The organism is Pseudomonas sp. GW704-F2 (assembly GCF_059423025.1).
In genome coordinates, this window is sequence record NZ_JBWKXO010000039.1 from 1 (window position 1) to 53,166 (window position 53,166).

Genomic DNA, 53,166 nt, shown 5'->3' on the forward strand with positions numbered 1-53,166 from the left:
AGGTGCCGAGTGGTGGGGCAAGAGCCCTTTGGTTACTTTGGGGCTTTTCCAAAGTGACCCGCTGTAAGAGCGGAACCCTAAGCCGCCGTTACCAAAAAAACGGATATGTCCCCCATCAAAACCCCAAGCCGCCATTACCGAAAAAACGGATATGCACTCAGCCGCCACCATTACCGAAAAAACGAATATGCCCCCATCACCCAACCCTACCAAAGCGGCCCCACCACCTGCCGATACCGCTCCACCCCCTGCGCCGTCTGCCGCACCAGGCTCACCTCCAGCCCCAGCGGATCTTCCCGCCGATTCCCGCTCAACTGCCGCCAGCCCTTGTCCGCTTCCCACACCCGCACCTGCAGATCACTGACCCCGGTCAACACCACCACCCCATCCTTAGCCGCCGGCAACGGAAAGCGATCCCGCGCCGGTGCGGCTGCGCGGTACAGGCTGTCGCCCTTGAGCCACCACCGCACCCGTTGCAGCCCATCCGCCGCGACCGGCGCGCTGCGGATCACGTCCAGGCGAAAGCCCTTGCTGTCGGAACTGCGCACCGTCACCGCCGCCAACCCGCTGGGCTTGGTTTTATCGGCTTGCAGAGAAGCCGGCACGCTCAGCTCCACGCTGGCGCGCATGTTGAGATCGCGCTGCAACTGGTTCAGCGCCCGCAACAACGCCTCGGTCTGTTCCGTGCTGGCCTGCAAGTGCTGATCCGCACGGGTCACGCTGTCGAGGCCGCGCCAGGCGATGAGGCTGACCAGCGCCATCAGCATGATCGCCACCATCACCTCAATCAGCGTGAAGCCTTTCTGCGAGGCACTCATGGCTGGCTCACCACGCGCATCAAACCGGCGGCATCACGTTGCAGGCTGAGGCGGTGTTGCCCGTCGGACAGTTCGACCCGCACCGGCGGGTTGATCCATTCGGCGTCGAGCACCAAGGTTTGCCGGGGCTCGATCGTGACCTGCATCGGCGTGCTCTCCCATAGGCGCGGGCGCAGTTGGGCGTCGCCCTGGAATGACTCCACGCCGAGGCCGTCATCGCTGCGACGGTTGAAGCGGAAACCCTTGGCGTCCGCGCGCCAGGTGATCGGCCGCCCATCGGCGCGGGCTTCGGCCTGGGCCACTTGCAGCAATTGACTCAAACGCTCGGCATCTTTGCGCAGCAGGTGCAGCGGGTCGGGCTTGATGGTCAGGCTGATGGCGGCGCTGGCAATGCCGATGATCACCAGCACCACCATCAGTTCGATCAGGGTGAAACCTTGCTGTTTCATGGGGCGGCACCTGGAAAGCTGGCGAGGTTATGAAATAAAAACGTGCGAATTGGCCTGTAGGCTGATGCCACGGACAAACAGGAGGTCCACCCATGGCACTTGCCCTTCGTTTTTCTCCCGCCCTCGGCGTGCAGGCACTGGCCGTGGTTGCCGCGTTGGCCGGCGTGGCGGTCTGGACGCCGTTGCTGCTCACTTCCGCCGAATCCCACACGCCGCCGGCGGCCGCCGAGGCGTTGGCGGCGCGCAGCGATAACCCGGCGTTGCAGTGGTTTTCCACGGCGCCGACGGCATTGCAGGTCAAGGTCTCGGGGGTCTTGGCCGGAGCGCGGGGCGCGGTGGCGATCCTCAGCCTCAACGATGGCCCGCCGCGCAGTTTTCTGCTCGGCGAGCGCCTCAGCCCCGGCGTGCGCTTGACGGCCATCGCGGGCGACGGTGTCGAGATCGAGCGCGGCGGCGAGAAGGTGCGCGTGCAGCTCGACACGTTGCCGCAGGCGCCCGCATTGCCACGCCTCACTCGGCCTTGACCTGCGGCCTGGCCAGGGTCGTCGCCAGGCGCGCCAACGGCGGCGCCTCGCGGCTGGCGTCCCGCACCTGCACATCGACCTGCACCAACTGACTGTCGGGGCTGCTGCTGAGGGTCTGCTCGCAACGCAGTTTCAAGCGGCCCTGATCGCACGCGAAGGTCTTCTTACCGCTGCTCAACCGCCCCTCCAACTGCAACTCCGCCAGCCGGCTTTGCGCCGCCAGCATCGCCATCGACTTGTCGCGCAACAGGCCGTTGCTCTGGGTCATCAGCCCGGCCACGCGCACGGCCGCGGCCATGGCCACCGCGATGATCGCCAGCGCCACCAGCACTTCAATCAGGGTAAAACCTCGCTCGTTGCGGTGCCTGCGCATGGCGTTCTCAAAGCCTGGAAACAGGTGCGCAGCCTAGCGCTGGCAGTTGACCGATTGGCGACCGAAACTCCCGAGGATTTTCAATACGACTGACATGTGTTCTTGCAACACTGCGCCCCGAAATGCACTCAAGCCAAGGAATGTCGAGATGGATATCGCACGCCTAACATCCCCACTGCCAGGCCCTCGCGGCCAGCGTGGCTTCACCCTGATCGAGATCATGGTGGTGGTGGTCATTCTCGGGATTCTGGCGGCGATGGTGGTGCCCAAGGTACTCGACCGTCCGGACCAGGCGCGGGCCACCGCGGCGAAACAGGACATCGGCGGGTTGATGCAGGCGCTGAAACTCTATCGCCTCGACCACGGCACTTACCCGACGATGAACCAGGGCCTCAAAGTGCTGGTGGAACGCCCGGCGGATGCGAAAAACAGCAACTGGCGCGCCTACCTCGACCGTCTGCCCAATGACCCGTGGGGCCATCCTTATCACTATCTCAACCCAGGCGCCAACGGCGAGGTCGATGTGTTCTCCCTGGGTGCCGACGGCCAGCCGGATGGCGACGGCGTGAATGCCGATATCGGCTCCTGGCAGCTGTAAAGCGCGCGATGAAACGGGATTCGCCCGCAGCGGCGAAGCAGCGCGGCATGGCGATTATCAGCGCGTTACTGATCGCGGCGGTGGTGGCGGTGATCGCCGGCGCCATGCTCACGCGCCAGAGCGTATTCACCCGCAGCGTGGAGGCCGAGCAATTGCGCATTCAGGGTCAGTGGCTGTTGCAAGGCCGCCTGGAACACAGCCGCCTGTTGCTGTGGGAGGCGCGCCAGAAGGACGTGCTGACGCGCCTCGATCAGCCGTGGGCGCGGCCCCAGGGCGGGGTGTTTGAAGGGCGCCTGGAGGACGAGCAGGGCAAGTTCAACCTGCGCAATCTGGTCAATCACCAGCGGCTCGACGCCGAACAACTGCAAGCTTTCGAGCGCCTGTGCCGCCTGATTGACATCGACCCGGCCGTGAGCCGACGTATCAGCCGGCGAGTGATCGCCTCCTATGATCAACGTACCGACAAGACGCTGCTGCCGGCGCGCTACCCGATGCTGCGCAGCCTGGATGACCTGAGCGGTATCGAAGGGCTCGACCCGCTGCTGCTGCGACGCCTGCAGACCTTCGTCGGCGTGCTGCCCGGCAATACCTGGGTCAACGGCAACACCGCCAGCGCCGAAGTGCTCAGCGCGGTGGTGCCGGAACTCAGCCTGGCCCAGGCCCAGGCATTGGTGGCCGAGCGCGACAGCGGGCGCTGGTTTATCAACCGTGGCGATTTCGTCAACCGCCTGCACCTGCCCCAAGTGGCGGTGGACAGCGTGCAAGTGGGCATCACCAGCGAGTGGTTTCGCCTGCAGGGCCAGGTACGCCGTGAACAGCGCCGGGTAACGATCGACGCGTTGTTGCATCGCCCCGAAGACCGCCGGCCCCAGGTGATCTGGTCGCGGGTGGGCGCATGAAACGCCTGCGGATCGGCTTGCCGTCACTCGATCAACTGACGGTCGACAGCCAGGTGCAATTTGCCTGGCTGGAGCGTGGCGCCGTGGTGAGCGAGGGTTGCGAAAGCCTGCTGCAGTTGGGCCGGTCCAAGCCGTCGGTGGAGTGCTTTCTGCACCCCGCCGACAGCCTGTCGACCAGCCTCGAGCTGCCGCCGCTGGCCGCCGCCAAAACCGCCGCCGCCGTGGCCTGTGCCGCACAGGCGTTGATCCTCGGGCCGGTGGAGCAGATGCAGGTGGCCCACGGCCCGCGCGACAGCGATGGGCGCGTGCAGGTGGCCTGGGTGTCCACGGCCGGGTTGGAGCGCCTGGGCCAGGTGTTGGCGCAGGGCCAGTTCAGGTTGCGCGGCCTGTACCCGGCGCCGTATGCCTTGCCGCTCGGCGCCGCGGCCATGCACGACGGTTATTTGCTGACACGCCATAGCCTGCACCAAGCGGCGGTGCATCCGCTCGGGCAACAGGTGTTGGATCAAGGGCTGGAGGTGCCGCTGGCGCCGGAGGCGCAACGCTGGAGTGGCGCCGTGCCTGGCTGGGGCTTGCACGGCCGCCTCAACCCACCGGCGAGCGGTGGCTGGGGCAGGGCGCTGGCCGCTGTCGCCCTGGCCACTGCCGTCTGGACCCTGGGCCTGAACCTGTACGCCGCGCGCCAGGCGGGCGAAGGCCAGCAGCTCAAGGCGCTGCTGAGTCAGCAGGTGCGCCAGGCCTTCCCCGAATTACCGGTGATCCTCAACCCCTTGCAGCAGGCCCGCCAACAGTTGGCCGCCCGCCAAACCGGCGCCGCCGCCGACCCCGCCCAGCGCTTTGGCAGCCTGCTGCAAGTGGCCGGCAGCAGCCTGCCGTTCATGGTCGGCAACGTCGACAACCTGAGCTTCGAACAGGGCCGCTTGCACGTGGGCTTGCTGGCCGACAGCCGTAGCCCGACGGCGCCGGGCGATGGGCAAGCGGCGCTGGCCCAGGCCGGGTTTAGCGCGACCCGCGATGAGCATGGCTGGACGTTGGGCCCGGTGGAAAGCGCCGAAAAACCGGGAGCCGCTGATGAATAAGTGGCGCCGTCTACGCAGCCAGGCCCAGGCGTTCTGGAGCGGCCTGGCCCTGCGCGAACAACGCATGCTCAGCGGCGCCGGCCTGGTGCTGGCAGGTCTGTTGACCTGGCTGGTGCTGATTCAGCCGCCCTTGAAGACGATCGCGTATTGGCAGGCCGAAACCCCCAAGTTGCGCACCCAGGCGGCCACCTTGCACGCGCTGTTGCAGGGCGTCGCGGCGCCGCGGCCCGCCGATGCCGCCACGCTGCAACAGGCCCTGGACAGCGCCGGCCTGCAAGGTCGTTACCAGTTGCAGGCGCTGGATGCCGGCGCCTGGCGCCTGAGCTTCGACAACGCGCCGGCCGATGCGGTGATGGACTGGTTACTGGGCAATCCCCGTTCGTTTTCCCTGGAGGTGTCCGAGGCGCGCTTGCAGCGTAGCGCGGACGCTATCGACAACTCGGCCGGCACTGTGTCCGGGACCGTTCGCATGGATCAGGCGCTTGGCGCTAAGGAAGCTTCATGAAGTGGTCAGTCCCCAACCCTGCGCCTTTTCGCAAGATCGCGCCGCTGCTGTTACTGGCCTTGAGCGCGTGCAGCAACACCCCGTCGCCGACCAAGCCGTTGCAGGTGGACAGCGAACTCGGCCAGCCCCTGGCCGACACCCGGCGCAGCAGCGAGAGCGTGCTGGAGCGCCAGCGCGAGCCGGCGCCCAAGCCCCGCGTCCAGCACCCGCTGACCAACAGCGCCCGTGGCCACGCGCCGGCTGCGGTCAAGACGCGCAACCCACTGGGCGATCAGCCGGTGCAGTTGAATTTTGTCGATGCCGATATCCAGGCGGTGGTGCGCGCGCTGTCCCGTGCCACCGGCCAGCAGTTTCTGGTCGACCCTCGAGTCAAAGGCAACCTGACCCTGGTCAGCGAAGGCCAGGTGCCGGCGCATCAAGCCTACGACATGCTGCTGGCGGCGCTGCGCATGCAGGGCTTCAGCGTGGTCGACGTCGGCGGCGTGGCCCAGGTGGTGCCGGAGGCCGATGCGAAGTTGCTCGGCGGGCCGATCTACAGCGCCGGCAGCAGCGGCATGCAGACCCGCACCTTTCGCCTGCAATATGAAAACGCGGTGAACCTGATCCCGGTGCTGCGCCCGATTGTGTCGCCGAACAACCCGATCAACGCCTACCCGGGCAACAACAGCATCGTCATCACCGACTACGCGGAAAACCTTGCGCGGGTGGCGCAGATCATCGACGGCATCGACACCCCCAGCGCCATCGACACCGACGTGGTGATGGTGCAGAACGGTATCGCCGTGGACATCGCCGCCATGGTCAGCGAACTCCTGGAAACCCAGGGCGCCGACCAGACCCAGAAGATCAACGTGATCGGTGACCCGCGCTCCAACTCGATCATCATCCGTTCCGGCAGCCCCGAGCGCACCGAGTTGGCGCGCAACCTGATCTACAAACTCGACAATGCCCAGAGCAACCCGAGCAACATGCACGTGGTCTACCTGCGCAACGCCCAGGCCGGCAAGCTGGCGCAGTCGCTGCGCGGCTTGCTCACCGGCGAGAGCGAGTCCGGCGTCAGCGACGAGGCGCGGGGCAAGCTCAGTGCCATGGGTGGCAATGCCCAGAGCACCCGGGGCAACAGCACCGCGCAGAACAGCAGCGGCACGCCCACCGGCAGCGGCGTGCAGGCCGGGTATAGCCAGGACAAACCGGCGACCGGCAGCAGCCCCAGCGATCAGAACACCGCGTTCAGCGCCGGCGGCGTGACGATCCAGGCCGACGCCACCACCAACACCTTGCTGATCTCCGCGCCGGACCCGCTGTACCGCAACCTGCGCGAAGTGATCGACATGCTTGACCAGCGCCGCGCCCAGGTGGTGATTGAAAGCCTGATCGTCGAAGTCAACGAAGACGACGCCAGCGAGTTCGGCGTGCAGTGGCAGGCTGGCAACCTCGGCGGCAAGGGCGGTTTTGGCGGGGTGAACCTGGGGGGCAGCGGGGTGAATGGCACGTCGACCAGCAAGACCAGCATCGATGTGCTGCCCAAGGGCCTGAATATCGGCCTGGTCGATGGCAGCGTCGACATCCCCGGGATCGGCAAGGTGCTCGACCTCAAAGTGCTGGCCCGCGCCTTGAAAAGCAAGGGCGGCACCAACGTGCTGTCGACACCGAACCTGTTGACCCTGGACAACGAAGCCGCGAGCATTTTTGTCGGGCAGACCATTCCGTTCGTCACCGGCAGCTATGTGACGGGCGGCGGCGGCACCAGCAACAACCCGTTCCAGACCGTGCAGCGCGAAGAAGTGGGGCTCAAGCTCAACGTGCGCCCGCAGATTTCCGAAGGCGGCACGGTGAAGCTGGATATCTACCAGGAAGTCAGCAGCGTGGACGCGCGGGCGTCGGTGGACGCGGGCACGGTGACCAACAAGCGGGCGATCGATACCAGCATCCTGTTGGACGACGGGCAGATCATGGTGCTCGGCGGGTTGTTGCAGGACGGCTACAGCCAGAGCAATGACGCGGTGCCGTGGCTGTCGGATATCCCGGGGTTGGGCGCGTTGTTTCGCAATGAAAAGCGCAGTGTGAACAAGACCAACCTGATGGTGTTTTTGCGCCCCTACATCATTCGCGACAGTGGCGCGGGGCGCAGTATCACGCTGAACCGCTATGAGTTCATGCGCCGCGCCCAGGGAGGCTTGCAGCCGGAGCGCAGTTGGGCAATGCCGGATGTGCAGGCACCGCAGTTGCCGTCGGTGGAGAAGGCGATTCCGGGGGCTGGGCCGAGGGCGGTGATCAGGGCGGTGCCGGCTCGTGATTGATGTTGAGCGAGTGCATATCCGGGGCTTCGGTAACGGCGGCTTATGGTTCCGCACTTACGGCGGGTCACTTTGGAAAAGCCCCAAAGTAACCAAAGGGCTCTTGCCCCACCACTCGGCACCTCGCTTGGGCTCGGTGTGCCCGAACGCAGGCTTGCGTGGTTTAAGATCAAAAGCGGCTCGCTTCGCATCGTGTTTACGCGGGGGGGCGGTGTTTTTTCATGGCCTGGATTTGTGCCACAACCCCGCTGCAATCAATGCAGTGCCCAGACGGGTGCAGTCGGATTTGACTGAGAATCCCCAGGCACTCACCGCTTCAAAATGTGGGAGGGGGCTTGCCCCCGATAGCGGTGGTTCAGTTACAGATGAATTGACTGACACACCGCTATCGGGGGCAAGCCCCCTCCCACATTTACACTGCGCGGCGGCCCGCCGTAAGGGCGGAACCATAAGCCGCCGTTACCGCAGCAACGGATATGTACTCAATCCAAAAGGGTCAACCCCATGAGCCTGCTGCCCTACGCCTGGGCCAAATCCCAACGCATCCTCCTGCGCCCCGGCGAGGCCGGCCTGCTGCTGACGGTCTGCCCGTCGACCCCCGGCTGGTCGATCAGCGAAGTCCAGCGTCAGTTCGGCCAGAGCCGCCTTGAGCAGGTGCGCGACGACGAACTCGACGGCCTGCTCGCCAGCGCCTATGCCGACACCGGCAGCGCCGCTGCGGTGGTCGGTGCCGCCGAAAACGAAGTCGACCTCGACCGCCTGATGCAGGACATGCCCGAGATCACCGACCTGCTCGACACCCAGGACGGCGCGCCGGTGATCCGCATGATCAACGCCTTGCTGACCCAGGCCGCCCGCGATGAGGCCAGTGATATCCATATCGAACCCTACGAAACCCACTCCGTGGTGCGCTACCGCGTCGACGGCACCCTGCGCGACGTGGTCTCGCCGCGCAAGGCGCTGCATGGCGCGCTGGTGTCGCGGATCAAGATCATGGCCCAGCTCGACATCGCCGAAAAACGCCTGCCTCAGGACGGCCGCATCGCCCTGCGCGTGGCCGGGCGGCCGATTGATATCCGCGTGTCGACAGTGCCCACCGGGCATGGCGAGCGCGTAGTGATGCGCTTGCTGGACAAGCAGGCCGGGCGCCTGCAACTGGAGACCCTGGGCATGGAGCCGCAACTGCTGGCGCGCCTTGACACGCTGATCCGCCAGCCCCACGGCATCGTGTTGGTCACCGGGCCCACCGGCAGCGGCAAGACCACCAGCCTCTACGCCGCGCTGGCGCGGCTGGATGCGAGCACCAGCAATATCCTCACCGTCGAAGACCCGGTGGAGTATGACCTGCCGGGCATCAGCCAGATCCAGGTCAACGCCAAGATCGACATGACCTTCGGCCTGGCTTTGCGTGCGATCCTGCGCCAGGACCCGGACATCATCATGATCGGCGAAATCCGCGACCTGGAGACCGCCCAGATCGCCGTGCAAGCCTCGCTCACCGGCCACCTGGTGCTCGCCACCCTGCACACCAACGACGCGGTGTCGGCGGTCAACCGCCTGATCGATATGGGCGTCGAACCGTTCCTGCTGGCGTCTTCATTGCTGGGCGTATTGGCCCAGCGCCTGGTGCGGCGCCTGTGCCCGCACTGCAAGCAGGCAGACCCGGCCATGCCGGGCACCTGGCGCCCGGTGGGCTGCGCGCAGTGCAACCAGATCGGCTACAGCGGGCGTACCGGTATCCATGAGTTGTTCTGCGTCGACGACGAGGTGCGCAGCCTGATCCACCAGGGCGCCGGCGAGCAGGAGCTGCGTCTGGCGGCACGCCGCGCCGGCATGTTCAGCATGCGTGAAGACGGCGAGCGCTGGGTGCGCAGCGGCACCACCGCGGCCGAAGAAATCCTGCGCGTAACACGGGACGCCTGATGAATCGCTATCGCTATGAAGCCGCCGACGCCAGCGGCAAGGTCGAGGCCGGGCACCTGGAGGCGGACAGCCAGAGCGCGGCGTTTGCCGCGTTGCGCAGCCGTGGCCTGACCGCGCTTCTGGTGCAGGTCGAAGGCAATCAACAGGCCGCGGGCGGCAGCAGCCTATTCAGCGCCAAGCTGTCGGACAACGACCTGGCCTGGGCCACGCGGCAACTGGCGAGCCTGCTCGGCGCCAGCCTGCCGTTGGAAGCGGCGCTGAGCGCGACGGTGGAGCAGGCCGAGAAAAAACACATCGCCCAGACCCTGGCCGCCGTGCGCGCCGATGTGCGCGGCGGCATGCGCCTGGCCGATGCCCTGGCGGCACGGCCACGGGACTTTCCGTCGATCTACCGTGCGCTGATCGCGGCGGGGGAGGAGTCCGGCGACCTGGCCCAGGTGATGGAGCGCCTGGCCGACTACATCGAGGAGCGCAACAACCTGCGCGGCAAGATCCTCACCGCTTTTATCTACCCCGGCGTGGTGGGGCTGGTGTCCATCGGCATTGTGATTTTCCTGCTCAGCTACGTGGTGCCCCAGGTGGTCAGCGCGTTCTCCCAGGCGCGCCAGGACCTGCCGGGGCTGACCCTGGCGATGCTCAACGCCAGCGACTTTATCCGCGCCTGGGGGTGGCTGTGTTTTGCCGGGATCGTCGGCAGCTTCTGGGGCTGGCGCCTGTACCTGCGCGACCCGGTGGCGCGCTTGAACTGGCACAGCCGCGTGCTGCGCTTGCCGCTGATCGGGCGCTTTGTGCTGGGCCTGAACACCGCCCGATTTGCCTCGACCCTGGCGATCCTCGGCGGTGCTGGCGTGCCGCTGTTGCGCGCCCTCGAAGCGGCGCGCCAGACCTTGTCCAACGAGCGTCTGAGCCAGTGCGTCAACGACGCCACCGCCAAAGTGCGCGAGGGCGTCAACCTCGCTCCGGCGCTGGCGGTGGAGAAGGTGTTCCCACCGGTGCTGATCCACCTGATCGCCAGCGGTGAAAAAACCGGCTCACTGCCGCCCATGCTCGAACGCGCGGCACAGACCCTGTCGCGGGACATCGAACGCCGTGCCATGGGCATGACCGCGCTGCTCGAGCCACTGATGATCGTAGTGATGGGCGCCGTGGTGCTGGTGATCGTGATGGCGGTGCTGTTGCCGATCATCGAGATCAACCAGCTGGTGACCTGAATGTGGGAGGGGGCTTGCCCCCGATTGCGATGCGTCAGTCTATGCATCTTTGGCTGACACTCCCTCATCGGGGGCAAGCCCCCTCCCACATTGGACCCTACCTGTTCAGTTGATTTTGGGGTGGGCCGATACCGCCAGCCCGCAACCTCGGGTTCATCGTTTCGTCACAGCCAAGCCCCTCGCCGCAGCCTACGCCGCCTTGACGAAACCCCCACTGAAACCGCGCTGTCACCTGCCTCCAAACCGCTCAAAACCATGACCAAAACACCCGAGAATCTTTTTAAAAATCAAGCTCTTCCTCCCGAGGTTTTTTCCCATTGCTGTCATCGGAAGCTGCGAAATTCTCTAGCCATGGCCTCACCCCCAGCCACCCCCGAGACACGGCTTGGGACCGGAGCCATGGCGTCATGCAAGAGCCATCTACCTCAAACGTACAAACACGACGAAAGGAGATTCTTCATGTTTAAGCGCACTATGATCGCGGCCTCTTTGGCAGTTGCAGCACTGGCTTCGGCCCAATCCATGGCCGCAGTGGTCGGTGGCGGGGCCACCTTGCCGGAAAAACTCTACGGCAGCACTGCCACATCGACGACGGCTACCGGCATCCTCTCTGCCAGCATTCCAGGTTTTAGCCCCTACATCGGTGTGGGCAGCGGCGACGGCAAGAAGGCGTTCTTCGGTAACGATTCGACCAAGCTGAAATTGGCCGCGGGTATTACCATTGATTATGCCGGTAGCGACTCGGTGGTGAGCGCCGCGGAACTGGCTGCTTACAACGCTGACACCGTTAAAGGCCGCGCCGCCTATGGCCCGCTGGTTCAAGTCCCGGCTGAAGCCACTTCGGTGACCGTGCCTTACCACATCGACGGTAAAACCTCGCTGCAGCTCACCAGTGCTCAGTTGGCCGATATCTTCGCCGGCAAGATCACTAACTGGAAAGACGTGCAATTCAACGGGGCTGCCGGTCCAGACCTGCAGATCAAAGTGGTCTACCGTCAGGAAACCAGCGGGACCACCGAGATTTTTACCAACCACCTCAAAGCGGTAAAACCCGCATCGGTACCGAATGTCAGCAACAGCTTCGTCACCGCCATCGGCTTTGACCCAGCCACCAGCGCTCCGGTCGGTTCAAGCTACCTCGCTGTAACCGGCAGTCAAGGTGTCGCCACTGCTATCACCAATAACAATGGTGCCATCGGTTACGTCAGCCCTGACTACGCAGCGTTCAACAGCGCCGCCGCCGTTGCCTCGGTCAATGGCTTCCTGCCGACTGAAGTGAACGTTCAAGCTTCTCTCGATACTATTGCGCCACCGGCCGTCGGTTCCGCCGCCGCCGCCGACCCGTTGAACTGGGTCCCTACGTTTGCCAACCCGACTGCGGGCTACCCCATCGTCGGCTACACCAACCTGGTCTTCAGCCAGTGCTACAAAGACTCCACTGACAACATCCGCATCCAGACTTTCCTGAAACGTCACTACACCGGCGTGAATAACGCGGCTATCAGCAGCCACTCGTTCATTCCGTTGTCCACCACCTGGCAGAAAGCGGTCTACGACAACTTCGTTGCCACCACCAGCTCGCTGCGCATCGGCGACACCAACACCTGCAACGGTATCGGTCGTCCGCTGTAACACCCCGTCTCGACAGGGTTGGCCCCACAACCGGCAATGACTTCGCGTCATTGCCGGTTTTGTCGTTGTGCATCGCGACCCGCCAGTTGAACCGCGTTGTATGAACATTGTGTGACATCAGTTCGGTCGCACCCCTCGGCAACCGCCTTAAGCAATAACCACAACACGTGCCCGCGCAGTGTTCGCGCGCCCGTCGTTCGCCTGCCCCGTCAAAAGGACCTGTAAGTGATGCGTTCCCGTCTGAAGCTGCCTGCCAACCGCGCTGCCAACGTGCCTGCCACTGCCGGTCAACCGGTGTTGCGCCTTAAACCCCTGGCCCATGTGATCGCACTGCTGGTGTTTACCGGCGGTGCCCACGCGGCGCAGCCCCATGCGTTCAGTTCGGGTTGGTTTGCCGCCAAGGGCGTGACGCAGGTCGATGGCGGCGCACGCCCTGGCGCGACGTCGCCGGGAACGCCGCCGCCGTTGGCCCAGCAACAGGCGCTTGGTCAGCAGTTGCAACGCTCCTTTCAGACCCTCAACACCAGCGTCGCCGCAATTGCCGCGCAACAGGCGGCGCAGGCCGCTGCCCGCAATAACGCCAGCGCGGGGCCGGAGACGATCCATAACGGTCTGGGCGGCAACGGCTTGAATGTGGTGATCGGCGCGGATGGCAAGCCGCTGTTCGTCAACGCCGAGGGGCCGGTGCAAACCGATGCCAACGGCAAGACGCTGGTCTCGATCAAGCAAACGGCCGATAAGGCGATCCTCAATTGGGACACCTTCAACATCGGTCGCAACACCACCGTGCAGTTCCAACAGAACAGCGATTGGGCCGCGCTCAACAAGGTCAACAACAGCACGGCGCCGAGCCAGATCCAAGGGGCTCTCAAAGCTGACGGCACGGTGCTGATCCTCAACAGCAACGGCGTCGTGTTCAGCGGCAGCAGCCAGGTCAACGTGCGCAACCTGGTGGCTGCCGCCACGGGCTTCAGCGATGAGCAATTCACCGCCAAGGGGCTGTACAGTTCAAGCAACAGCGCGCCCGGATTCACCCAGGCCGCCGGCAAGGTGACGGTCGAGCGTGGCGCGCAGATCCAGACCCAGGTGCCCGCCACCTCCACTGCGGGCGGCGGTTATGTGCTGTTGCTCGGCAAAGAGGTGGAGAACGCCGGGACCATTTCCACCGCGCGAGGCCAGACCACCCTGGCGGCGGGCGACAGCTTTGTGATCAAGAAGGGCTACAGCACCGATGGCAATGTCGCGTCCACCACGCGGGGCAATGAAGTCAGCGTCACCGGCAACGGCAAGGTCAGCAACAGCGGGCTGATTCAGGCCTCTACCGGTGACATCACCCTGGCCGGCCAGCAGGTGTTGCAAAACGGCGTGTTACTTGCCAGTTCGTCGGTGGAAGCCCGGGGTACCCTGCATGTAAAGGGCACGGGCAACAACGCTAGCGTGACCCTGGGCGAGGGCAGCCTCAGCGCGATTTTGCTCGACAGCAGCAGCGCCCTCGACAGCCAGCGCGCTGGGCTGATGACGCCGTCGCTTGATCAGAACGGCAACATTGTGCCGGCCGATACCTACCGCCGTGACCAGTCCCTGGTGGAAATCACCAGCGACGGCACGGTGGATTTTCGCAGCGGTTCCGTGACCCTGGCCACTGGCGGCCAAGTCGGTATCAAGGCTGCGCAGCGCACCCTGGTGCGCGACGGCGCGGTGATCGACGTGTCCGGCGCCACCGGGGTCAAGGTGTCGATGGCGTCCAATAGCGTCAAGGTCAATATCCAAGGCAACGAGCAGCGCGATGCGGCGGTCAATCGCGACGACAAGTCCCTGAATAACAACGATGTGTGGGTGGATGTCCGCGACTTGATTTTTGTCGCGGCTGGCACCAATGGCTATGCCACCGACCGCTGGTACACCGCAGGCGGCCTGCTGGAAGTGGGCGGTTATTTGGGCACCCGTAACCACGGCATTGGCGAGTGGATGGCCCAGGGCGGTACGGTGACCTTCAGCGGTAAGGACGTAGTGACCCAACAGGGTTCGCAGATCAACTTGTCCGGCGGCACCCTCGATGTGCAAGCGGGCAAGGTCCAGCAAACCTGGCTCAAAGGGCCGGACGGGCGTTTGTATGAACTGTCCACCGCGCCGGGGGACTTGCTCTACAGCGGGATTTACAAAGGCTATGAGGACCACAGCCAGCGCTGGGGCGTGACCGAGTATTACTACAACCCGTTGATCGCCCCGCGTGAGCGTTCAGAAGGTGCCTACACCGTAGGGCGGGATGCCGGACGCCTGGTCGTCAGTACCGCCAGTGCGGTTCTGGAGGGCCAGGTTGTGGGTGACACCTATCAGGGCGAACGCCAGACCCAGGCCGCGCAAAAAGGCCTGGACGGTTATTTGCAGTCGCAAAAAGCCGTGGCTCGCGGTGCCCAATTCGTGGTCGGTAGTTACGTGCCGTATTACGTCAAGGACAGCGCCACGTTGCAGTACGCCCTGGGGGCGGATGCCAGCACCGTGAAAAACGTCGTGCTCGGGCAGCGGGCGGCGGCTATCGCCGCAGGTCTGGACTTGACCACCGCACTGCCGGCTGATCGGGTGTCCACGCTCTATCTGGACACCGATGCCTTGAACGCGACGGAGCTGGGCACGATCAAAATCGCCAGCACTGGTTCGATTCTGGTCAACGGTGCGCTGGAGGTGGCCGCAGCCGGCGACATCACCCTGTTTGCTCCGAAAATCGAGGTCAATGCCAACCTGACCGCGCATTCCGGCAGCCTGCAACTGGGTAACGTACAAACGCAGATCACCCCCGCCGGCAAAGTCGATGTGACCCTCGGCGGGCGTGGCAGCCTGACGGTGAACAACGGCGTGTCCCTGGATGCCAGCGGCCTGTGGAGCAATCAGCGGCTGGGCACCGGCGATGGCAGCCGTTTGCCCTATCTCAACGGCGGCAGCGTGGCGTTGCGCAGTAGCGGTGATATGACCCTGGCGGCAGGTAGCCAGGTCGACGTGTCATCCGGCGCAGCCCTGGATGCCAAGGGCCAGCTCACTGGCGGCAAGGGTGGTGACCTGACGCTCGCGGCCAACGCCAATAGTGGCGACAGCCGAGGCAGCCTGGCCCTCGACGGTGAGTTGCTCGGGTATGGGGTCAATGGCGGCGGGCGCCTGAGTGTGCAGGCCGGCCAGGTGCTGATCAGCGATTCGGCGGTTACCCCAGGTACCGGGACGTTGCAGCTCGGCAGTGGGTTCTTCAATAAGGGCTTTGGCGCCTATGACATTACGGGCAATGAAGGTCTGGTGGTCGCCGATGGCACCCAGCTTGCCGTGACAACCCCGGTGTACCGCCTCAATGACAACGCACAAAGCGTGGCGAGCGGTGCAGCGCCACGCACTGCGCTGGAGATCTGGACCCCGCCGCAGTATCAGGAAAATCCCACCAAGGGCCTGTTGACCCCCCGCAAAGGCGCGAGCATGAGCTTGCAAGCCGGTACGTTGTTGTCGACAGCGGCGCAGATGGCGTCGGCGCAACTGCGCATCGGCCAGGGCGCGCGGATTGAGGTTGATCCGGGTCAAGCGATCAGTCTACGCAGCATTGGCCAGTTGACCGTGGATGGCAGCCTGAATGCCTGGGGTGGCAGCATCACGCTGGGCGCCGTCAGCGTGCAACCCAACGTGGCCGATGGCGTTGAAAACCAGGGCCATGGCCGTTCGATCTGGATCGGTGAACACGCAGTACTGGACGTGGCCGGGCGGGCGTTCACCGCAGTGGACAGTCTCGGCCGGCGCTACGGTACGGTCGGCCAGGGCGGCACTATCGTGATTGGCGGGGTGATCGACCCGGCCACCGGGATCGCCTCCGCCGCCAACCTGTTTGTGGTGGTGCGCGAAGGCGCGCGCCTTGACGCTTCCGGCAGCCAGGCGGTGCTGGACCTGGACGGTGCCGGCCCGAGCGTGATCGCCAGCCGTGGCGGCAACATCTCCCTGGCATCCAACACCGGCGTGTACCTCGACGGTACGCTCAAGGCCGGCAGCGGTGGTGCCGGTGCGGCGGGTGGTTCCCTGAGCCTGGCCTTGGAAACGCCGCTGTACGCCGAATCGGCCGCCGCTCGCGTGCGGCAAGCCCGTGAATTGATTGTCAGTGCCGCCGATCCGGGCGTGCCGTTGCCCGCCGGCAGCACCCCCGAATCGGCCGCGGGCAGCCTGGTCTACGGTCATGGCCGGCTCACGGTCAGCCAGGTCGACGCCGGCGGCTTCGATAACCTGTCGCTGTTGAGCAATGGTCTGATCAGCTTCGACGGTGACGTGTCCCTGCGTCTGGGGCAGAGCCTGAGCCTGTATTCCGGGGCCATGGCGTTGACGGATGGCGCGCCCCGACAGTCCCAGGTGCTCCTGGCGGCGCCTTATGTACGCCTGGCCGGGGTTGGCAACAACAGCCAGGGCAGCGACGGCGCCGTTCGTCCGACGGTCCAGGGTGGCGTTTCCACGCAGGGTACAGCCGGGCTCTTGAGGGTTGAAGCGGCAAACGTGCTGGATGTGCGTGATAGCCTCAACTTCGGTGCCCATGCCGAGCGCTCCAAGGCGTTGGCCAACGGCATTGACCGACGCGCCTTCGATCAGGCCCAGTTGGTCAGCCTGGGGGATATGCGCTTTCTGGCCCGCAGCGCGAACAATACTAAAACCGCCTTGACCACCCAGGCCGACTTGAGCCTGACGGCGGCGCAGATTTACCCGGCTACGGGGGCCGTTGCCGAGGTCACGGCCGGCTACACGGGGCCTAACAGCGACTTTGACCCGACACGCACCTTGCGCATCGGCCGGGTCGGCAGTGAGGCCCCGGCGCAACCTTATTCAGTGTTTGGCAGCTTACTGCTGAGTGCCTCGACCATCGAACAAGGCGGCGTGTTACGGGCGCCCATGGGCGTGCTGACCCTGGGCATGGATGGCGGCATCGTCCGTTCCACCAAAGTGATCAACCTGTTGCCTGGCAGCCTGACCTCCGTCAGCGCCGGTGGCCTGGTGCTGCCGTATGGCGGGACAGTCGACGGCGTGACCTGGCAGTACAACGGCAAACAGGTGGAGTTGCTGGGCGTCGGCGGCACCTATAACACGGGCAGTCTGGCCGTTGGTATGCAATTGGTCGGGCGCTCGCTGAATGTGCAGCAGGGCGCGGTGCTGGACCTTGCCGGTGGCGGTGAGTTGCTCGGCGCGGCGTTTGTCTCCGGGCGCGGCGGCTCCACCGATGCGCGCTACAACCCGTTGGTGCAAATCGGTGCGGACGGGCGCTTTACCTTGCCGGGGCTGGCCACCAACCCGATCTATGCGATTGTTCCCGGCGCCCAGCCGGGAGTCGCGCCCAGCGGTGGCGAGCCGGGTGCGACCCAGCCGCTGGTGGGGCAACAAATCAGTATCGGTGCCGGGGTTCCAGGCTTGCCGGCGGGGACCTACACCTTGCTGCCGTCTAGTTACGCCTTGTTGCCGGGGGCGTTTCGGGTCGAGATCAACGGCTTGGCAACGGCGTTTGCCGCAGGTTCGATGCCGAACGCTTCGGCCATGAATAACGGTTCCTGGTCAACCGAGGGCTTCCTGTCGATTGCCCACACCGGCATTCGCGACAGCCTGTCGAGCCAGGTGATCGTCACGCCGGCGGCGGTATTGCGCCGGTATTCCCAGTACAACGAAACCCGTTACGCAGACTTCGTGCGCGCTGACGCTGCGCGCCTGGGCGTCCCGCGTGCGGCCCTTGAAGCCGACGCCAAAACCCTGAAGTTGCAACTGATCGCCGGTCAAAAAGACGTGGGGTTCACCTTTGATGGCGAGGGGCGTTTTAAACCCGCGGAGGGTGGATTCGGTGCCACTGTAGCGGTGCAGGGCAACGCCATCGAGGTGATTTCTGACACTGCCCAAGCCAGTACCACACCGTCGACGGTGGCGGTACGCGCCAGCGATTTGAATGCCTTGGGGGCCGCCCGTTTGGTGGTGGGCGGCTTGACGACGGTGATGTACGGCCAGGGTGGTAATTTCGTCGGATTCGACACAGGATCCAGCGCGAACTCGGTGGTTGTGCGTCAAGGTGCGAGCTTGGCGGCGCCGGAAGTGTTCTTGATGACGGGTACGTCCTCGGGCGCCATTGAGATCGAACAAGGTGCGTCGATCAACACCCTGGGGCTCGGCAAGGCTGCCTATGACTCGGATGATGGTTTTATCTATCGACCAGGCGCTCATAGTGTCCTGGCAGTGTCCAACGGGCGCTTGCAGATGCTGGCCCCAACCGCTGGCGACAATAATAGAGGACCAGGCAGCATCCTGATCGGCCAGTGCAATCCAGGGGCTTGCAGCGGTGAAACGTCACTGTATTCCGAGGGCTCGATTGCCTTTGCCACCACCAACCGCTTTGCCTTGGGTGACGGTGTGCGCTACGGCACCCGTCATCTGGCGCTGGCGGTGGGTGGGATCAACGTCGGCAGCCCGGAGGCGTTGGCCGAGGCAGCCGCGCGCGGCGTGTTGCCGTCGGGCTTGACCCTCAATCAGCAAGTGATGGATCGCCTGTTGCGCGGCGATACCTCACGCGGCGCACCGGCCCTGAAAAGCCTGGCACTGACAGCTGGGCAATCCTTGAACTTCTATGGCAGCGCAACCCTGAGCACCCTCGACAGCTCGGGTAAGTCACTGCTGGATGAACTGTTACTGACGACTCCGGCGATCTATGGCTATGGCAACGCGGCGGATGTGGCGTTGATCCAGACCGGCACCTTGGTGTGGGGAGGCGATACCAGTGCGCCGCCGGCCGTGATCAACCAAGGCGCGGGCACTGGCAGCGGCACCCTGGAGCTGCAGGCTCGGCGCATCGAATTCGGCTATGGCCGCAACGCCCAGCCCGATGGCCTGACCGAGAATGGCCGCATGACCCTGGGCTTTGCCAATGTCTACCTCAACGCCGACGAACGCATTACGGCCAACCACAAAGGCAGCCTGGCGGTGCATCAGTCCCAGGGCGCTTATGAAGCGGGCAAGGGCTTTGCCTACAGTGGCGGCAACTTGACCATCACCGCGCCGTTGTTGACCGGTGAAGCCGGTTCGATCAACCGGATCACCGCCGGTGGCGCAGTGACCGTAGTGGCCCCGGCTAACGGTGCGGCCCCGGCGGATGCGACGGCCATCGACGCGTTGGGCGCCGAGTTATTGCTGTCCGGGCGCAGCGTGGCGGTCGATACGGCGGTGGTGTTGCCCAGCGGCAAGCTGACCCTCAGCGCCGATGAAGCGCTGACCCTGGGCGCCTCTTCGCGTCTGGACCTCAGTGGTCGCACCGTGCGGAACAACGACGTGAGCAAATACAGCTGGGGCGGTGACGTCAGCCTGGAAAGCCGCCACGGCAACATTTATCAGGCCGCAGGTGCGCTCGTCGACCTGTCCGCCCGATACAACCAAGGTGGCCTGCTCAAAGCCGTGGCGGTGGACGCCGGAGCAGGGCAGGTCGACTTGCAAGGGCAGATCCGCGCCGGTAGCAGCGGCTATTACGATGCCGGTGGCACCCTGGTACCGTACCAGGCGGGCGGGGTGGACATTCGTGCGCAGCAGATGGGGGATTTCGCCGCGTTGAACCAACGCTTGAACCAGGGGCAGGTGTGGGGTTCGCGCAGCTTCCAGCTCAAGCAGGGCAACCTGGTTATCGGCGATGAACTCAAGGCCAATCAGGTCAACGTCTCGGTGGATAACGGCAGTTTGACGGTGGTGGGCACTATCGACGCCAGTGGTGAGCGGGTCGGCAGTATCCGCCTGGCCGGCAAGCAGGGTCTGACCCTCGCCGGCAGTGCGGTGCTGGATGCCCACGGTACGGCGTTGCGGGTCGACAGCTACGGCAAAATCATCGATGCGCCGAACCGGGCGATGGTTGAACTCAACAGCGGTGACGGTCAATTGACCTTGGCCGATGGCGCGCGTATCGACGTGCGCCACGGCACGGCTGCGGTCCTGGGCCGTGGCCCGGGGCAATACGACGGCCTGGCCCGTGGCACCCTGGAACTGAATGCCCCCCGGCTGAATGCCAATGATGTGGCCATCGATGCGCGCGGGCGCGTCGATATCCTTGGCGCTCGCTCCATCGCGCTGAACGCTGTCGCCCGTTACACCGATGCGCCGCCCGGCGTTGAGCCGTCGGTCAGTGGCCGGCCGTATCAGATGATCGATCAGGATTACCTGAATAAAAAACACGCGCTCAGTGAAACCTTTATCAACAATGCCTTGAACAACCTCGGGTTGACGCAAGGCAAGCTGGCGGGCTTGAACAACAGCCGCTACGCCGACGCCTTCCACCTGCGCCCAGGCGTGGAAATCGTCGCCGAAGGCGATCTGGTGGTCAGTGGCGACCTGGACCTGTCGGGCATGCGCTATGCCAGCCTCAACCGCAATACGCCGAAGACGTTGGTGTATGGTTCGGGCGAGGTCGGCAGCCTGGTGGTGCGTGCCGGTGGCAATCTGGACGTCTACGGCAGCATCAACGACGGTTTTGCCCCGCCGCCGCCCACCCCGGACGACAACGGCTGGGTGCTGACCCCCGGCCTGCAAGGGTTCGGCAGCGATGTGATCGTGCCCGGCCCTGGTGTGGTGCTGGCAGAGGGCAGTGCATTCCCCACTGGCAAGACCCTCAACTACTCGTTACCGATCCAGGCCACCACGCTGGCGCAAGGCACTGTGCTGCCGACGCAGGGCATCCTCGATGCGCCACTGACCCTGCCGGCCAATACCGTGTTGAGCGCGGCGGTGCGCGACAGCGCCGGCAACCTGCTGTATGCCGCCGGCACGTTGTTGCAACAACCTGTGGTGCTCGCTGCCGATACACGACTGGACGCCGGCACCGTATTGGCGGGCGCTGCCGCCCTGCGCGCGATGACCTGGCCGGCCGGCGTGCCGTTACCCAGCCGAGGGGTGCTGATCGGCAGTGCGACCGACGGTGTTTTGCTGGCTGTGAACCTGGCTCTCAAGGTTGGCGCGCTGATTCCTTATGGCACGGACGTCAAACTGCCGAACGGCGCGATATCGGTGCCGTTGCGCACCGTGACCGGCGCCACGGCACGCCAGAACTGGGCTGTGGCGCCGATGTTGGCCGAAGGCTCGCAGTCGTGGTCGTTGCGTCTGGTGTCCGGTGCTGATACCCAGGCGGCCGACACGCGTTCTATCCAGCCGGCCTTTGCCGGCGACCTGACCCTGGCGGACACGCACTACGGCATTTACGAGACTCACAGTAAAACCACCATCCCGGGGCAACCGGCCCGGCCAGGCGGCGCCTGGTACTGGAGTGACTTTGCCGCCGAGCTGTTCGGCGTCACGGCGGGTACTCCGGTGCCGGAGTCCGAGTGGGCTTCTTGCCCGGACTTGTGCGTGCGCGTCAACTACGTGTGGAGCGACTTAGCCGAGTTGTTTGGCTTTACTCCCGGGGCGCCGGTGTCACCCGAAAACGAAAGCACGTGCGACGCAGATCTGTGCGTTTCCTTGGGCGAACCCACTCCAGCAATCCCTGAGCAGGTGATCGTCGGTCCGGTCAAACTGGTTTCACCCGTGAGTCAGCATTTCAGTGTGCTGCGCACCGGCACCGGTGATCTGGATCTGATCGCTGCGGGCAACGTCTCAATGCAATCGCCCTACGGCGTGTACACCGCAGGGGCGTCCAGCGCGTCTCGCGCAGGTGGTGCCGCCGCCGACTTCAACCAGGCTCGCGTCACCGCTGCGGATGTGACGGTGCTGGGCAGCGCGGCCAAGGCGTATGAAGCCTTGGTCGATGAAAGCAGCGCCAGCCCTTACGCCGCCTGGTACCCCGACGGCGGCGGCAACGTGTTGCTGCGCACCGGCGGTAGCCTGACGGGCGCTGTCTGGACGCCGATGCAAGATAGGCCAATGGACAATGACGGTCGCAGCCAACTCAACAGTGCGAACCTGGGCAACTGGTTGTGGCGCCAAGGCACAGGCAGCACGGCGGGTGTCACCCCGATACCGACCAGTTGGTGGATCAACTTTGGCACTTATATAAAGGGCAAAAGCGGCACTGCCAACCGGTATTTTGACGACGCTGCACAGATAGACCAGCTGCCACGCCTGGTGGGGTTCACCGGTGTCGGCACGCTGGGCGGCGGCAATCTGACCCTGGACCTGGGCAGCGATGGTGGCATGCAGACGCGCCGTGGCTCCGTGGATGGCTTGAGAGCACCGCGCAGTGAAGGCCTGGTGTTGGCAGTGGGGAGTACCGGGCGGGTGGTGGACGGTCAATTGCTGTTGACGGGGGGCGGCGACCTGGATGTACGCATGGGAGGCGATTTGAACCCTGGGCTGGACGCTCGTGCGACCCGCAGTAATACCGCCAGCTTGCAATCAGTCGACTATAAGGCACAAACACTCAGCCTCAATGGCGTGCTGACCAACCTGCGTGGCGCCTTGAACCTGCAGGCAGGCAGCCTGGGGGGCATTGCCTTGAACTATGGCAGTATGCGTAACGATCAGGATGTCAAGGAAAGCCGAGCCTACTCGCCGTACACCGCAAGCCTGGGCACGGCCACGGGCGGGATCACCTTGATGCTGGGCGACGCCACGGCCACCCTGTCGACGCGAGGTGACCTGGTGTTGGCGGGGACCGGCGACCCTGGACGCGTCTCTACCGAAAATACCCAAGCGTTCAGTTACAACGGTAGCGCTTATGGCAATGGCACCACATGGTTCTCATTATGGACCGAGCGTACCGCCATCGACTTGTTCTCCGCAGGTGGCAGTTTGACGCCTAGCGTGCAGAGCATGTCGCTGAGCGCCAATGGCCAGCTGAATCCTCTGCCCGAGCAAAACTACTCCAGTTCGGACGGGCGTTTCATCTTCCCCTCCAAGCTCGGCGTGGTAGCAGCCAATGGCAGTATTTATCTCGGCGCATCCGCGCTGGGTGCTGGCCCGCTGCCTAACAATCCTGCTTATTCGCTGTTATTGGCGCCGTCGAGCAAAGGACGATTGGCCATGTTGGCCGGGGACTCAATTTACGCCAGCGGTTATGCGGTCAACCAGTCGGGTGACAGCCAGGGTGCTATACCGACGCCGTTCGCGCCAGCCTTTGTCGGCAGGAATGGGTTCAGCCTGGTCGTCAACAACCTGGGCAGTGACGCGATACAGGACGACCTTTCCTTGTTCGCCTTCCGCAGCGCGACTGATCTTGCGCGTCCGGCTTCCCAGGCAGAGCCGGCCAGGTTTTATGCCCAGCAGGGCGACATCGTGGGGCTGCGCAGCGGTGAGATCCTGACGTTCGGCAGCCCGCGTCAAGGCCAGGTCCGCTATGAGTCCGCAGGCCCGGTCTGGATGCGGGCGGGGCGCGACATTGTCAGTTCAGGTACCGATATGGGCTCGTCGACGGTGCTTCCTAAACTGTTGGGTTACAACGGCGATTACTTGGGTGAAAGCCGCGGCAACCTGTTCGTTCACAGCCGCCCTGAGGACGTGTCAGTGGTTTCCGCCGGGCGCGACATTCTCTACAGCAGCTTCAACGTCGCCGGCCCCGGCACCCTGGAAGTCAGTGCCGGGCGCAACCTGTTGATGGCCGACAAAGCATCCATCACCAGCCTGGGACCGGTGGCGGCGGGCGACTCCCGTCCGGGGGCATCCATCGTGCTGGAAGCCGGGGTCGGGCTCAACGGCCTGGATTACCTGAAGTTCGTCACGCCCTACCTGGACCGCGCCAATCAGGCGGTCGAGGGGGTCGCGCTGGCTGCGCAAGCCGGCAAGGTGGCGAAAACCTACGAGGCCGAACTGTTGCAATGGCTCAACGAGCGCTACGCCTTCAGCGGCGATGCCGAGCAGGCGCGGGCGTACTTTGCAGGCTTGGGCCCCGAGCAGCAACGCATCTTCGCCCGTTCGGTGTACTTCGCCGAAGTGCGCGAAGGTGGTCGCGAATACAACCTGGCCGCTGGCCCGCGTTCCGGTAGCTTTGTCCGCAGCCGCGCGGCCATCAACGCACTGTTGCCGAGCAAGGACGTGGCGGGTAACCCGATCGTGTACAACGGCGACATCACCCTGTACGGCGGTGCCGGGGTGCATACCCTGTTTGGCGGCAATATCCAGATGCTCAGCCCTGGCGGGCAGCAGGTGTTCGGGATTGAAGGCAACGTGCCGCCGGCCAGTGCCGGGGTCCTCACGCAGGGTGCCGGGGATATTCAATTGTATTCCCGGGGCAGCATCCTGCTAGGCCAGAGCCGGATCATGACCACCTTTGGCGGGGCGATTCTCGCCTGGTCCAACGAAGGCGACATCAACGCCGGCCGTGGCTCGAAAACCACCGTGCTGTACACACCGCCCAAGCGGCTCTATGACACCTGGGGCAACGTGACCTTGTCACCCAATGTGCCAAGCGCCGGTGCCGGTATTGCCACACTGGCACCGATCGCCGAAGTGCCGGCCGGTGACATCGACCTGTTGGCTCCGGCCGGCACCATCGACGCGGGCGAGGCGGGCATTCGGGTCTCGGGCAACGTCAACATCGCCGCCTTGCATGTGGTCAACGCGGCGAACATCCAGACCCAGGGCAAGTCGTCCGGAGTGCCGGTGACGGCCACCGTCAACACCGGCGCCATGACCTCGGCCAGCGCCGCGGGGGCGGCGGCGTCCCAGGCGGCGGAAGACGCGGCGCGCAGCCAGCAGGCGACGGCCAAGCAGGGCAGGGCGTCGATCGTGACGGTGGAAGTGTTGAGCTTTGGCTCCGAGCCGGTGCAGCGCGAGCCGCAGGAACAGCAGAAAACCTCGGAGTACAACCCCAACAGCCCGGTGCAGGTACTGGGCGCCGGGCCGCTGAGCGAACAGGCGCGTGCGCGGTTGACGGATGAGGAGCGCAAGCAGATCACGTTGTAGGTGGAAGGACCTCTCGATGTACGTTTGGGGCAATCAGTGATTGCCCCGTTTTTTTTGCTGTTGGCGCGGCGGCCTAATAGTCGGCTGGTGTTTCATGGCTAACTCGGCTGGAAGGGTAGGAGGGGGCTTGCTCCGATGGCGGTGGATCAGTCATGCATGTAGTGACTGACACACTGCCATCGGGGGCAAGCCCCCTCCCACATTTTGATCTCCATAGATCAGATATCTCCATGGATCAGAACCCAAAGAACCGGACATGTAGCCGATCACCCCCTCCCCAAAAAATGCCCCCCACTCAATCCAAAATGAAGCTTTCGTGACAAAAGTTCGGTAGTGCCCGGCCACGCCCGTCTTGCCTATGTAACGCGCTGGAGGCGGCCACAAGTCGTCTCCCCAGCCGTCAGCAGGACGCCAGGAGTGGGGCACATGGGAACTATGGAACGTTACTCGAAAGTCGGCATGCAGGAGCTCGATCAGCGCCTGTCGAAGATCGTCGAAGCCGCGCGCAAGAAGCCGGTTTCGGTGTACCGCTACGGCGCGCCCTGGGTGTGGATCGTTTCGCAGGACGATTGGCAGGGCGCTTTGAAGGAAGTCTCCAGCTACATCCCCGCCGGCCATTCGCTGGTGTTGTTGCGCCCGCAGATCGATGCGGTGTTCGACCGGCACCACGACCTGCTGCAGCCCGCACCCGGGATGCAGATCGCGCCGCGCACCGTGTTGCAGATCCTGCTGCTGCAATTGCTGTACTCCGTGCCCAGCGAACAGCAACTGCACGAACAGCTCAATTACAACCTGCTGTTCCGCTGGTTCGTCGGCCTCGACCTGCACCAGAAGGTGTGGGGCATCCAGGTGCTGCAGCGCGATATCGCCACCCTGTTGAGCAACCCGCGGGCGGTGCAATTGATCCAGACCGTCATCGGTGAAGTGTTTTGTGGCGCCTTGCTGCACATGCCGGAGTTCTCGTTGAACTTCGCCTTGTTGCACACCTGGCTGGCACGGCACAGCCAACTTTCGATAACCCGCAATTGAGCAGGCCAAACGCCGTGCAATCGGCGAGGGCGCAACATTTTAGATATTTAGGGGGCTGTGTGGAGCATCTGTTCAAGTCAACGCTGGCGCTGTGTTGCCTGGCGCTGGGCACCTTGGTGCAGCCGGCGCTGGCCGAAGAGGGCGATGCCCCGGCGCGCCGGGTGGACGTCAACGAGTACTTCGTGCGCGGCAATACCGTGCTCGATGCGGCAACGATCGAAGAGGCGGTGTACCCGTTTCTCGGCCCGCAAAAGACCCTGAACGATATCGAAGGCGCCCGCGACGCGCTGCAGAAGATCTACCAGGCGCGTGGCTACCAATCGGTGTTTGTGGAGCTGCCGGAGCAGAAGGTCGATGACGGCATCGTCTACCTGCAAGTCAGCGAAACCAAGGTCGGCCGCGTGCGGGTGGTGGGGGCCAAGCATTACTCGCCGGTGGAAATCCGCGAGGAAGTACCGGCGCTCAAGGAAGGCGCCGTGCCGGATTTCGCCAGCGTGCAAACCCAGCTGGCCGGGCTCAACCGCAGTGCCGGGCGCCAGGTCACGCCGCTGGTGCGCGAGGGCCAGCGCCCCGGCACGATGGACGTCGACTTGCAGGTGGAAGACCAGAATCCGTGGCACGCGAGTATTGGCCTGAACAACGACTACAGCGCCGACACCGAGAAGCTGCGCTCGGTCGCGACCCTGGGCTACGACAACCTCTGGCAACTGGGCCACAGCATCTCGCTGACGTATTTCACCGCGCCCCAGGACAGCTCGAATGCCAAGGTCTGGTCGGGTTCCTACAGCGCGCCGCTGGATGAGCGCTGGACCGTGCAGTTTTCCGGTTATCAGTCCGACAGCAACATCGCCACCATCGGCGGCAGCAACGTGTTGGGCAAGGGCCATTCCTACGGGGTGTCGGCGATCTACAACCTGCCGCTGGACGGGAACTGGGCCAACTCGTTCTCCTTCGGCATCGACTTCAAGGACTTCGACGAACAACTGAAATTCGGCGCCAGCAGCGACCAGGTGCCGCTCAAGTATGCCCCGTTCACCTTTGGCTACAACGGCTACCGCTACAGCGAAAAATCCCAGCTGGGCCTGGGGTTGAACCTGGTGGTGGGCACCCGGGCGTTCTTCGGCTACGGCAGCGATGCCGAAGAATTCCGTGCCAAGCGCTGGGACTCCAGCCCGAGTTTCGCCGTGCTCAAGGGCGATGCCAATTACACCTACACCTTCGCCAACGACTGGCAGTCGGCGTCCAAGGCCGGCTTCCAGCTGGCCTCGGGACCGCTGGTGTCCAACGAGCAGTATTCCGCTGGCGGCGCCACCTCGGTGCGCGGTTACCTGGCGGCCGAGCGCACCGGGGATGAGGGGTTGCTGCTCTCCCAGGAGCTGCGCACACCGTCTTTGGCCAAGTTCCTCGGCAGTTATGTGCAGGAGTGGCGCTTCTACGCGTTCGCCGAAGGCGCGCGCCTGCGTCTGCACGACCCGCTGCCCGAGCAGGAAGACGAATACAGCCTGGCCAGTGTCGGCCTTGGCACCCGCGCCAGTTTGAGCAAATGGTTGTCCGGCAGCCTGGATTGGGGCTACCCGCTGCTCGACGGACCAAACACCCAGAAACAGGACTCGCGACTGCACTTCAGTGTGCAGGCGACCTTCTGACCCTTTTTCCCGGAGATTCTTCCCATGCAACGCCTATTCCTGAGCCTGTTGATCTGCCTGGGCTTCGCGCTCCCGGCCACCGCCCATGCCTGGTGGCAGGACGATTGGCATTACCGCAAACAGATCAGCGTGGACACCACCGCCCAAGGCGCCGCGATCAACCAGGCCCTGGGCCGCACCGCGCTGCTGGTGCGCCTGCACACCGGCAACTTCACCTTTGACGGGGTCAAGGATGACGGCAGCGACCTGCGCTTTGTCGGTGCCGATGACAAGACCGTGTTCAACCACCAGATCGAAAGCTTCGACCCGCTGATGGGCATGGCGCTGATCTGGGTCGATGTGCCCAAGGTCGAAGGCGCTCAGCGCCAGGACCTGTGGATGTACTACGGTAACCAGAAGGCCCCGGCCACCGCCAACGGCCAGCTGACCTTCGACCCGAATTACACCGCGCTGTATCACTTTGACGGGGCCAGCGGCACACCGCCACGGGACACCACGGCCTACGCCAACACCGCGCTGAATGCCACCGGCAGCAGCATCGACGGCGTGGTCGGGCGGGCCTTGCAGTTCAGTGGCCAGCCCTTGCTGTTGCCGGCCAGCCCGTCGCTGCAACATGCCGCCGCTGGCGCCTTCACATTCAGCGCCTGGCTGCGCCTGGACCAGGCCAGCGGCGAGCAGATCGTCCTCGCCCGGCGTGAGGCTCCGCATAGCCTGTTGCTCGGGTTGAACCAAGGCATGCCGTTCGTGGAAGTCGACGGCCAGCGCGCCGTCTCGACCCAGCCATTGAACCCCGGTCAATGGCAGCACCTGGCGTTCACCGCCGAGGGTGAAAAAGTCACGCTGTATGTCAACGGCCGCGAAACCGCGAGCCTGGCGGTGGCGATGCCGGCGTTCAATACACAACTGGCGATCGGCGCCGATCTGCCGGAAGCAGCCGGCCCGCACTTGCCGTTTGCCGGGGCGATGGATGAGCTGCGCCTGTCCAAGGTGGCCCGCCCGGCGACCGTGTTGCTGGCCGATGCGAGTGCCCAGGGCGCCGAGTCGAAACTGGTCGCTTACGGCGTGGATGAAGAACAGTCGGGCTTCGGTTTCGGCAGCCTGGGCTTTCTGCTCAACGCGGTGCCGGTGGATGCCTGGGTGATCATCCTGGTGCTGGTGGCGATGATGTTCCAGTCGTGGGTCATCATGATTCGCAAGAACCGCATGGTCAGCCGTGTGAGCAGTGCCAACGAGGCGTTTCGCGAGCAGTTCGCGCAGATCGGCACCCGCCTGGAAATGTTCTACGACGACAGCGTACTCGCCGAACGCCTGAGCCATTCTTCGCTGTGGCGCCTGTACTGCGTGGCGGTCAAGGAGATCCGCACCCGCCGCGCCCAGGGCGCCGACACCTCATCGGTGTCGGCGGCCACCATCGAAGCCATCCGTTGCTCCATGGACGGCGTGCGTACCCGCGAAAACCAGGCACTCAGTTCCAAACTGTCGACGCTGTCCAACGCCATCGCCGGCGGCCCATACATCGGCCTGCTGGGTACGGTGCTGGGCATCATGGTGGTGTTCCTCGGCACGGCCATGGCCGGCGACGTGAACATCAATGCGATCGCCCCGGGCATGGCGGCGGCCTTGCTGGCCACGGCCATGGGCCTGTTCGTCGCGATCCCCGCGCTGTTCGGCTACAACCGCCTGATCACGCGCAACAAGGAAGTCAGCGCCGACATGCGCGTGTTCGTCGACGAGTTCATCACACGCCTGGCGGAGATGCACGGCGAGAGCCAGTTCAGTGACGCGGCGCACCGCGTGCCGCACCACGCGCCGGTTTCGGCCTGAGGAGAATCGCCATGGCTTCCGTAAATGCCTCCCACGACGATGACGACGATGCCGCCGTCGACAGCATCAACATCACGCCCCTGGTGGACGTGCTGATGGTGGTGCTGGTGATGTTCATCCTCACTGCCACCGCCCAGGTCTCGGGCATCCAGATTCATCTGCCCAAGGCCAGCGCCTCGGTGTCGCTGTCGGAGGCCAAGACCAAGGCCATCTCCGTCAACGACGGCGGCCAGGTGTTCCTTGATGCCTACCCGGTCACCCTCGGCGAGCTGGAGGAGCGCCTGCGCATCGAGAAAGCGCTGAACCCGGATTTCCCGGTGATCGTGCGCGGCGACGCCACGGTGCAGTACCAGAAGGTGATTGAGGTGCTCGACCTGCTGCGGCGGTTGGAGCTGTCCCAGGTCGGGCTGGTCACCGGCAAACCGAGCCAGGGCTGAGTCATGACCGCACAGATCCCGATGCCGCCGTTGCCCGTGAAAAACAAGCCGCCGCTGCGCCCGCTGAAGTGGGGCGCCGGCCTGCTGCTGGGCGCCGTGGCCGCCTGGTTTCTCTGGCAATGGGCCAATGACATGAGTGGGGTACGCCGCGAAGCACCCAAGGTGCCGACCATTATCCCGTTGCCGCCACCGCCGCCACCGCCGCCGGAAAAACCCAAGGAACCCGAGCCCCAGGTGGAAGAAAAAGTACCCGAGCCGGTGCCCACGCCGGAGCCCGAAGAGGTGAAACCGGCGGAAGAAGCACCGCCTTCGCCGGCCGACGACTTGGCCAACCCGATGCAGATCGATGGCGATGCGCAGTCCGGCAATGACGGCTTCAACATCGGCGCGGGCAAGGGCGGTGGCATGGCCGGTTCCGGCGGCGGTGGCCTGGGTGCCGGCACGTACAAGCAATACCTGGCGGGGGTGTTTCAACGCCTGCTGAGGGAAGACCCGGAGTTACGCAAAAAGGCCTACGCGGTACAGGCGGATGTGTGGTTGAGCGCCGAGGGCCAGGTCACGCGTGTGGAGCTGGCCAAGTCCAGCGGCGACCGCGAGACCGACGCCCAGGTGCTGGCGGCGTTGCGTGTACCGCATGCCGCGCAACGCGTTCCAGCCTCGGTGAGCATGCCGGTGCGCCTGTCCCTCAAGGGTCGGCGTCCGGATTGATCGAACCCATTTTTTGCAGTTTTTTACAGGAGTTGCTTACGAATGATTTCCCCCGTGAATCGCCTGACCCTGGCGGTCGGCATGGTCATCGCGACCCTGGTCGGCCAGGCGACGGCCGCCCCGGTCGCCCCTTCGGAAAACGTCACGATCAACCTGATCCGCCTGCTGGTACAGCAAGGCGTGCTCACCCAGGACACCGCCAATGGGCTGATCGCCCAGGCGGAAAAAGAAGCCCAACAGGCACGCCAGGCCAATGCCGCGCCGGTGGTCGCCAGCGGCCCGACGGCGGCACCTGGCGATGTGCGCGTGCAGTATGTGCCGCAAGCGGTGCGCGACCAGATCCGCGATCAGGTCAAGGCCGAAGTCATGGCCACCGCCAAGCAGGAAAACTGGGCCCAGCCCAATACCTTCCCGGATTGGGTCTCGCGCATCAGCTTTGATGGCGATATCCGCCTGCGTGACGAGTCGCGCTATTTCTCGGGTAACAACAGCAATGAAATCCTCGATTACGCCAAGCTCAATGAGAACGGGCCTTACGACGTCAACCGCAACTCCAACACCAAGTTGCCGCCGCTGCTCAACACCCGTGAAGACCGCGAAAGCCTGTTCCGCCTGCGTGCGCGCCTGGGCATGAAAGCGGTGATTTCGCCGGAATGGACCGCCGGCATTCGCCTGGGCACCGGCTCTGACAATAACCCGGTGTCCACTACCCAGACCCTGGGCGGTGGCTTCGGCAAGAAGGACATCTGGCTCGACCAGGGTTACCTGAGGTGGAAAACCACCGACTACATGACCTTGACCGGCGGGCGAATCGCCAATCCGTTCTACGCCACCGACATGATGTATTCCAACGAGCTCAATTTCGACGGCGTGGCTGCGATCTTCAACCACAAGCTCAACAACGAGTGGGGTCTGTTCGGCACCCTCGGTGCATTCCCGGTCGAATACACCGCGGATGCCGCCAGCAGCAACGGCAAGGACAAGGAAGACAGTCAGACCAAATGGCTGTTCGGCGGGCAAATCGGCGCCGATTGGAAGATCAACCGCGGCAACAGCCTTAAGCTCGCCGCGGCCTACTACCAGTTCCAGGACATCCAGGGTGAGCGCTCCAGCCCTTGTTCGCCGTGGGCCGGCGCCCCCGGTTGCGACACCGACGGCACGCGTGTGGCCTTTATGCAAAAAGGCAACAGTGTGTTCCTGCTGCGTAACAACACCACCAACCCGGCGGACCCTGTCAGAACGCCAGACCCGCAGTACGTAGGCCTGGCTTCCAAGTTCGACGTGCTGGACCTCAACCTGGTCTGGGACAGCGAACTGCCCAGCGACTTCAAGTTGCGCACCCAAGGCAACTACATCCGCAACCTGGCCTACGACAAAGGCGAAATGCTCAAGCGCAGCGAAGGCCAGATCGTCAACAACATCAATAGCAAGGGCCAGTTTGAAAGTGGCGGCAACGCCATGATGGTGCAGTTCACCCTCGGCAGTGCGCTGGAGATGCGCAAACGTGGCGATTGGAACGTGCTGGCCGGCTACAAGTACATCCAGCCTGACGCCTTGCCTGACGGTTTCAACGACTCCTCGTATCACCTCGGCGGCACCAACGCCAAGGGCTACTTCATTGGCGGCAACTACGGCATCGACAAGAACATCTACGCCAGTGCGCGTTGGTTGAGCGCGTCGGAAGTGTATGGCGCGCCGTTCGAAGTCGATGTGATGCAACTGGAACTCAACACGCGCTTCTGATGCGCAGGGAGATGCCCCATGAACACGCGAATATGCGCGCTGCTGTTGCTGCTGGTTACCACCGGTGCTTCGGCCGAAGGCATGGAAGAGCGCCTGCGCACGCAACTGCGCAGCACCACCCAGCAGTTGCAGGCGCTGCAAAGCGAGCAGGCCCAGGCCAGTGCCGCGCGCCTGGCGGCGGAAAACCAGGCCAAGCAGGCCCAGGCGCAAATCAAGCAATTGACCGCCGAGCTGGAAAAGGCCCGTGGCGTGGCCGAGCAACTCGCCGGCCAGCAACAGAACCTGCACAGCCAGGCGCAAGCCCAGGCGGCGGCGAGCAACGAGCAGATCGGCAAGTTCAAGAAGGCTTATGACGAACTGCTGGTGTTGGCCAAGGGCAAAGAAACCGAGCGCGCACGCCTGCAGGCGCAACTGAGCGAACGTGACACACAAGTGCAGCAATGTTCAGCCAAGAATCAGCAGATGTACGGCGTGGCTCAGCAGTTGCTCGCGGCCTACGAAAAAATCGACGTGGCCGAGGTAATGAGTATTCGCCAACCCTTCGCCAGCGGTGCGCGGGTCAAGTTCGAGGAACTGGCCCAGGGTTTTGGCGACGATCTGTACAAGACCCGCTTCGATGCGCCCCAGGCGGGCGTCAATCATTGATCCACAAGGAAGAGCAGACCATGAACGAATTGATCACCAGCGTCACCGCCCAGAGCCTCACCGAGTTGCTGCAAGAGGCCGGCTACCGGGTCAACCAGAGCGAGCAGAACGGCATCGTGCAACTGCTCAGCGCCAGCCAGGGCATCGGCTTTGCCGTGCGCTTCGGCAACCCGGCGACGGAGCCGGGCAGCTACGTGGATTTCACCTACAGCTGCGCGCTGCGCGTGCAGGGCGACTTGCCCGAAGGCCTGGCCCAGGTGTGGAACGCCTCGCGCCGTTTTGCGCGGCTGTCGGTGCAGGGTGAATTTCTGCTGATGGAAATGGACGTGGTGGTGGCCGGTGTCGGCGCCACGCACCTGCGCAGTCAGTTGGAACTGTGGGACCGCCTGCTGCAGGAATTTATCGTCTACCTGCGTGAGTACAGCCAGCACGCCGCGCAGTTGCAGGCCCAGGCGGCTGAACCTGTAGCTGAAGAGGTACCGGTGCTGTGAAGAAGCGAACCGTGGTTGTCGGCGCGGGGGCGCTGACGTTGCTGGTGGTGGCGGTGGGGTTGAGCCTGCGACCGGGCAGCGACCCGGTCGCCGCTCAGCAACCGGCACCTGTCGTCACGTCCTCGCCCAACGAGCGTGGCGCGCCGGCGGTGGCGCGCCTGGGCAACCAGCAGATCGACGTGCCTGAACTGAAAAGCGTGCTGGCGAGCCTGCCGGCCGAATCCCGTGAGCAACTGCGCGGCAATCGTGGCGCCCTGGAGAGCTGGCTGCGTTCGCGCCTGGCGCAAAAGGCCGTGCTCGAACAGGCCGACGCCCAAGGCTGGCGCCAACGTCCGGAGGTGGAGCAACAGACCCGCGCCGCCACCGAACAGATCGTGTTTCGCGACTACATGCTCTCGGTCAGCCAGGTGCCGGCCGACTACCCCAGCGCCGCTGAATTGCAGCAGGCCTACGACGCTGGCAAAGCACAATGGATGACGCCGCCGATGTACCGGGTCAGCCAGATCTTCCTGGCGCTGAATGACCCGCAAAGTGTCGACGCGGTACGTCGCCAGGCCCAGGAACTGAGCCGCAAGGCCCAGGCCGCGCCGGGGGATTTTGCCGCCCTGGCCACGCAATACTCGCAAGATCCGGACACCGCCCAGCGCGGCGGCGACTCGGGCTTGCAGCCGTTGCAGCAACTGGTGCCAGCGGTGCGCGAAGCGGTGTCGCGGCTCAAGGTCGGCGCGGTCTCGGAGGTGGTGCAAAGCCCGGCGGGGTTCCATGTGCTCAAACTCACCGCCCAGCAACCGGCGCGCACCGCCACCCTCGACGAACTGCGCGAGCGCCTGACCCAGGCCCTGCGCGCGCAACGCCAGGAACAGATCGCCAAGGCGTACCTGGAAGGCATGCTCAATACCGCGACCTTGAGCATCGACGGCGCGCAGTTGAACCAGGTGCTGGAGTAACCCGCGTCAAGCGCATTGGATGCACAAGATCTACAAGACAGGGAGTCTCCCATGGCATTTCTAGAACCGTCTGGCCCCCAGGGGCCTGCACCCTATCGCGAGCCGAGCCAGTCCCGCAGCGCCTGGTTGGCCCTGGCCAACGACATCGAGCCGGAGGTCGCGCGCTACTTTCTGGTGAGTGCGCGCTGCGGCTGTTTCATGCAGGCGGCGCGCAGCCTGAATATCAAGGCGACGCTGCTGCGCAAACGCCTGGCGCAACTGGAGGAACAACTGCGCCATGTGTTGTTCATTTTTCAGGGCAACGGCCTGGTACTCAGCCGCGATGGCCAACTGCTGCAGGCGCAATTGATTGCCCTGGCCCATGCGCGGCGCCTGCCGGTGGTGGAGCAGCCGCTGATTCGCCTGGCCGTGGCCGAGCCGATCCTGCACGACATCCTCGGGCGCGACCTGATCGCCTTGCTGCGCCGCAACGCCAGCGTGCGCCTGGAAATCATCTCCATCGACAGCCAATTGTCCCTGCAAGCTGTGGACGTTGACGTGGTGCTGTGGCTCTCCGACGCCGATGGCCCCACACCCGGCCCGAGTTTCCCCACTGCGCCGCCTCAAGTGCTGGCGCGCTTGGAGTACCTGCCGCACATCGCCAAGCGTTACTCGCGGCTGACAACCCGCCCCGACAGTGTCGAAGACCTGGATGACTACATGCTGGTGCAGTGGCAGCCGGATGGGCAGGTGAACGCCTTGCAGCCATGGAACACGGTGGTGGCACAGCGCCTGGCCGCGGTCGTGCAGGTGCATGCCTATTCGTTGATGCTCGAGATGATCCGCTGCGGCGCCTGCATCGGTTTGCTGCCGCGCTACATGGGCAGCTTCGACCGTGGCCTGGTGGCCTTGCCGGGATTGCTCGCCGAGCCCATGCAGCGCCAGGTGTGGCTGGCGGTGAAAGCGCAGGTGCAGCATGCCGAGGCGGTGCAGATGATCGTCGAGTTGATCACCAGTACGTTCGAGGGGCGGCGGGAGTGGTTTGATTAGTGCAGGATCCGGCCCCGGACGTTGCGTGATCGCCCCAACTGCGCCAGTCTTGGCGGCCTCATCCTTCCTGTAGCTGCGATCCGCGATGCAAGCCACCCGTTTGACTCTGATCTGCCATGCCGTCACGCCGTTGCAAAAGCGCGGCTGCTTTGCCGATGACGAATCGTTGGTGATGGATTGGCAAAACGCGGCGTTATCCCTGGCCGGTCGCTTCAAGAAAAACGTGCGGCTGCGCTGTGGGCCCGAGGCGCGAACCCGTCAGACGGCGAGTTTGTTCGGCGATCGGGCGCAGATCGACGAGGCCTTGCGCGATGGCGATGTCGGGCACTGGAAAGGCCAGGACATCGCCGCGCTCGACAGCGCCGAACTGACGACCTGGCTCATCGACAGCGCGAGCGCACCCCACGGTGGCGAGTCGGTGGATCGGCTCTGCGCGCGCGTCGCGCAGTGGATGCAGTCGCTGCAGACCGAATCCGGCCATGTCGTGGCCATCACCCATCCGTTTGTCATCCGCGCCGCGTTGCTCTACGTCATGCAGTTTCCCGTCGCGATGTTTTATCGCATCGATGTGGAGCCGCTGTCTTGCACTGAGCTGCGTTTCAACGGCGTCTGGCGCCTGCGCCTGGAAACTCACGCCTGAGTGCGTGAACATGGCAAAATCCACGCCCCGCAATGAGAGCAACCCATGAAACGCATCCTGATCATCGGCATTGGCGCCGGCAACCCTGACTACATCACGATGCAGGCCGTGAAGGCGCTGAACCGCACCGACGTGTTTTTCCTGATGGACAAGGGCCAGAGCAAAGACAAGCTGATCGACCTGCGCCGTGAGATCTGCGCGACCTACATCACCGAGCCCGGCTACCGCTTCGTCGAGGCCGATTGCCCCGAGCGGGTGCGCGGGGACATCGACTACACCCGCGCCGTGCAGGACCTCAACCGCGATAAGCAGCAGACCTTCGAGCGCATGATCAACGAAGAAATGGCCGACGGCGAAGTGGGGGCTTTTCTGGCTTGGGGCGATCCGGCGTTGTACGACAGCACCATCCGCATTCTGCAGGCGATCCTGGCCAGTGGCCGCTGCGTCTTTGAATTCGAAGTGATCCCCGGCATCACCAGCGTGCAGGCCTTGGCGGCCCAGCACAAAGTGCCGCTGAACCGCATCGGCCGCTCCATCGAGATCACCACCGGGCGCCGTTTGGCGGCGGGGCAGGCGAGCGATGCCGACACCCTGGTGGTGATGCTCGACGCCGAAGACTCCTACCGCACCGTGGTCGATCAGGATCTGGACATTTATTGGGGGGCCTACCTCGGCACGCCGGATGAAATCCTCATCAGCGGCAAGGTGAGTGAAGTCGCTGAAGACATCCAACGGGTGCGCAAGGCTGCGCGTCTGGCCAACGGCTGGATCATGGACACTTATTTGCTGCGCAAACCCTGAGGTCGATCTCCATGTTCAAACTGTTCGCGCTGGTGCTGACCCTGGTGGCCGGTGCCGCCCACGCCGATTCCGACCTGCACACCGACTTGCCGTTGTTGTACCTGGAACAGACCCAGGGCGATGCGCGCAACCAGCCGCTGGTGATTTTCCTGCACGGTTTTGGCAGCAACGAGGAAGACCTGTTCGGCATCAAGGATGCGCTGCCGTCCACCTGGACCTACCTGTCGGCGCGCGCGCCGATGCCGGTGGACGCCCAAGGGTTCCGCTGGTTCACCAAGACGCCGGGTGACGGCGATTACGATGGGATGACCGACGACCTGCAGAGCAGCGCCAGGCTGATCAAGGCGTTTGTCGCCAAGGCTACCGTCAAATACCACACCCAGCCTGACCGGGTGTTCCTGGTGGGGTTCAGCCAGGGCGCGATCATGTCTTACGAGGTGGCGTTACGTGACCCTGAGTTGGTGCGCGGGATTGCGGCGCTCAGTGGCAGCGTGCTGCCGGTGCTCAAGGCGCAGCTCAAGCCGGATGAGCGATTGGGCCAGTTGGCGATTTTCATCGGTCACGGCACGTTGGACCAGGCGCTGCCGTATGCCTCGGCGACGCGGGCGAACGAGGTGTTGTCGGGGTTGGGGCTCAAGCCGCAGTTTCATACTTATCCGGGCATGAACCACACCATCAGCGCAGCGGAAGTGCAGGACTTGAAGGCCTGGCTGGAAACCAATGTGAAGTGAACACCGCTAAAAGTGTGGGAGGGAGCTTGCTCCCGATAGCAGTGTGTCAGCCAACACATGCATGACTGATGCACCGCCATCGGGAGCAAGCCCCCTCCCACAGTTGATCGGTGTGGTTTTAACGGTCGGTTTACTTGCCGCCGGTGATCAGTTTCACCAACTGCGCATGCCCCTTCACATCATCCGCCCGCGAAATCGCCTGGATCACCAGTAAGTGATTGCCGGAACCGCCGAGGAAGGTGGAGTTCAAGGTTTTGCCGCCGCCTTGGGTGGCCGTGCTGTCCACCTGGCGCAGGCCGAGGCCCTTGAAGGTCAGTTTCTTTTCGTTCTGTTTCTTGAAGTCGGGCAGGGCGGCGCTCTGGTCCTTGACGAAGCCGGCGACTGCGCCGTCGAGAAACTGCGGGTCATTATCTTTAATGGTCACCCCGTCGTTGCGCACGGTTTCGGCGACGATGACCACACTTTTCGTGGTTTGGTTCGCGTACATCGTACCTTGGGTATCCCCGGTGCCGTCTGCTGCCTTGCCGGCTGGCAGGGTGTCGGCGACATAGGCCTTGGGCAGGTCGAAGCTGAACTTGCCGCCCAAGGTGGAGATGGTCTGATCCGCCGGCTTGGCCGCGGCGAATACGCTGCCAGCGCTAAGCGCCAGGGCCAGCAGGACGGCGGTCTTGGTGAAAGTGGCCATGAAGAAGCGCTCCGGTAGATGAACGAAATTGCGCCGTATTCTGTCAGAAAATTCGCAAGATCGTTCATCCGCACCATCAAACCTTGTCGGACTCTTCCTCAAGACGGTCCATTTCAAACAACCGCGCCAGTTCCGCACGGGCTTCCTGGGCGGTTTGCATGACCTTGGCCGCGTCGTCGTACACCGCGTGCTGGGCGGCGAGGACCTGCAGGTCGTGGTTCTTGAACCGGGTGATGCGCGCGTCGGCCTGGGCTTGGCTCAGGCCGAGACCCACCAGGGTGCGGCGGCTCATTTCCAGGCTGGAATAGAAGGTTTCGCGCACCGGTGACGCGTCGAGGTCCACCAAACGGTGGACGTGCTGGCGGTTACGGGCGCGGGCGATGATCTTCATGTGCGGATAGAGGCTGCGCACCAATTCGGCGGTTTTGATGTTGATCTCCGGGTCATCCATCGCGATGACGAAGAACTCCGCCCGGTCGACCTTGGCCGCGTGCAGGATCTCCGGACGTTGCGGGTCGCCGTAGAACACCGGCATGCCGCCGAAACTGCGGGTCAGCTCGATGGTTTCGACCGAGGTGTCCAGGGCGATAAACGAAATGTTCTGCGCGCGCAGGATTCGCGCGACGATCTGCCCCATGCGGCCCATGCCGGCGATGATCACGCGCGGCGCATCGCTTTCGATGGTGCGGTATTCCTCGGGGACTTCCACGGGTTTGACCTTGGGCTTGAACAGCTTCGGGCAGACCAGCAACAGCAGCGGCGTCACGGCCATCGACAGGGTGATGGTCAGCACCAGGATGTCATACAGGTGCGGTTCGAACAGGCCCTGGTCGCGGCCGATCTTGAACACCACGAAGGCGAATTCACCGCCTGCCGCCAGCACCACGCCCAGGCGCAAGGCGCTCTCGCGGTTGAGATCGCCCACCAGCCGGCCGACGGCATACAGCAGCGGCAGTTTCAAACCGATCAACAGCAGGGTCAGGCCGATCACCACCAGCGGCGAGCTGAGCAGCAGGCTGAGGTTGGCGCCCATGCCCACGCTGATGAAAAACAGGCCGAGCAGCAGGCCCTTGAACGGTTCGATCTGGGATTCCAGTTCGTGGCGGTATTCCGAGTCCGCCAGCAGCAGGCCGGCGAGGAACGCGCCCAGGGCCATGGACACGCCGACCAACTCCATCAGCCAGGCGGTGCCGATCACTACCAGCAACGCGGTGGCCGTGGACACTTCGCGCAGGCCGGTCTTGGCGACGACGCGAAACACCGGGCGCAACAGATAGCGCCCGCCGATGATCACCACGGCGATGCTGCCGAGGATCTGCAATACGTGCTGCACGCCCTGGGCCTGGGTGCTTGGGTGATCGCCCCCGGCCAGCAACGGCACCATGGCAATCAGCGGGATCGCCGCAATGTCCTGGAACAGCAGAATCGCAAAGGCCAGGCGCCCGTGGGGCTGGTTCAGTTCCTTGCGCTCGGCCAGGCTTTGCAGGCCAAAGGCGGTGGACGACAGCGCCAGGCCCAGGCCCAGCACGATTGCGCTGTTCCACGACTGGCCGAACAGCCACAGCGCGACCCCGCCCATCACCAGGCCGGTGAGCAGCACCTGGGCCAGGCCGACACCGAATACCGCCTTGCGCATCACCCATAAACGTTTCGGCGACAGCTCCAGGCCGATGATGAACAGCAGCAGCACCACGCCCAACTCCGAGAACTGCGCGACGCTTTGCGGGTTGCCGATCAGGCCCAGTACCGACGGGCCGATGATCACACCGGCGAACAGATAGCCCAGCACCGCGCCCAACTGCAAGCGCTTGGCCAGGGGTACGGTCAGCACGGCGGCGAGCAGGAACACCACGGCTGCTTGTAACAGGTTGCCTTCATGGGGCATTGCGAACTCCAAAATCTTTAAAGCCAATCAACAGGCGGCTATTAGAGCGCTTTTTACATGTCGATAATTGTGTTTTTGCAGTGTGGGATCGTGCTGGGCAGGTGATTTTTTGCTGGGCGACCGCGTTCTCGCGGGCGTGTCTTTCACTGGCTGAGTATTTTTCCAGGCGCACTGGCGTGCGTGCGGTACAACCCCACGGCCAGTCCCGTGATGATGAGCGCAATCGAGAGCAGGTTGGGCGTGGATATGCGCTCGCCGATGATCAGCATCGAACTGGTCATGCCGAACACCGGAATCAGCAGGGACAGCGGCGCTACGGTGGATACCGGGTATGCCTTGAGCAGTGAGTTCCAGCCCCAGTAGGCAAAGTGCGTGGCCAGGTAGACCTGGAACAGGATGGAACCCGCCGCCGTCAGGTCGAGGTTGGCGCCCACGTTGGCGAACGCTGCGCTGCCGTGCAGCCACCAGGCCATGAGCCACAGCGGAATCGGTGGGAACAGACTGGCCCACACCATGAACGAGAAGATCTCTTTCACGCCCGATTGCTTGATGATCACGTTGCCGACACTCCAGGCCAGCGCGCTGAAGACGATCAACAGAATACCCAGCAGCGCGTGGTCGCCGTGTTGCGTCGCGATAATCCCCCCCAGGCCGGTCACCGCGAGCACGGCGCCGAGCACTTGGGCCCTGCGGATTTTTTCCTGGAACAGCACATAGCCCCAACCCATGCTGAAAAACACGCTGAGTTGGATGATCAGCGAGGCGATTCCCGGGCTGACGCCGACCTGAATGCCGTAGTTGATCACGCCCCACATCCCCAGCCCGAAGATAAGCCCGTAAGCCGCCACATAGTGGAAGCCCACGGCGGGGCGCTTGATGAAAAACACCAGCGGCAGGGCGGCGAGGGCAAAGCGTATGCCGGTGAGGACAAAGGGGTCGATTGCACGCAGGCCCAATTTTGTCAGGGGGAAGTTCACCCCCCAGACCAACGTAACCAGCACAGCAAGCACCAGGTGTTTTTTCTGCATGGGGTTTCCTTTTAGGCAGAGTGCAGCTTCAAAGGCGTCGATGTTAGGCGGCAGGGCAATGGCCCGCTTGCTATGTCAGGTCAACTTTTGACAGAATCGGGCCATGATGCCGACTTTTGATGCCGACAGCCCCGACGCGCTGGTGACGCTGCGCGAATACCCCTCTGGCACCGTGTTTGCGCGGCACACGCACCCGCGAGGTCAGTTCGCCTACGCTTCCACCGGCGCGCTGAAAATGTTTACCGACCTGGGCAACTGGGTGGTGCCGCCGCAGCGGGCGATCTGGGTGCCCGGCGGCGTGCCCCATGAAATGCAGATGCGCGGCGATGTGGTGATGCTCAATACCTACCTGGACGCCGGCGCCGCCGCACGGGCGGGGTTGCAGGCACGCTGCCAGGTGTTTGAAGTGTCGCCCCTGCTCAGGCATCTGTTGCAGGCGGCGCTGGCCATCGAGCCCTCGACCTTACCCAATGCCAGGCAGGCCTGCGTGCTGACGCTGCTGATCGACGAGATCGGAGCGATGCCCGAGTTGCCCCTCAGCGCGCCGTTGCCCCGCGAGCCGCGGCTGGCGAGCGCCTGCCAGCGTTTTCTGGAGGCCCCTACGCAACACACTTCGATTGACGAAATGGCCGCGTGGTCGAGCATGAGCCGGCGCACCTTTACCCGCCATTTCCTTGAGAGCACGGGCATGACGTTCGTCGCCTGGCGCCAGCAAGTCTGCCTGCTGGAAGCCACTGCCCGGCTCAGCCACGGCGTGTCCATCACCGAGGTGGCGCTTGAGTTGGGCTTCAGCAGTGCCAGCGCCTTCACTGCGTTGTTCCGGCGCAATCTGGGCGATACCCCGGCGCGTTATCTGACTAAATCAAAGGCCGCGTCGTTGTTCTGAGGGGGCTATGGCGTCCGCGCCCGTCAGGATTCACCTTCCTGTGGCCCGCCCTTTGTTACTATCGGCGTCCTTCGTCACCAGGAGTCATCGGCCCATGCAGCACCAGTGGGATGAAATGCACCGTACCCGCAAGCCCACGTTCGTACTGTGCGGCGAGCCTCAGGGGGACGTGCTCAATCTCTATGTTCACGGTTACTCGGCGTTCTTCAACCGGCAGCAACTGGGCAACTTCACGGCGCAACTGGCAAGTATCGAAGGTTCGACCAACCTGATGCTGTTCTGGCCGGCCGGGCATTTTCTGGAAAACCTGTTCGCACCGTTCAAGGACGTGATCACCGCGATGCTCGGCGGCGGCGGCCTGGGAGCGGCGACGGTAGGGGTGGGCAAGGCGATCGGGTATTTTCTCGACCATTACAAAAGTGTCGAGGCGCGGGTGGATGAAGTGGCCCGCAGCCTGTTGCCGGAATTGGCCGAATTCCTCCACGGCGAGTCGCTGCAGGTGCGGCGCATCAACCTGATCGGGCATTCCCTCGGCGCGCGCATCCTGGTCAAGAGCGTGTTGGCCAACCCCGACACTGCGCGCGAACTGCCGTTGAACCATTTGCTGTTGATGGGCGGGGCGATCTGTACGTCGAGCCCTTGGGATGAAGTGTGTGCAGCGCTTTCGGGGCGGGTGATCAATTGTCACTCCAGTAAGGATTGGGCCCTGGCGATGAAACCGGATACCGAGCGTTGCATCGGTCGCTACGCCATCCCGATCACGCCCGCGCTCAAGGCCAAGGTGACCAACGTTCACCTGGCCAGCTTCGATCACGCGGCCTATTGGCCGCAGTTGCAGACGGTGGTGCAGTACACCGACCTGCTGCAGGAGCGACGCGGCATGATCCGCGCCGACCAGCGCAGTAGCGAGGTGCGCTTTGCCGAAGAAGATGACGAACTGTTCCCGGTGCTGGTGCGGGCGCGCCCGGACGAGCTGAAATTCCTCGCCGAATTGATTGCGCAAAAGCGCAGTGCCTCGATTGATGCCACGGTGCGCGAGCCGCTGAAGTTGGCCATCGAGTTGCAGCGCATGGGCGGCGACAGCTTCATGAACCTCGCCCGGGGGCACGGCGTGGGGTATCGCCAGATCGCCGAGGATGTGGCGCAGCGGCTGGGGATCAAGTTCGATGAACCGATGGAGACCGTCGTGCTGGCGGACATCGAAGCGCAGGTCGCGGAAAAACTCATCGAACAATACAAGGACAAACTCAGCCACGCCGACCGCCAGGCGTTCGACGCCGAGCTTCAGGCGGCGGCGCAAAAGGAGCAGGGCCTGTTCCATCGCATCGATGTCGGCCGTTCGGCCGCCACGGCGTTGAGCGGTACGGCGTTGGCGGGGCTGACCGGGTTCATCCTACGGCGCGGCGCGGCCACGGCGATTCCGCTGGTGGGCCAGGCACTGGCGGCGGCGATGTTGCTGGTGAGCGGGGTGCGTGCGTTTTCCGGCCCGGCGTATTCGATCACGACCTTGGCGGTACTGGTGATCGGGGTGATCCGCCAGCGCATGGAGCGCGAAGCGTTGAACCAGGAAACGGACCTGGTGGTGCAAGTGGTCGAAGCGTTTGACCTGCCGCGGGACACGGTGATGCGAACGGTTGCATCCGACTGATAAGCTACGGGCTTGTCTAGAGTGTTTGCCTGGGATACTGCGTGAAATTCAGCCTGCCGAAAATCGCTACCGCTCCGTTTTGCCCGCCGGAAGTGGCTGGCTCTGTCATCGTCGACCCCAAGGCGTCGTTTTTCAAACGAATGCTGATGTTTGCCGGCCCTGGCTTGCTGATTTCCATCGGCTACATGGACCCGGGCAACTGGGCCACGGCGATCGAGGCCGGCTCGCGCTACGGCTACAACCTGCTGTTTGTGGTGCTGCTGGCCAGCCTGGCGGGCATGGTGGTGCAGTGCCTGTGCTCGCGCCTGGGCATCGCCACCGGCAAGGACCTGGCGCAACTGTGCCGCGAACGCTACAGCCAACGCTCGGCCCGCACCCAGTGGGTGCTGGCGGAAATTTCCATCATCGCCACCGACCTCGCCGAAGTGCTCGGCTGCGCCCTGGCGTTTCACCTGCTGCTCGGTGTTTCGTTGACCACCGGCATTGTCATCACCGCGTTTGACACGCTCTTGGTGCTGGCCCTGCAAAACCGTGGTTTCCGCCGCCTGGAAGCGATCATGTTGGCGCTGGTCGCCACCATTGGCGTGTGTTTCTTCATCGAGCTGGTGCTGATCAAGCCCTATTGGCCGGACGTGTTCAGCGGCTTTGCGCCGTCGTTGTCGGCCATCAGCGATGCCGCGCCGTTGTACCTGGCGATTGGTATCCTCGGCGCCACCGTGATGCCGCATAACCTCTACCTGCACAGCTCGATCGTGCAAACCCGGCTGATCGGCAAAGACCTCGCCAGCAAGCAGGACGCGGTCAAGCTGGCGCGTATCGACACCATCGGCTCCCTGGCCCTGGCCTTGCTGGTCAACGCCGCGATCCTGGTGCTTGCCGCCGCTGCGTTCCATAAAACCGGGCATACCGATGTGGTCGAGATCCAGGACGCCTACCACTTGCTCGATCCTCTGGTCGGCGGCGCCTTCGCCAGCATCCTGTTCGGCATTGCCTTGCTGGCTTCCGGGCAGAGTTCCACGTTCACCGGCACCATCGCCGGGCAAGTGATCATGGAGGGCTACCTCGACCTGCGCATTCCTTGCTGGCAGCGACGCCTGATCACCCGTGGGCTGGCGCTGATCCCGGCGTTCGTGGGCGTGTGGCTGATGGGCGACGCGGCCATTGGCAAATTGCTGATTCTCAGCCAGGTGGTGCTCAGCCTGCAGTTGCCGTTTGCGTTGTATCCGCTGATCCGCATGACCGGCGACGCGCGACTGATGGGCCCGTTCGTCAATCGCCTGCCGACGCGCGTGCTCGCGTGGTTTCTGTTTGCGCTGATCAGTGGCGCGAATGCGTGGTTGATCGGGCAGTGGTTGTTTTGATCCAAGGCCCGCGGTGCTGGGGCGCTCTACACCAGGACCGCCAGCGATGTGTATTGGGCAACCTGCGGATCGGCCGTCAATAGCTTCATTGGTTCGCTCAGGGCGGTTGCAGCGATGAGCCGATCGAAAGGGTCTTTGTGATGAGGCTTGAGATCCTTGACCGCAATGGCGTGTTCTGACGTGATGGGGAGTTCGACGAAACCGCTTTGCAGGCAGCACTCACGGATTTCATCCAGATCGACAGTGAGTTTCCCCAGGCCGACCTTGATCGCCAGTTCCCAGAATGTGGCGGCACTGACGTAGATCTCTGCGGCATGTTCAATCAGCTTTCGGGCTTTGCTGGAGAGCTTGGGGTCATCGTTCAACGTCCACAGCAGGATGTGGGTATCCAGCAGCACTCTCATGAATGAGTGCCCTGGAACGCCGCGATGAGGTCGTCGGACAAAGGCGCGTCGAAGTCATCCGGGATCACCAGCTTGCCTTGCATGGCGCCAATTCGCCGGCCTTTGGATTTTCCAATAGGGACAAGCTGCGCCATCGCTCGCCCATGCTTGGCGATGGTGATGATTTTGCCGGCAGCCGCCTCATCAACCAGTTTTGACAGCGTGTTTTTGGCTTCGCCCAACGGCACTGTAATCATGGGGCTCTCCGCATATTTTGGCCAAATATAGCCAGAACTGCTGGCGCTATCAAAGACAGCCTGACCGCTGGTTGACGCCAACCGTTTTGAGCGCGACGGGTTGCGGTACATGACATCCATGGCATTGCTCCAAACAAGGGTTTCGCCGAAGTCTGTCGCAGCGTGCCGGGCTTAGGAATAGTGGCCCGAAAAATCGGAATGGACCTACTTTAACCGCGAGGCGTTTTCCCCATGAGCGTGCTGATCGACCATTTCGGCTGGCTGGGCCACCCGGCCATCGAACTGTCGGGCAGCCGGATCGTGGCAATGGCCTGCCTGGCGCTAGCGCTGATGTTCAGGTACCGCAGCAACACCCGCACCGACTGACTGATGGTAGGAACCATCCGCGCCGGTCCGCAGTCACTGCTAAAGGTGTCGGCGCCCGCCGCACCGGGACGACCATGACGAAGGAGTCTGACCATGCCAGATACAACCTGTGCCTGCCCACACTGCAAATGTGTACTGGGAGTGGAGGCGGTGATGAAAGACGGTAAGGGCTATTGCTGCCAGGGCTGTGCCGAACACCATGCCCATGGTGAGCCGTGTGTGGCGCCGACGGGCTGCGAATGCGCCAAGTCGGCTAAAGGCTGAGCGCGGTAAAAATTCGCTCGGCTTGTCGGGCGCTGGTCATTACCATGGCCGCTCACCCTTGCCGGATGTGTTCCCCATGGCCCTGGCCACGCCTCCCGACCTCAGTGATCACGCCGTGCCCGTGCAGCCGCTGGCGCGGACCTACCCGCGTGGTTGGTACGTAGAGCCCCATCGGCATGACTGGGGCCAGTTGCTCTATGCCATGAGCGGGGTGATGTGGGTCGAGACGCCACGCGAAGCGCTGGTGGTGCCGCCCCAACGCGCCGTCTGGCTGCCGCCGGGCGTGGAACATGGGATACGCGTGGTCTCGGATTTGCAGATGCGCAATATCTACCTGCGCCCGGCGCTGGCCGCGACGCTGGACAGCCAGGTGCAGGTGATTGAAGTCGGCGGGCTGCTGCGCGAGTTGATCGTCACCCTGGTGGAGCAGGGCGACAGTGGCGATGCCGGCTATTACGACGCGGTGGTCGGCCTGGCCCTGCTGGAGCTGCAGCGCGCACGCCGCGCGTCAATCCGCATCGCCATGCCGCTGGAGGCCGACCGCCGCCTGGTCAATGCCTGCCAGGCGGTGATGGCCGCGCCATCCCTGGCGATTCCCTTCGAGCATCACGCCGAGGCCGCCGGTGCCAGTGTGCGGACCTTGGCGCGGCTGTTCCAGAACCACCTTGGCATGGGCTTCGCCGAATGGCGCCGCCAGGTGCAACTGGCCACGGCGGTGGCTGAGTTGATCCAAGGCCAGTCAGTCAGCGCGATCGCGCGGTCCCTGGGTTACTCGCCCAGCAGTTTCAGCGACATGTTCCGTCGTGAACTCGGCGTGGCACCGTCGCAGTACCGCGGTTGAAGGTTTGGCCGAAATCCTGAAGCACTTGGCCGATGAGGTGGGTGGCGGCTTCCTACACTGAGCGCCATCCAACCACCAGGCGCTGCCCCCATGAGTTACTTGATCTCCCTTGCCATTGGCCTCTTCGTCGGCGTGATCTACGGTGCGCTGGATTTCCGCTCGCCCGCGCCGCCGGCCATCGCGCTGGTAGGCCTGATGGGCATGTTGCTCGGCGAAAAACTGTGGCCGATGGGGCGTCAATTGGTCAGTGGTTGGTTGTCCTGAATGTCCTTTCCCCTTTGATGGATGCCGCTCATGAAAGCGCTGCAATTTTCCGCCACCGGCGACCTCTCCACCCTGCGTTTCGTCGACGTCGCCACCCCGGTGCCCGCCGCCGGGGACGTGCTGGTACAGATCAAGGCCGCCGGTCTCAACCCCAGCGACGTGAAGAATGTGCTCGGTCGCTTTCCCTACACCACGCTGCCGCGCATTCCCGGTCGCGACTTCGCCGGCGTGGTGGTCGAAGGCCCGCAGGAATGGGTCGGGCAGGCGGTCTGGGGCACCGGGCGTGACCTCGGTTTCTTCGCCGACGGTTCCCACGCCCAGTACCTCACTGTGTCGGCCAAGGGCGTGGCGCACAAACCCAGCCACCTGAGTTTTGCCCAGGCCGCCAGCCTCGGTGTGCCGTACACCACCGCGTGGGACGCCCTGCAGCGCAGCGCGGTCGGCGAGGGCACGCGGGTGCTGGTCATCGGTGCGAACGGGGCCGTCGGCAGTGCGGCGTTGGCCTTGGCGAAAATCCTTGGGGCGCAGGTACTGGCGGCGGTGCGACGCCCTGAGCAGGCCGAAGTGTTGCAGGCGCAAGGTATCGCCGCGATTACCCTGGGCCAGCCGGAGGATTTGGACGCGCAGGTCAATGCCGTGTTCAAGGGCGGCGCCGATGTGATCTTCGACACCACGGGGTTCTGGTTGCCCGCCGCCGTGGCGGGGCTGGCGCCGTTCGGGCGCATCGCGATCATCGCCGCGCCGGTCGACGGTCATGTGCAACTGCCGGCCCTGGCCCTGTATCGCAAGGGCGGCTCGGTGGTGGGGATCAATTCGTTGCTCTACAACTGCGAACAATGTGCGGTGATGCTGGAGCAGTTCGGGCACTTCTTTGACGAAGGGTTGCTGCCGCTGCCGAGCGGCCTGCGCGAAGTGGCGTTGGCCGAGGGTGTGAAATGCTTCGAGGAGGTGAATGTGGGCAGCGCCGATAAGATCGTCCTGCTGCCCTGACGCGCTTGAACAGGTGAGAGCAAACCCGCTCCCACCGGTGGTTTTTGACTAGGCGTCGGGCACGCCTTTTTCCCACGCCGACCAGTGCTTCAGGATCGCCTGGACCAACGGGTTGCCCGTGCGGTACAGGTTTTCCAGCGCCGGCACGAAGCCGCCCTGGTCCGCATATTTGAGCAGGTTATCCACCTCGCTGTAGCCCGGATAAGGCCGGTCGAAATCCGACCCGGCGCGCACCACCGCCAGGCGCTGGATATCCACCAGCCCTTCGCGACTGGCGCGCAGCAGGGCTTCATAGGTGGAGTTGTCTTCCTGCTGGGTGGTGCAGTATTCGCCTTGGTTGTCGGTGAGCAACCGCGTCCAGACTTCGGCGCGCTCGCTCAGGCGCGTGCCGGAGAACCAGGTGTTGCCCGCCAGGGTGTCGCAGCGGGTGACTTGCGGCGGTTGGTTGGCCGGTGCCGCAGGGTAGTGTTTGCGCCAGGCGCTGGATTCCTGGCTTTCCGTCAGCTCAACCTTCTGCGACAGGGCAAACGCCTTGGCCTGCAGTTTCGGGTTCAGCTCGAACACTTCGGTCTTGTAGTCCAGCGGCGGTTTTTCGTTCGGACCCTTGGTGTTGATACCGATGTAGCCGGTCGGCCAGTCTTTGGGCGCGTCCCGCGAATCGATTTCCCACTGGGTGCCGAACTCCACCAGGTAATGCGCCCAGGCGGTGGTGCCGAGGGTGCCGTGTTTGGGGCTGATGCCGGCGATCCCGACGATCAGAAAGTAGCTCTGGCGCAGGTCGAATTTGGGTGACAGCGCCAGCGCCAGGGTGGAGGCGGCGGCGTTGGTCTGGCCCATGCCGGTCACCAGCAGGCAGACGTCTTCGGTATTGCAACGAATCACCGGGTATTCGGCGGACAAGCCCGGCACGCGGACTTCCTGCTTGAGCGCCAGGCGATCGATCCAGGTTTGCGCCTCGGGGGCGAACATGGTGATCAGCATCACCTTGGGCTTGATCGGCGCAGGCGCCTGCGCCAGTACCAGGTGGGGCAGCAGCGCCAGGCCGACGGCCAGCGAGACACGGGTAAACAGACTCATCTAAAACTCCTTGATCAGAATTGGTAGCCTACGCCGGCGTAGTAACCCCAGCATGTTAGCGGTGTGCGCCGGGTTTTCCTTGCGCAGGTCCTTGCCGAAATCGTAGTTGGTGAAGCCGATATAGGTCAGTGAGGCGCCGTCGTTCAACTGCCGGATGGGCACGATGTATTTCAGCTGCGCACGGTGGCCGTCCCACGCGTATTCATTGCTGGCGCCATCGTGCTGCCGTGGTCGTAGATCCAGTCAAAGGCCGCGTACCATTCCTTGACCGCGCCGATGGCCAGGCTGCGCGCCGCCGGATCGTCGATGGAGATCCGTGGTTCGTGCTCGATGAACAGCGGCGAGCCATGATCCCATGCGCCTTTGTCATTACGGTTACCGATGCCGAGAATCTTCGACACGTCGATATAACCCTTCCGTTCGAAACAATCCTTGCGACCTAAGACTGATGTCCTGGCTGCCGATCAATGTCGGGTTCTTGGGGTCAGTATTGACGCGGTGTCATTTTTTCGCTGCGCTGGAACAGGTGCATGGCCGTTTCGCGCCGATATTCACTGGGCGTCTGGTGCATCTCGATGCGAAAGTGCCGGTTGAAATTGGACAGGTTGGCGTAGCCCACTTCAAAGCAGATCGCCGCCACGGACAGCTCGCTTTGCAGCAACAGCCGGCACGCCCGCTGTATGCGGAACTTGCGCATCAGGTCGATAAAGCCGTGGCCGGTGTTGCGCTTGAAGAAGCGTGAGAAGCCCGCTTCGCTCATCTCCAGTTGCCGGGCGATTACCGACAGGCGCACATCGCCGGTCAATTCGCGCATCAGGTAGTCGAACGCCTTGTTGATGCGCTCGGCGCTGCGCGCGTCCAGGGTCGGCGCATAGCACGGGCTGGCCAGGGCCTTCACCTGCGGCGGCGGGGCGTTCTTGAGGGTGTCGAGCAGTTGCAGGAACAGGATCAGGCGTTGCAGGCCGTGGGCGCTGCCGATGTCTTCCAGCAGGCGGGCCGCTTGCACGGCGGTTTCGCCGCTGAATGCCAGGCCGCGCCGGGCCTGTTCGAACAACGGCTGCACGTCGCCGAGTTCCGGCAGGGTCTTGCGCAGGGCGAGGAGGGCGCTGCCGTCGAATTGCAGCACCACATCGCGGCCGTTCAGGTGTTCGCCGGGGGCCAGGTCGCCGATCCAGTCGTGGGGCAGGTCCGGGCCGATCAGCGCAACATGCCCGGCACCGAATGCGCCGATGTAATCGCCCGCCACCAACTTGCCGCTGCCTTGGCGGATCAGGTGGATCTCGAATTCCGGGTGGTGATTCCAGCGCGCCAGTTCGTAGGGGTAGTCATGTTCGAACCAGCGAAAACAGTGTTCCGGCTCGGGCAGGATCACTTCGAGTTCCGCGGGGCGGTGTTCGAACAACTCGGCGCGGCTGATGGGCATGGTGATGCCTCTTGTACTTGGGGAATTGCGCCAAAATACGCGTGTTGGCGACAGCCGCGCTACCGAAGCTTTCGCCCGGCACTGATACTTTTTTGATCCCGGGCCTACGGTTAAAAAAGTATCGATCGGGCATTCGCCACGGGTTTGTGAGGACCCGGCCAAGCTGCTGTAATCGACCCTCGACCATAAAAACAAGTGGTGGACACCGCCGAGCACGAGATCAACCGCGCCGGTTATCCCCCATCAATGCCCGAGGGACACGCACCCCATGAAACGACTGGAAGGTAAGAGCGCGCTGATCACCGGATCGGCGCGAGGCATCGGTCGCGCCTTTGCCCATGCCTATATCCATGAAGGCGCCACGGTTGCCATCGCCGATATCGACCTGCAGCGGGCCCAGGCCACAGCAGCCGAACTGGGCCCGCAGGCTTACGCGGTGGCAATGGACGTCACCGACCAGGCGTCGATCGACGCCGCGATTGCCGCCGTGGTGGCCCATGCCGGCCAGCTGGATATTCTGATCAACAACGCGGCGCTGTTCGATCTGGCGCCGATTGTCGACATCACCCGCGAGAGTGTCGAGCGGCTGTTCTCGATCAACGTCGCCGGCACCCTGTTCACCCTGCAGGCCGCGGCCCGGCAGATGATCCGCCAGGGCCACGGCGGCAAGATCATCAACATGGCCAGCCAGGCGGGGCGGCGTGGCGAGCCGCTCGTCGCGGTGTACTGCGCGAGCAAGGCGGCGGTGATCAGCCTCACCCAATCGGCGGGGCTGAACCTGATCAAGCAGGGCATCAACGTCAACGCCATCGCCCCGGGCGTGGTCGACGGCGAGCATTGGGACGGGGTGGACGCACTGTTCGCCAAGCACGAAGGCCTGGCGCCGGGTGAGAAGAAGCAGCGGGTAGGCGACGAGGTGCCGTTCGGACGCATGGGCACCGCTGAAGACCTCACCGGTATGGCGATCTTCCTCGCGTCGAAGGACGCCGACTATGTCGTCGCCCAGACCTACAACGTCGATGGCGGGAACTGGATGAGTTAGGCCATACACCGATCAACATGTGGGAGCGAGCATGAGGCTGCGATAGCGGGCTGTCAGGCAGCAAAACTGTCAGCAGTACCGGCCCCGTCGCAGCCTCGCCAGGGCTCGACACCTCCCACACTAGATCGCCATGTCCGCCCGCAGCGCGGTCTCCTTGTGGGAGCTGTCGAGCTTCAGCGAGGCTGCGATAGCGGACGGTCAGGCAGCAAAACTGTCAGCAGTACCGGCCCCGTCGCAGCCTCGCCAGGGCTCGACACCTCCCACAGTAGATCGCCATGTCCGGCCGCAGCGCGGTCCCTTTGTGGGAGCTGTCGAGCTTCAGCGAGGCTGCGATAGCGGACGGTCAGGCGCCAAAACTGTCAGCAGTACCGGCCCCGTCGCAGCCTCGCCGGGGCTCGACACCTCACACAGTAGATCGCCATGTCTGCCCGCAGCGCGGTCTCCTTGTGGGAGCTGTCGAGCTTCAGCGAGGCTGCGATAGCGGACGGTCAGGCGGCAAAAATGTCAGCAGTACCGGCCCCGTCGCAGCCTCGCCGGGGCTCGACACCTCCCACAGTAGATCGCCATGTCAGCCCGCACCGCGGTCTCCTTGTGGGAGCTGTCGAGCTTCAGCGAGGCTGCGATAGCGGACGGTCAGGCGCCAAAAATATCAGCAGTACCGACCCCGTCGCAGCCTCGCCGGGGCTCGACACCTCCCACAGTAGATCACCATGTCCGCCCGCAGCGCGGTCTCCTTGTGGGAGCTGTCGAGCTTCAGCGAGGCTGCGATAGCGGGCTGTCAGGCAGCAAAACTGTCAGCAGTACCGGCTCCGTCGCAGCCTCGCCGGGGCTCGACACCTCCCACAGTAGATCACCATGTCGGCCCGCAGCGCGGTCTCCTTGTGGGAGCTGTCGAGCTTCAGCGAGGCTGCGATAGCGGACTGTCAGGCAGCAAAACT

The 53,166-nt window shown here is 63.9% G+C and carries 41 protein-coding genes and 2 pseudogenes; 32 read left to right on the forward strand and 11 right to left on the reverse strand.

Going from position 1 to position 53,166, the window contains the following annotated elements; all coding sequences use genetic code 11:
* Positions 1-206 precede the first annotated feature (206 nt).
* Positions 207-818: a type II secretion system protein GspJ gene (locus AC07W0_RS24800; protein ID WP_046383039.1), complete on the reverse strand. Its 612-nt coding sequence runs from the start codon at positions 816-818 to the stop codon at positions 207-209.
* Positions 815-1,267, reverse strand: coding sequence for a type II secretion system minor pseudopilin GspH (gene gspH / locus AC07W0_RS24805; RefSeq protein WP_057004377.1), 453 nt, complete (start codon positions 1,265-1,267; stop codon positions 815-817). Before gspH ends, AC07W0_RS24800 begins: the two co-directional genes overlap by 4 nt.
* A gap of 92 nt (positions 1,268-1,359) precedes the next feature.
* Between gspH and AC07W0_RS24810 the strand changes: the two genes are divergently transcribed.
* Positions 1,360-1,791, forward strand: a complete 432-nt coding sequence (locus tag AC07W0_RS24810) for a type II secretion system protein N (RefSeq protein WP_046383041.1) — start codon at positions 1,360-1,362, stop codon at positions 1,789-1,791.
* Here AC07W0_RS24810 and gspI read toward each other — a convergent pair.
* The gene (gene gspI / locus AC07W0_RS24815; protein WP_046489240.1) at positions 1,778-2,164 is read right to left on the reverse strand and encodes a type II secretion system minor pseudopilin GspI; all 387 of its coding nucleotides are present in this window, start codon (positions 2,162-2,164) and stop codon (positions 1,778-1,780) included. The two genes, AC07W0_RS24810 and gspI, sit on opposite strands and share 14 nt — an antisense overlap.
* Positions 2,165-2,312: 148 nt before the next feature.
* Here gspI and gspG point away from each other — a divergent pair, with 148 nt between their 5' ends.
* The 22 genes from gspG (at position 2,313) to AC07W0_RS24925 (ending at position 37,828) form a co-directional block, all read left to right on the forward strand.
* A complete protein-coding gene (gene gspG / locus AC07W0_RS24820) occupies positions 2,313-2,762 on the forward strand; it encodes a type II secretion system major pseudopilin GspG (protein ID WP_017849135.1) in 450 nt (149 codons plus the stop codon).
* 8 nt (positions 2,763-2,770) lie between these two features.
* A complete protein-coding gene (gspK, locus tag AC07W0_RS24825; protein ID WP_158243620.1) occupies positions 2,771-3,661 on the forward strand; it encodes a type II secretion system minor pseudopilin GspK in 891 nt (296 codons plus the stop codon).
* Complete coding sequence (gspL, locus tag AC07W0_RS24830) at positions 3,658-4,740, forward strand: type II secretion system protein GspL (RefSeq protein ID WP_102618452.1); 1,083 nt, start codon at positions 3,658-3,660, stop codon at positions 4,738-4,740. Before gspK ends, gspL begins: the two co-directional genes overlap by 4 nt.
* Positions 4,733-5,245, forward strand: a complete 513-nt coding sequence (locus AC07W0_RS24835; RefSeq protein WP_017849138.1) for a type II secretion system protein M — start codon at positions 4,733-4,735, stop codon at positions 5,243-5,245. Before gspL ends, AC07W0_RS24835 begins: the two co-directional genes overlap by 8 nt.
* Entirely contained in the window at positions 5,242-7,545 is a 2,304-nt protein-coding gene (gene gspD / locus AC07W0_RS24840) for a type II secretion system secretin GspD (RefSeq protein ID WP_102618451.1), read from the forward strand. Before AC07W0_RS24835 ends, gspD begins: the two co-directional genes overlap by 4 nt.
* Positions 7,546-8,046: 501 nt before the next feature.
* Positions 8,047-9,465, forward strand: coding sequence for a type II secretion system ATPase GspE (gspE, locus tag AC07W0_RS24845; RefSeq protein WP_102618450.1), 1,419 nt, complete (start codon positions 8,047-8,049; stop codon positions 9,463-9,465).
* Positions 9,465-10,676, forward strand: coding sequence for a type II secretion system inner membrane protein GspF (gspF, locus tag AC07W0_RS24850; RefSeq protein ID WP_017849141.1), 1,212 nt, complete (start codon positions 9,465-9,467; stop codon positions 10,674-10,676). The genes gspE and gspF overlap by 1 nt, the downstream gene beginning before the upstream one ends.
* Positions 10,677-11,135: 459 nt before the next feature.
* Positions 11,136-12,308: a substrate-binding domain-containing protein gene (locus AC07W0_RS24855; protein ID WP_102618449.1), complete on the forward strand. Its 1,173-nt coding sequence runs from the start codon at positions 11,136-11,138 to the stop codon at positions 12,306-12,308.
* Between the two features lie 228 nt (positions 12,309-12,536).
* Positions 12,537-25,157 carry a filamentous hemagglutinin family protein gene (locus AC07W0_RS24860; protein ID WP_102618448.1) on the forward strand — a complete coding sequence of 4,207 codons (12,621 nt, stop codon included), beginning with the start codon at positions 12,537-12,539 and terminating at the stop codon, positions 25,155-25,157.
* Positions 25,158-25,592: 435 nt separating this feature from the next.
* Positions 25,593-26,186, forward strand: a complete 594-nt coding sequence (locus tag AC07W0_RS24865) for a transposase (RefSeq protein ID WP_046489232.1) — start codon at positions 25,593-25,595, stop codon at positions 26,184-26,186.
* Between the two features lie 59 nt (positions 26,187-26,245).
* Complete coding sequence (locus AC07W0_RS24870) at positions 26,246-27,832, forward strand: ShlB/FhaC/HecB family hemolysin secretion/activation protein (protein ID WP_046489230.1); 1,587 nt, start codon at positions 26,246-26,248, stop codon at positions 27,830-27,832.
* A gap of 24 nt (positions 27,833-27,856) precedes the next feature.
* Positions 27,857-29,656 (forward strand): DUF2341 domain-containing protein, encoded by a 1,800-nt coding sequence (locus AC07W0_RS24875; RefSeq protein WP_102618447.1) that lies wholly within the window; start codon positions 27,857-27,859, stop codon positions 29,654-29,656.
* Between the two features lie 11 nt (positions 29,657-29,667).
* Positions 29,668-30,093, forward strand: a complete 426-nt coding sequence (locus AC07W0_RS24880) for an ExbD/TolR family protein (RefSeq protein WP_017849147.1) — start codon at positions 29,668-29,670, stop codon at positions 30,091-30,093.
* A gap of 3 nt (positions 30,094-30,096) precedes the next feature.
* Positions 30,097-30,801 (forward strand): energy transducer TonB family protein, encoded by a 705-nt coding sequence (locus tag AC07W0_RS24885; RefSeq protein WP_017849148.1) that lies wholly within the window; start codon positions 30,097-30,099, stop codon positions 30,799-30,801.
* Positions 30,802-30,843: 42 nt separating this feature from the next.
* Positions 30,844-32,544 (forward strand): putative porin, encoded by a 1,701-nt coding sequence (locus AC07W0_RS24890; protein ID WP_057004369.1) that lies wholly within the window; start codon positions 30,844-30,846, stop codon positions 32,542-32,544.
* Between the two features lie 18 nt (positions 32,545-32,562).
* A complete protein-coding gene (locus tag AC07W0_RS24895) occupies positions 32,563-33,189 on the forward strand; it encodes a hypothetical protein (protein WP_017849150.1) in 627 nt (208 codons plus the stop codon).
* 20 nt (positions 33,190-33,209) lie between these two features.
* The gene (locus AC07W0_RS24900; protein WP_102618446.1) at positions 33,210-33,680 is read left to right on the forward strand and encodes a YbjN domain-containing protein; all 471 of its coding nucleotides are present in this window, start codon (positions 33,210-33,212) and stop codon (positions 33,678-33,680) included.
* Positions 33,677-34,627: a peptidylprolyl isomerase gene (locus AC07W0_RS24905; RefSeq protein ID WP_046489222.1), complete on the forward strand. Its 951-nt coding sequence runs from the start codon at positions 33,677-33,679 to the stop codon at positions 34,625-34,627. Before AC07W0_RS24900 ends, AC07W0_RS24905 begins: the two co-directional genes overlap by 4 nt.
* A 51-nt stretch (positions 34,628-34,678) precedes the next feature.
* Positions 34,679-35,656 carry a LysR family transcriptional regulator gene (locus tag AC07W0_RS24910; protein ID WP_046489220.1) on the forward strand — a complete coding sequence of 326 codons (978 nt, stop codon included), beginning with the start codon at positions 34,679-34,681 and terminating at the stop codon, positions 35,654-35,656.
* 85 nt (positions 35,657-35,741) lie between these two features.
* Entirely contained in the window at positions 35,742-36,296 is a 555-nt protein-coding gene (locus tag AC07W0_RS24915) for a histidine phosphatase family protein (RefSeq protein WP_102618445.1), read from the forward strand.
* Positions 36,297-36,341: 45 nt separating this feature from the next.
* Complete coding sequence (gene cobF, locus AC07W0_RS24920) at positions 36,342-37,097, forward strand: precorrin-6A synthase (deacetylating) (protein ID WP_079444136.1); 756 nt, start codon at positions 36,342-36,344, stop codon at positions 37,095-37,097.
* Between the two features lie 11 nt (positions 37,098-37,108).
* Entirely contained in the window at positions 37,109-37,828 is a 720-nt protein-coding gene (locus tag AC07W0_RS24925) for an alpha/beta hydrolase (protein ID WP_046383057.1), read from the forward strand.
* A 130-nt stretch (positions 37,829-37,958) separates the two neighbouring features.
* Here the strand turns inward: AC07W0_RS24925 and AC07W0_RS24930 are convergent, their stop codons facing one another.
* The 3 genes from AC07W0_RS24930 to AC07W0_RS24940 form a co-directional block, all read right to left on the reverse strand.
* Positions 37,959-38,513: a DcrB/PsbP domain-containing protein gene (locus tag AC07W0_RS24930; RefSeq protein WP_017849157.1), complete on the reverse strand. Its 555-nt coding sequence runs from the start codon at positions 38,511-38,513 to the stop codon at positions 37,959-37,961.
* 76 nt (positions 38,514-38,589) lie between these two features.
* Positions 38,590-40,398, reverse strand: a complete 1,809-nt coding sequence (locus AC07W0_RS24935; protein ID WP_017849158.1) for a monovalent cation:proton antiporter-2 (CPA2) family protein — start codon at positions 40,396-40,398, stop codon at positions 38,590-38,592.
* 143 nt (positions 40,399-40,541) lie between these two features.
* Positions 40,542-41,426, reverse strand: coding sequence for an EamA family transporter (locus AC07W0_RS24940; protein WP_102618444.1), 885 nt, complete (start codon positions 41,424-41,426; stop codon positions 40,542-40,544).
* A gap of 103 nt (positions 41,427-41,529) precedes the next feature.
* On the opposite strand from AC07W0_RS24940, the gene AC07W0_RS24945 reads away from it, so the two are divergent.
* From AC07W0_RS24945 to AC07W0_RS24955, 3 genes are all read left to right on the forward strand, one after another.
* On the forward strand, positions 41,530-42,312 hold the full coding sequence (locus AC07W0_RS24945) for an AraC family transcriptional regulator (RefSeq protein ID WP_102618443.1): 783 nt from the start codon (positions 41,530-41,532) through the stop codon (positions 42,310-42,312).
* A gap of 94 nt (positions 42,313-42,406) precedes the next feature.
* On the forward strand, positions 42,407-43,960 hold the full coding sequence (locus AC07W0_RS24950; protein WP_102618442.1) for a DUF726 domain-containing protein: 1,554 nt from the start codon (positions 42,407-42,409) through the stop codon (positions 43,958-43,960).
* Positions 43,961-44,001: 41 nt separating this feature from the next.
* Positions 44,002-45,321 carry an Nramp family divalent metal transporter gene (locus AC07W0_RS24955; RefSeq protein ID WP_017849162.1) on the forward strand — a complete coding sequence of 440 codons (1,320 nt, stop codon included), beginning with the start codon at positions 44,002-44,004 and terminating at the stop codon, positions 45,319-45,321.
* Positions 45,322-45,347: 26 nt separating this feature from the next.
* On the opposite strand, the gene AC07W0_RS24960 is transcribed toward AC07W0_RS24955, so the two are convergent.
* Positions 45,348-45,725: a type II toxin-antitoxin system VapC family toxin gene (locus AC07W0_RS24960; RefSeq protein WP_046489214.1), complete on the reverse strand. Its 378-nt coding sequence runs from the start codon at positions 45,723-45,725 to the stop codon at positions 45,348-45,350.
* Positions 45,722-46,081 (reverse strand): type II toxin-antitoxin system Phd/YefM family antitoxin, encoded by a 360-nt coding sequence (locus AC07W0_RS24965; protein ID WP_256580894.1) that lies wholly within the window; start codon positions 46,079-46,081, stop codon positions 45,722-45,724. Before AC07W0_RS24965 ends, AC07W0_RS24960 begins: the two co-directional genes overlap by 4 nt.
* A gap of 111 nt (positions 46,082-46,192) precedes the next feature.
* Here AC07W0_RS24965 and AC07W0_RS24970 point away from each other — a divergent pair.
* The 5 genes and pseudogenes from AC07W0_RS24970 to AC07W0_RS24990 all read left to right on the forward strand — a co-directional run.
* Positions 46,193-46,327 (forward strand): annotated as a pseudogene (locus AC07W0_RS24970) (DMT family transporter); the annotation flags it as partial.
* 93 nt (positions 46,328-46,420) lie between these two features.
* Positions 46,421-46,591 carry a metallothionein gene (locus tag AC07W0_RS24975; protein WP_079444133.1) on the forward strand — a complete coding sequence of 57 codons (171 nt, stop codon included), beginning with the start codon at positions 46,421-46,423 and terminating at the stop codon, positions 46,589-46,591.
* A 76-nt stretch (positions 46,592-46,667) separates the two neighbouring features.
* Positions 46,668-47,432: an AraC family transcriptional regulator gene (locus tag AC07W0_RS24980; protein ID WP_046383065.1), complete on the forward strand. Its 765-nt coding sequence runs from the start codon at positions 46,668-46,670 to the stop codon at positions 47,430-47,432.
* Positions 47,433-47,522: 90 nt separating this feature from the next.
* Entirely contained in the window at positions 47,523-47,696 is a 174-nt protein-coding gene (locus tag AC07W0_RS24985; protein WP_017849167.1) for a DUF1427 family protein, read from the forward strand.
* A 30-nt stretch (positions 47,697-47,726) separates the two neighbouring features.
* The gene (locus AC07W0_RS24990) at positions 47,727-48,686 is read left to right on the forward strand and encodes a quinone oxidoreductase family protein (protein WP_102618441.1); all 960 of its coding nucleotides are present in this window, start codon (positions 47,727-47,729) and stop codon (positions 48,684-48,686) included.
* Between the two features lie 48 nt (positions 48,687-48,734).
* Here the strand turns inward: AC07W0_RS24990 and AC07W0_RS24995 are convergent, their stop codons facing one another.
* From AC07W0_RS24995 to AC07W0_RS25005, 3 genes and pseudogenes are all read right to left on the reverse strand, one after another.
* Positions 48,735-49,763, reverse strand: a complete 1,029-nt coding sequence (locus tag AC07W0_RS24995) for a purine-nucleoside phosphorylase (protein WP_102618440.1) — start codon at positions 49,761-49,763, stop codon at positions 48,735-48,737.
* Between the two features lie 54 nt (positions 49,764-49,817).
* Positions 49,818-50,203: pseudogene (locus tag AC07W0_RS25000) on the reverse strand (outer membrane protein OmpK); the annotation flags it as partial.
* Positions 50,204-50,247: 44 nt separating this feature from the next.
* Positions 50,248-51,186: an AraC family transcriptional regulator gene (locus AC07W0_RS25005; RefSeq protein ID WP_102618439.1), complete on the reverse strand. Its 939-nt coding sequence runs from the start codon at positions 51,184-51,186 to the stop codon at positions 50,248-50,250.
* Positions 51,187-51,454: 268 nt separating this feature from the next.
* Between AC07W0_RS25005 and AC07W0_RS25010 the strand changes: the two genes are divergently transcribed.
* Positions 51,455-52,228 carry an L-iditol 2-dehydrogenase gene (locus tag AC07W0_RS25010; RefSeq protein ID WP_102618438.1) on the forward strand — a complete coding sequence of 258 codons (774 nt, stop codon included), beginning with the start codon at positions 51,455-51,457 and terminating at the stop codon, positions 52,226-52,228.
* Positions 52,229-53,166 lie beyond the last annotated feature (938 nt).

Excerpts from the sequence above, each read along its gene's own strand:
- AC07W0_RS24800 (WP_046383039.1), bottom strand. The coding sequence starts at position 818 with ATGAGTGCCTCGCAGAAAGGCTTCACGCTGATTGAGGTGATGGTGGCG.
- gspH (WP_057004377.1), bottom strand. The coding sequence starts at position 1,267 with ATGAAACAGCAAGGTTTCACCCTGATCGAACTGATGGTGGTGCTGGTG.
- AC07W0_RS24810 (WP_046383041.1), top strand. The coding sequence starts at position 1,360 with ATGGCACTTGCCCTTCGTTTTTCTCCCGCCCTCGGCGTGCAGGCACTG.
- gspI (WP_046489240.1), bottom strand. The coding sequence starts at position 2,164 with ATGCGCAGGCACCGCAACGAGCGAGGTTTTACCCTGATTGAAGTGCTG.
- gspG (WP_017849135.1), top strand. The coding sequence starts at position 2,313 with ATGGATATCGCACGCCTAACATCCCCACTGCCAGGCCCTCGCGGCCAG.
- gspK (WP_158243620.1), top strand. The coding sequence starts at position 2,771 with ATGAAACGGGATTCGCCCGCAGCGGCGAAGCAGCGCGGCATGGCGATT.
- gspL (WP_102618452.1), top strand. The coding sequence starts at position 3,658 with ATGAAACGCCTGCGGATCGGCTTGCCGTCACTCGATCAACTGACGGTC.
- AC07W0_RS24835 (WP_017849138.1), top strand. The coding sequence starts at position 4,733 with ATGAATAAGTGGCGCCGTCTACGCAGCCAGGCCCAGGCGTTCTGGAGC.
- gspD (WP_102618451.1), top strand. The coding sequence starts at position 5,242 with ATGAAGTGGTCAGTCCCCAACCCTGCGCCTTTTCGCAAGATCGCGCCG.
- gspE (WP_102618450.1), top strand. The coding sequence starts at position 8,047 with ATGAGCCTGCTGCCCTACGCCTGGGCCAAATCCCAACGCATCCTCCTG.
- gspF (WP_017849141.1), top strand. The coding sequence starts at position 9,465 with ATGAATCGCTATCGCTATGAAGCCGCCGACGCCAGCGGCAAGGTCGAG.
- AC07W0_RS24855 (WP_102618449.1), top strand. The coding sequence starts at position 11,136 with ATGTTTAAGCGCACTATGATCGCGGCCTCTTTGGCAGTTGCAGCACTG.
- AC07W0_RS24860 (WP_102618448.1), top strand. The coding sequence starts at position 12,537 with ATGCGTTCCCGTCTGAAGCTGCCTGCCAACCGCGCTGCCAACGTGCCT.
- AC07W0_RS24865 (WP_046489232.1), top strand. The coding sequence starts at position 25,593 with ATGGAACGTTACTCGAAAGTCGGCATGCAGGAGCTCGATCAGCGCCTG.
- AC07W0_RS24875 (WP_102618447.1), top strand. The coding sequence starts at position 27,857 with ATGCAACGCCTATTCCTGAGCCTGTTGATCTGCCTGGGCTTCGCGCTC.
- AC07W0_RS24880 (WP_017849147.1), top strand. The coding sequence starts at position 29,668 with ATGGCTTCCGTAAATGCCTCCCACGACGATGACGACGATGCCGCCGTC.
- AC07W0_RS24885 (WP_017849148.1), top strand. The coding sequence starts at position 30,097 with ATGACCGCACAGATCCCGATGCCGCCGTTGCCCGTGAAAAACAAGCCG.
- AC07W0_RS24890 (WP_057004369.1), top strand. The coding sequence starts at position 30,844 with ATGATTTCCCCCGTGAATCGCCTGACCCTGGCGGTCGGCATGGTCATC.
- AC07W0_RS24895 (WP_017849150.1), top strand. The coding sequence starts at position 32,563 with ATGAACACGCGAATATGCGCGCTGCTGTTGCTGCTGGTTACCACCGGT.
- AC07W0_RS24900 (WP_102618446.1), top strand. The coding sequence starts at position 33,210 with ATGAACGAATTGATCACCAGCGTCACCGCCCAGAGCCTCACCGAGTTG.
- AC07W0_RS24910 (WP_046489220.1), top strand. The coding sequence starts at position 34,679 with ATGGCATTTCTAGAACCGTCTGGCCCCCAGGGGCCTGCACCCTATCGC.
- AC07W0_RS24915 (WP_102618445.1), top strand. The coding sequence starts at position 35,742 with ATGCAAGCCACCCGTTTGACTCTGATCTGCCATGCCGTCACGCCGTTG.
- cobF (WP_079444136.1), top strand. The coding sequence starts at position 36,342 with ATGAAACGCATCCTGATCATCGGCATTGGCGCCGGCAACCCTGACTAC.
- AC07W0_RS24925 (WP_046383057.1), top strand. The coding sequence starts at position 37,109 with ATGTTCAAACTGTTCGCGCTGGTGCTGACCCTGGTGGCCGGTGCCGCC.
- AC07W0_RS24930 (WP_017849157.1), bottom strand. The coding sequence starts at position 38,513 with ATGGCCACTTTCACCAAGACCGCCGTCCTGCTGGCCCTGGCGCTTAGC.
- AC07W0_RS24935 (WP_017849158.1), bottom strand. The coding sequence starts at position 40,398 with ATGCCCCATGAAGGCAACCTGTTACAAGCAGCCGTGGTGTTCCTGCTC.
- AC07W0_RS24940 (WP_102618444.1), bottom strand. The coding sequence starts at position 41,426 with ATGCAGAAAAAACACCTGGTGCTTGCTGTGCTGGTTACGTTGGTCTGG.
- AC07W0_RS24945 (WP_102618443.1), top strand. The coding sequence starts at position 41,530 with ATGATGCCGACTTTTGATGCCGACAGCCCCGACGCGCTGGTGACGCTG.
- AC07W0_RS24950 (WP_102618442.1), top strand. The coding sequence starts at position 42,407 with ATGCAGCACCAGTGGGATGAAATGCACCGTACCCGCAAGCCCACGTTC.
- AC07W0_RS24960 (WP_046489214.1), bottom strand. The coding sequence starts at position 45,725 with ATGAGAGTGCTGCTGGATACCCACATCCTGCTGTGGACGTTGAACGAT.
- AC07W0_RS24965 (WP_256580894.1), bottom strand. The coding sequence starts at position 46,081 with ATGGATGTCATGTACCGCAACCCGTCGCGCTCAAAACGGTTGGCGTCA.
- AC07W0_RS24975 (WP_079444133.1), top strand. The coding sequence starts at position 46,421 with ATGCCAGATACAACCTGTGCCTGCCCACACTGCAAATGTGTACTGGGA.
- AC07W0_RS24980 (WP_046383065.1), top strand. The coding sequence starts at position 46,668 with ATGGCCCTGGCCACGCCTCCCGACCTCAGTGATCACGCCGTGCCCGTG.
- AC07W0_RS24985 (WP_017849167.1), top strand. The coding sequence starts at position 47,523 with ATGAGTTACTTGATCTCCCTTGCCATTGGCCTCTTCGTCGGCGTGATC.
- AC07W0_RS24990 (WP_102618441.1), top strand. The coding sequence starts at position 47,727 with ATGAAAGCGCTGCAATTTTCCGCCACCGGCGACCTCTCCACCCTGCGT.
- AC07W0_RS24995 (WP_102618440.1), bottom strand. The coding sequence starts at position 49,763 with ATGAGTCTGTTTACCCGTGTCTCGCTGGCCGTCGGCCTGGCGCTGCTG.
- AC07W0_RS25005 (WP_102618439.1), bottom strand. The coding sequence starts at position 51,186 with ATGCCCATCAGCCGCGCCGAGTTGTTCGAACACCGCCCCGCGGAACTC.
- AC07W0_RS25010 (WP_102618438.1), top strand. The coding sequence starts at position 51,455 with ATGAAACGACTGGAAGGTAAGAGCGCGCTGATCACCGGATCGGCGCGA.